Below are 55,424 nucleotides of genomic sequence, written 5' to 3' on the forward strand. Positions count from 1 at the left end.
ATCGAGGACTTAACCTAATTTCTAATGATGTCACACCTGTTATCTAGTTTTGAGAGAACACTCTCAATTGTTTGGTGGCGATAGCGAAGAGGTCACACCCGTTCCCATGCCGAACACGGAAGTTAAGTTCTTCAGCGCCGATGGTAGTCGGGGGTTTCCCCCTGTGAGAGTAGGACGCCGCCAAGCAAGGGTAAAACCCAGCTCTTTGAGCTGGGTTTTTTGTTTGTCCATGTACAAGTGAAATCGAAACTATACAAACACCGACAGCTTATATAGCCCATATACTGATCTCAAGATTCCAAAAGATCTAAATAATGTATACAATATCAGGTTTCAGGAAAGGCTAATTGTACGGAGGTGGGGACGATGGACGAAACGGTTAAACACCATCAAACATGTATAATATGCGAACAAGAGAAAAGCAGAGGGATTCATCTTTATACAAAATTCATATGCTTAGATTGTGAGAGAAAAGTAATTTCTACAGCAACTTCCGATCCTGACTATGCCTTTTATGTCAAGAAACTAAAGAGCATTCATACACCGCCATTATACTCTTAGACCTGAGAAGGTCTTTTTTTGTACCATTTTTCACTTTATATCAAGGCAATGGATACGATAAAAGAACATGAAACTTGTTTAGGGACTGAACGTAGTAGATAATAATGTTAAATATGAAATACTCACAGGAGTCGATGATGTTGATGCATAGAATTCTTCAATTTTTGATATGGAGTTTCACAAGCAGTGCGACTTTTGTTTTCATAGGGTTATTGAGTTTTTTTGGTTTTAACCAAACACTTTTTTTATCTTTTGTATATGGCGTCTCATCAGCAGCTCTCGTATACACAGCGGGTTTGTGGAATTCTAGGCGGTTATTTCTTAAAAGACATGAACTGACGGGAAGAGAATATGCGTACATTAAGAAAAATCTTGAGGAAGCAAGACAAAAAATAATCCGTCTTAGAAAAGCCTTATTTCAAGCGAAAAATATCCAGATGTTTAAGCAAAATGCAGAGATGCTAAAACTTGTGAGAAGGATCTATATGTTAACCAAAAAAGAGCCAAAACGGTTTTATCGGGCTGAGCGTTTCTTTTATCAGACTCTAGATTCTGTTGTGGAACTGACGGAGAAATATGCTTTTCTTTCTTCTCATCCGAAAAAAAACAAAGAACTTTCGATGTCGTTGAGTGAAGCACGTATCACACTTGCTGAATTGACGAAGCGTTTAGAAGAAGATTTAACTCAATTAATGGGCGACGAAATTGGTGAACTGCAATTTGAATTAGATGCAGCGAAGCATTCTTTGAAAAAATAGTGGAAGGGAGCAAGGACGGTGAATAAAGATCGAAGTGACCTTCAAATAGACGGAGTGTTGGCAGACCCTTTTGGAGATATCAAAATACCAAAGGGGGAGGCTGTTGAATCAGAGAAGCAGCCAGTGCGTCTTGTCGATGTTCTGCCCGAAGAAAACAAAGAAAAAGCATACCAGTTGGCTCAACAAATTGATCATAACAACATGAACAGTATTGTCTTGTACGGCTCACAAGCCCAGTCTAAGCTGCTGAATTTTTCTCATACGATGATTGATCATGTTCAAAAGAAGGACGTCGGCGAAATCGGTGAAATCCTTGGTGAACTGATGAAAAAGCTGGAACAAGTAAACCCAGATGAACTGCAGACTAAGAAAAAAGGTTTCTTGGCACGCATGTTTGGGAAAGTGTCTCATTCTCTTCAGGAGGTTCTGTCAAAGTATCAAAAGACCAGTGTGCAGATAGACAGAATCAGTTTAAAACTCGAGCATTCAAAACATGCATTAATCAGTGATAATAAGCTGTTAGAGCAGTTATATGATAAAAACAAAGAATATTTTTCTGCACTGAATGTTTATATTGCTGCTGGTGAATTGAAGCTGGATGAATTAAGAACGAAAACAATTCCTGAACTGAAACGACAGGCCGAATCAAGCGAACATAATCAAATGGCCGTTCAAGAAGTAAACGATTTGATCCAGTTTGCTGACCGATTGGATAAAAGGGTGCATGACTTGCTATTGAGCAGGCAAATTACTATACAAAGCGCTCCGCAAATCAGGTTAATTCAAAATACCAATCAGGCATTAGCTGAAAAAATCCAGTCATCCATTGTAACCGCAATCCCGCTCTGGAAGAACCAAGTAGCGATTGCATTGACACTTTTACGGCAGCGAAACGCTGTGGATGCACAGCAAAAAGTATCCGATACAACCAATGAACTTTTGCTAAAAAACGCGGAGCTTTTAAAAACCAATACGATTGAAACAGTGAAAGCAAATGAACGAGGGCTTGTTGATATTGATACCTTAAAGAAGGTACAGGAAAGCTTAATCAGTACGCTTGAAGAAACGCTGACGATTCAAGAAGAAGGGCGGATCAAACGCCGACAGGCTGAAGAAGAGCTCATGATGATGGAAGGCGATTTGAAGCAAAAGCTGCTCGCGATAAAGGAAAGGTAGTTTACCAGTAAGACTTAGCTTTAAGTTCTGTCATAGGAACGATATAATAAAGAGTAAGAATACACATTCAAAAGGATTGTTTTAATGAACACACCTTTATATCATGCACTGATTCAACATGCGAGAAGGAATTCTCATTCATTTCACGTTCCGGGACATCACAATGGAGATGTCTTTTTTGATGAGGCTAAGACCATATACAACCCGCTTCTTGCAATTGATCTGACTGAGCTATCGGGGCTTGATGATTTGCATCATCCTTCAGGAGTAATTAAGGAAGCCCAAGATCTTGTCAGCCAATTGTATGGAGCGGCAGAAAGTTTTTTTCTTGTAAACGGCACGACTGTCGGCAACTTAGCGATGATTTTATCAGTTTGTGATCCTGGAGATACGATCCTGATCCAAAGAAACTGCCATAAATCTGTCTTTCATGCTGTTGATTTGGCTGGAGCTGAGCCGGTTTATCTCGCACCTGACATTGATGAATTCATGCATGTGCCTACGCATGTTCCGCTTGATACGATAAAAGAAGCTCTAAAGGCATATCCAGATGCGAAGGGACTGTTGCTGACCAATCCGACTTATTATGGACATAGCGCGGATTTGACTGAAATCATTTCAGAGGCCCATCAATACGGGATTCCTGTGCTGGTGGATGAAGCGCATGGCGCGCACTTTGTTTTAGGGGAGCCTTTTCCGGCTTCAGCGTTGCAAATGGGAGCAGATATTGTTGTCCAGTCGGCGCACAAAACGCTGCCTGCCATGACGATGGGGTCTTATTTGCACCTCAATAGCAACAGGATTGAACGAAACAGGGTGGCGGATTACTTGAATCGTTTACAAAGCAGCAGCCCGTCTTATCCGATAATGGCTTCATTGGATCTTGCCCGCGCTTATGTGCAGCATATGATAGAGGAACATAAGCTTTCTGACGTTCTGCAGCATATTCAATCGATTAAACAAACGTTTGATTCACTTGCAAATGCTGAAACGGTTGAACCGGCCAATCAACGGCTTTCCACTGATCCGCTGAAGCTCACCATTCGTTCCAAATGCGGCCATTCAGGTTTTACACTGCAAAAAATATTAGAGCGTGTCAACATTTTCACAGAGCTTGCCGATGAAAATCAGGTTTTGCTTGTTCTCCCTTTGGGAGGAAAACGGAGAATCGATGCGGAAACAATTAAGAACATTGATCATGAGATCGAAAAGACTCCATCTGATCAGATAAATGTTTCAGCAGAATGGGTAGCACAACCTATTACTGTCTTGCCTTATCAAAGAAAGGTTTTAAACACGTTACAGAAAGAATATGTGAATTTCAATGAAGCGGCAGGCCGGCTGAATGCAGAGGATGTTATACCTTATCCGCCGGGAATTCCGATGATTATGGCAGGCGAAAGAATCACAAGAGAAAGCGTGCAAAAGCTCAGCCGCTTGATCAGCATGAAAACGCATGTTCAAGGGAATATGAAAATCAATGAGAAGCAATTACTTGTTTATATAGAAGAGGAGAAATCATGAGCGGTTTATTTATTACATTTGAAGGTCCTGAAGGCGCGGGAAAAACTACTGTATTACAGGAAATGAAAAAGATACTGACAGCAGAGGGCCTTCAGGTTACAGCAACACGGGAACCAGGCGGCATAGATATCGCAGAACAAATTCGAGAAGTTATTCTAAACGAGAACAACACGTTAATGGATCCAAAAACAGAAGCTCTCTTATATGCAGCTGCAAGACGTCAGCATTTAGTTGAAAAAGTAAAACCTGCTTTAGAGCAGGGGAATATTGTACTTTGTGACAGATTCATTGACAGTTCACTCGCATACCAAGGATATGCAAGAGGCCTTGGGATTGATGAAGTTCTATCGATTAACCAATTCGCCATTGGGGATATGATGCCTCATGTCACAATATATTTTTCAATTGATCCGGAAGAGGGCCTGAAGCGTATTGATGCGAACGGCTCTCGGGAGAAAAACCGGCTCGATCTGGAAAAGTTGAGCTTTCATACAAAAGTTCAGGAAGGTTATCGGGAGCTGATGAAGCGTTTTCCAGAAAGATTCCATTCAGTTGATGCCGCTCAATCGAAAGACCTCGTTGTTCAGGACGTTCAAAAGGTTATCAATGAAGCGTTGAAAAAAATTCAATTGTGACCTGTTTCTCATTAGTTGATATAATAATGTAAACGAGATCATTGTTGTTTCCAATCTAAAGGAGGCCTTTACAGATGAAATTAATAGTGGCAGTTGTACAAGATCAGGACAGCAACCGACTTTTGAAAACTTTAACAGATCACAACTTTAGAGTCACAAAGCTTGCGACGACAGGAGGATTTCTTAAATCAGGCAATACAACGTTTATGATTGGTGTCGAGGATATACGCGTCGATAAAGCATTAAGTCTCATTAAAGAAAACGGACAGAAACGTGATCAGATGATTGCTCCTGTATCTCCAATGGGTGGAAATGCTGATTCATATGTCCCTTATCCAGTCGAAGTTGAAGTTGGCGGAGCGACAGTATTTGTCCTTCCAGTCGATGAATTTCATCAATTTTAAGGATTTGAAACTGTGAAAATCAATAAAGATATACGCACATTTATAGATAATAAACAGCTTCCTTCTATGAAAACAGCTGAGATTTCAGCATCTTTTAAAACATCAATGGAGAACCAAAGCAGCAAATTAAAGTTTGATCAGCTGACAAGGCTGTTAACAGACATAGAAGCATTTGGGAAAAGACTGACGAAATCACGAAATTTTAAAGACTTGGCAAGATTTAAAGGGCTTGTGAAACGTTTTGTCAAAGAAGCTGTTGACAGCGGTCTTTCACATGAAACGTCGAAAAGCTTTGATCTTTACGGAAACAGCAGAACACTGGGACTTGTGAAAGAAATAGACGAGAAATTGATAAAGCTTACAGAAGAGATGATGGATCTGGAAAAACCGGCAATTGATTTGCTGGAGCGTATTGGCGAAATAAAAGGTTTATTGATTAACCTTTACACATAGAGAGTGATACAATGGCAATATCCTGGAAGGAAATGACCGAGCTTCAGCCCAGAGTAATGAAGCTTTTATATAATAGTATTGAGAAGGACAGACTATCACACGCTTATTTATTTGAGGGCAAAAAAGGAACAGGCAAGCTGGAGGCCGCAATGCTTCTTGCGAAAAGCTTTTTTTGTCTGGAAGCCGGAGCAGAGCCTTGTGAGAACTGCAGAAATTGTAAGCGGATTGAGTCGGGGAACCACCCTGATCTACATCTGGTACAGCCTGATGGATTATCGATTAAAAAGGCGCAAATTCAAGCGCTGCAAGAAGAGTTTTCTAAAACAGGGCTTGAATCGCATAAAAAGCTGTACATCATATCACATGCAGATCAAATGACGGCTAATGCGGCAAACAGCCTGCTGAAGTTTTTAGAGGAGCCGAACAGAGACACAATAGCCATCCTTATTACTGAGCAGCCTCAAAGGTTATTGGATACCATCATTTCAAGATGCCAAACCCTTCCTTTTCAGCCTTTGCAGCCCAAAGCAATTGAAGACCGACTGATAGAACAGGAGGTTTCGCTTTATATGGCGAGGCTCCTGGCGAACATGACCAACAATGTAGCAGAAGCAGTCGAATTAAGTCGAAATGATGAGTTTGCAGAGTCTAGAGCGAAAGTGATAAAATTGTATGAAGTCTTACACCAGCGGAAAGGACATGCCTTTTTCTTTATTCAAGATCAATGGATGCCCTTTTTCAAAGAAAAAACCCATCAAGAAATGGGTCTTGATATGCTCTTATTGATATATCGCGATGTGTTGTCCATCCAAATAGGAAATGAAGATAAATTGATTTATCAAGACTTATTCCAATCAATAAAACAGCATGCGCTACAATCAACACAACAAAGCGTTACGAACCAGATACTTGCTGTTTTAGAAGCAAAGAAACGGCTTCATTCAAATGTGAATGTGCAGGGACTAATGGAGCACTTGGTGTTAATGTTGCAGGAGGGATAAGCTTGTACAATGTAATTGGCGTCCGCTTTAAGAAAGCGGGTAAAATATATTATTTCGATCCGAATGGATTTCATATAGAACAAGACAGCTGCGTCATTGTAGAAACTGTCAGAGGCGTTGAGTACGGCCAGGTTGTTGTCGCGAATAAACAGGTGGATGAGCATGATGTTGTGCTTCCGCTTCGTAAAGTGATACGCGTGGCTGACGAGCGCGATCTTCTCATTGTAGAAGAAAATAAACAAGAAGCTTTATCAGCATTTGAAATATGCCAAAAGAAAGTAATAGATCACGGTTTGGATATGAAGCTGGTCGATGTGGAGTTTACGTTCGACCGCAATAAAGTGATTTTTTACTTCACTGCTGACGGCCGAGTAGACTTTAGAGAACTTGTAAAGGATTTAGCCTCCATCTTCAAAACAAGGATTGAGCTTCGCCAGATTGGAGTGAGAGATGAGGCAAAAATGCTCGGAGGAATCGGCCCTTGCGGCAGAATGCTTTGCTGTTCAACATTCCTCGGAGATTTTGAACCTGTGTCTATTAAGATGGCGAAGGATCAGAACTTATCTTTAAATCCAACAAAGATTTCTGGTCTTTGCGGACGTCTGATGTGCTGTCTGAAATACGAAAACGATGAGTATGAGACTGCAAAGGAACAGCTTCCGGATATAGGGGAAATGATTACGACAGCAAACGGGCCTGCGAAAGTCGTCGGGCTGAATATTCTGGAACGGGTGCTTCAGGTGGAACTGATGAACCGTGAAAAAGTGATAGAATATACTTGGGAAGAGCTCTTGGAAGAGGGCGTCGTATCCGCACAAACCACAGATTAACGAGGTGTGGAACCTTGGATAAAAAAGAGTTATTTGATACCGTCATTAACTTAGAAGAACAAATCGGCTCGCTTTACCGGCAGCTGGGGGATTTAAAGCAGCATATCGGTGAGATGATTGAAGAAAATCATCATCTACAGCTTGAAAATAAGCATTTGCGTAAACGGCTGGACGATACGACGCAACAGATTGAAAAGTTTAAAGCTGATAAAAAAGAATCAAAAACACAGAAGACAGAGCAAGCTGATATAGGGGAAGGATATGATAATCTGGCACGTCTGTATCAGGAAGGGTTCCATATCTGTAACGTCCACTATGGAAGCGTCAGAAAAGAAGATTGTCTCTTCTGTCTGTCATTCTTAAATAAAAAATAAGGAAAAAGGCTTCCGCATCAGACGGAAGCCTTTTTCAAAGGTTCTGGAAAGGATAAGAAAATGGTTTCATTACATGACGATGAAAGATTAGACTATTTGCTGGCAGAGGACATGAAGATCATACAAAGTCCAACGGTGTTTGCTTTTTCGTTGGACGCTGTGCTTCTCTCCAAATTTGCTTATGTTCCGATTCAAAAAGGAAAGATTGTTGATTTGTGCACTGGCAACGGCATTGTGCCGCTGCTGCTGAGTACAAGGTCAAAAGCCGAAATTCTTGGAGTTGAAATTCAGGAAAGACTGCATGATATGGCTGTCCGTAGTGTGGCGTATAATGAGCTGCAGGATCAAATTCAAATCATACATGATGATCTGAAAAACATGCCTGAAAAGCTGGGGCATAATAGATATGATGTTGTTACCTGCAACCCGCCTTATTTTAAAACACCGAAACAGGCCGAACAAAATTTGAATGAGCACCTCCGTATCGCAAGACATGAAATTCACTGTACATTGGAAGATGTCATTTCTGTCAGCAGTAAAATGCTAAAGCAAGGCGGAAAGGCAGCGCTCGTTCACCGGCCGGGCCGGCTTCTCGAAATTTTTGAATTGATGAAGGCTTATCAAATTGAGCCGAAACGTGTTCAGTTTGTCTATCCGAAACAAGGGAAGGAAGCCAATACCATTTTGGTTGAAGGCATAAAAGGCGGGCGGCCAGATTTGAAAATACTTCCTCCGCTGTTCGTGTATAACGAACAAAATGAATACACAAAAGAAATCAGGACCATTTTATATGGAGACAAATAACCATTTCTTTTATGTTGTACAGTGCAAAGACAACAGTTGGTATGCAGGGTATACCAACGATCTGCAGAAACGGCTGAAAACTCACAACGATGGAAAGGGCGCAAAGTATACAAAAGCGAGACGCCCGGTTGATTTAATTTTTGCTGAGGCATTTGCAACGAAGCGGGAAGCTATGCAGGCGGAATATTACTTTAAAAAACTGACCCGCAGAAAAAAAGAGCATTATATAGAAGAAAAACGGAACAGCAAGGAGGCTGTATATGTTAAGGCGCCAGATGAGCTTTAATGGTAAGTCGGATATGGGGATTCTTTATTTGGTTCCGACACCTATCGGAAATTTAGAGGATATGACGTTTCGAGCGATCGAAACACTGAAATCAGTGGATGCGATCGCTGCAGAGGATACGAGGCAAACAAAAAAGCTTTGCCATGTATATGAAATTGAAACACCGCTTGTCAGTTATCACGAACACAATAAAGAAAGCAGCGGCCACAAAATCATTGAATGGCTGAAGTCCGGGAAGGACATAGCGCTGGTCAGTGATGCTGGGCTGCCGACAATTTCTGATCCGGGAGCGGAAATCGTCAAGGACTTTACAGAAATGGGCGGTTATGTTGTTCCTCTGCCGGGGGCCAATGCCGCATTAACAGCGCTTATCGCTTCAGGAATTGTACCGCAGCCTTTCTTTTTCTACGGATTTCTCAACAGGCAGAAAAAAGAAAAGAAAAAAGAACTCGATGTCCTCAAAAAACGACAAGAAACGATTATTTTTTATGAAGCACCTCACCGATTGAAGGAAACCTTGTCTGTGATGTTAGAGATATTAGGAGACCGGGACATTGCGGTGACGCGTGAACTTACTAAGAAATATGAAGAGTTTATAAGAGGAACGATATCAGAAGTGATAGACTGGGCAAATGAGGATCAGATCCGTGGAGAGTTTTGTCTTGTGGTCGAGGGCAATAACTCTGAGGAACAAGATGAAGAAACACATTGGTGGGAGAACCTCTCTGCAAAAGAGCATGTCGAGCATTACATCTCAAAGGGAGCAACCTCAAAAGAAGCCATTAAAAAAGCGGCCGTAGATCGTAACGTCCCAAAACGTGAAATGTATGATGCATACCATATTCAGCAATAAAAAAAACGTTCTTGTGTCATAACAAGAACGTTTTTTGTGTAAAAAATGATTATTTAAGGTTTTGAAGCTGGTTTTGGATTTCGCTGATGATTTGCTCAGCGCCTTCTTTGCTTAGTACCAATTTGCCGCCGGCAAGTTTAAGGTTATCGTCAGAAACTTCACCAGTTACTTGGCAAGTCATGTTTGGTTTATATTTTTTAAGGATGATTTTTTCATCATCAACATAAATTTCAAGAGCATCTTTTTCTGCGATTCCAAGAGTACGACGCAATTCGATAGGAATCACTACACGTCCTAATTCATCAACTTTACGTACAATACCAGTAGATTTCATAAACATTCTCCTCCCAAGAGATAATTATTGTTTAAGTTATATTTTTCTTCGTCATTATTCGACAAAATCCTTACCTTCATAGCATAACAAGGTTTCCAATAATCGTCAATCCTTTTGTTTACTATTGATTGTAAGATTTAGTTCTTATAGTCAGTAATGGCTTTGAAACTACCGGATTAACAGCATTTTATAATTTTCTAATAAAGCTATTATCCTATGAAAAATCCTTTTAAATCAAGACTTTCGAACCAAGGTTTTTTATACCGTATGATTATATACGACAAAATTCGACATGAACAGACTTTTTTTATTTTTATTAAAGGTTTTTAATTTTAATTATTCTTTTTAGGGGCATACGTATATATCCTTGATCTTAAAGGCTAAGATGGTATCATAGATAAAGGATAAATATAAAAATAGGTAATCATATATGATTTGCACTTTTCGCCGCTCTCGTCCTTTGGGCGGGAGCTTTTTGACATTCTGATTGGGAGGTTTCAAGATGCCGCAAAAAAACAATACATTTTACATTACAACACCGATTTATTATCCGAGCGGAAAATTACATATCGGCCATGCGTATACAACAGTCGCTGGTGACGCAATGGCTCGCTACAAACGATTAAAAGGCTTTGATGTGCGCTATTTAACGGGAACGGATGAGCATGGGCAGAAGATCCAACAAAAAGCTGAACAGGAAAACATTACGCCTCAAGAGTATGTGGATCGCGCAGCGGCAGATATTCAGAAACTGTGGAAACAGCTTGAAATCTCAAACGATGACTTTATCCGCACAACTGAAAAACGGCATAAAGTTGTCATAGAAAAGGTGTTCCAGAAGCTTCTTGAGAACGGGGACATCTATCTTGATGAATACGAGGGCTGGTACAGTATTCCTGATGAAACATTCTACACGGAAACTCAGCTTGTAGATATTGAACGAAATGAAAAGGGTGAGGTTATTGGCGGGAAAAGCCCTGACAGCGGCCACCCTGTCGAATTGATCAAAGAGGAATCCTATTTCTTCCGTATGGGGAAATATGCTGACCGTCTTTTGAAATTCTATGAAGAAAATCCAACCTTCATTCAGCCGGAGTCACGTAAAAACGAGATGATTAACAACTTCATCAAACCCGGCCTTGAGGATTTAGCTGTTTCACGCACCACATTTGACTGGGGTGTGAAGGTGCCGGAAAATCCAAAACATGTTGTATATGTTTGGATTGACGCACTATTCAACTATTTAACAGCACTCGGTTATGATACAGAAAATGATGAGCTTTATCAAAAATATTGGCCAGCCGATGTTCATTTAGTTGGTAAGGAAATTGTGCGGTTCCATACCATTTATTGGCCGATCATGCTAATGGCTCTGGACCTTCCGCTGCCGAAGCAAGTATTTGCGCATGGCTGGCTTTTGATGAAAGATGGAAAAATGTCGAAATCCAAAGGGAATGTTGTTGATCCAGTCACGCTCATCGAACGCTACGGTTTAGACGAGCTTCGTTATTACCTGCTTCGCGAAGTGCCATTTGGATCTGACGGTGTTTTCACGCCGGAAGGTTTTGTTGAACGAATTAACTATGACTTAGCGAATGATTTAGGTAATCTTTTGAATCGTACTGTTGCCATGATCAATAAATACTTTGACGGGCAAATCGGTTCTTATAAAGGTGCCGTAACGGAATTTGACCAGACGCTTTCTTCCGTGGCTGAGGAAACAGTGAAATCTTATGAAAAAGCAATGGAAAAGATGGAATTCTCGGTCGCTCTTTCAACATTATGGCAGTTGATCAGCCGAACTAATAAATACATTGACGAAACGGCTCCATGGGTTCTTGCCAAAGATCCAGAAAAAGAAAATGAACTGCAGTCGGTTATGTATCACCTTGCTGAATCATTGCGTATTTCAGCCGTACTGCTTCAGCCGTTCCTGACAAAAACACCGGTAAAAATGTTTGAGCAGCTGGGCATCACGGATGATGCTTTAAAAGCCTGGGACAGCATTACAGCTTTCGGTCAGCTTAAAGACACAAAAGTACAAAAAGGCGAGCCTTTATTCCCACGTTTAGAAGCAGAAGAAGAAATTGCGTACATTAAAGGGAAAATGCAGGGCTCAGCTCCAGCTAAAGAAGAGAAAAAAGAAGAAGAGCCGCAAGAGGTCGACCGTTTACCTGAAATTACGATTGATCAGTTCATGAATGTAGAACTTCGTGTGGCAGAGGTTATAGAAGCAGAGCCGGTGAAAAAAGCAGATCGTTTACTGAAACTCCAGCTTGACCTTGGCTTTGAGAAACGCCAAGTCGTTTCCGGTATTGCAAAACATTATAAACCTGAACAGCTTATTGGAACAAAACTCGTATGTGTAACAAATCTAAAACCGGTTAAGCTGAGAGGAGAGCTCTCTCAAGGAATGATCCTTGCAGGAGAAGCAGACGGCGTATTAAAAGTCGTATCCATCGATCAGTCCTTACCGAAGGGCACAAGAATTAAATAATGATAAACAAAAGGTGTTTCACGTGTAACAATTCGTCGAACACCTTTTGTGTTTCGACAAGAAAGGAGTTTTTCATTTATGTTATTTGACACACATGCGCATTTAAATGCAGAACAATACAATACAGATCTAGAAGAGGTTATTGAGCGGGCGAAAGCTGAAAAAGTTGACCGGATTGTAGTCGTCGGTTTTGACCGGCCGACCATTACCCGGGCGATGGAAATGATTGAGGAATATGATTTTATATATGCTGCCATCGGCTGGCACCCAGTTGACGCCATTGACATGACTGAGGAAGATTTGGCTTGGATTAAAGAGCTTTCTGCTCATAAAAAAGTGGTAGCCATAGGTGAAATGGGTCTGGATTATCATTGGGATAAATCTCCTAAAGATGTTCAAAAAGAAGTATTTAGAAAACAAATTGCCCTCGCAAAAGAGGTCAATCTCCCTATTATTATCCACAACCGTGATGCAACAGAGGATGTCGTTACCATTTTGAAAGAGGAAGGCGCAGACGAAGTCGGCGGCATCATGCATTGTTTTACGGGCAGTATTGAAGTGGCAAGAGAATGTATGAAGATGAATTTTTATTTGTCATTTGGCGGTCCTGTCACCTTCAAAAATGCGAAGAAACCAAAGGAAGTTGTAAAGGAAATTCCGAATGATAGGCTGCTGATTGAAACTGACTGTCCGTTTCTTACCCCAACTCCTTTTCGAGGTAAAAGAAATGAGCCAAGCTATGTGAAATATGTGGCAGAACAGATTGCTGAATTAAGAGGAACAACCTTTGAAGAAATTGCATCAATTACGACTGAAAATGCAAAAAGACTTTTCCGTATAAACTGACAAAAAACGCTAGCGGGTTTTGTAAGAGCTTGTCCGTTCCGGGGTTTTTCCATAAATGTTCTACATGCTTTCTTCTCCTCATAGGATAGGTTTGTCGACAAGTCTTTCTTCCGTTTCTCGGTGTGTTTCAGGATAATGAAGAAGACACTGAGCTTTTAGGGGAAGGAGAAGGGAGGGTTGACAGCCTTTTAGATACTCTATATAATCTCTCCGAGGAGAAGGAGGCGTTTTTCATCACACAAAAAATGAAAAAGCTGTTTTCCGTAAAGCTTAGCAAAAGCAAAGTCATTCTGGTTGCTGCTTGTTTGCTGCTGGCGGGAGGCGGGACTGCGTACGCAGCTCATGAGCTGACGAAACAATCAGTCTCAGTTTCTATCAACGGCAAAAAGAAAAATATACGCACACATGCAAAAACAGTCGGTGATCTTTTAGAAGCACTTGATATAAAGACAAGAGATGAAGACAAGATCACACCTGCTAAACAGACACAGATAACAGCAGATATGAATGTTGTGTATGAGGCTGCAAAACCTGTGAAGCTTACTTTAAACGGGAAAGAAAAGACATTATGGTCAACAGCAAAAACGGTCGGTGCATTACTGGACGAACAAGATGTTGATGTAAAAGAACACGATCAGATTGATCCCGCAATAGATACAGAAGTTTCGAAAGACATGAAAATTAACATAGAACCTGCGTTCCAAGTCACTGTGAATGATGCAGGGAAAGAAAAGAAGATCTGGACGACTTCGACTACGGTCGCTGACTTTTTAAAACAGCAAAAGATGAACATAAAAGACGAAGATAAAATCAAGCCTGCGTTAGACGAAAAGCTAACGAAAGGAAAGGCTGATATTACAATAACTCGTATCGAAAAGGTCACCGATGTAGTTGAAGAGAAAATAGCGTTTGATGTGAAAAAACAAGAAGACGCTTCTCTTGAAAAAGGGCAAGAAAAGGTCGTCCAAAAAGGAAAAGAAGGCAAGCTCAAAAAACATTATGAAGTCGTAAAGGAAAACGGCGAAGAAGTTTCCAGAGAGCTTGTAAAAGAAGAAACAGCCGAGCAAAGCAAAGATAAAGTGGTTGCGATCGGCACAAAGCAAAGCAGTCCGAAGATTGAAAAGGTCAGTGCTTCCGGCGATTCAAAACCAGTTGTGTCTCGGAGCAATGAATCAACAGGTAAAGTCATGACAGTATCATCTACAGCTTATACGGCAAGCTGCAGCGGATGTTCAGGACATACGGCTACAGGCGTTAATCTGAAAAATAATCCTAATGCAAAAGTCATCGCAGTAGATCCAAATGTCATTCCGCTAGGCTCAAAAGTCCACGTTGAAGGATATGGATACGCCGTTGCTGCTGATACGGGTTCAGCGATTAAAGGGAATAAAATAGACGTCTTTTTCCCTGAGAAATCATCGGCTTACCGATGGGGAAATAAAACAGTCAAAATTAAAATCTTGAATTAATATATACTTATCTATACAGAGGGTTTTGCGCCCTCTGTTTTTTTCGTTATAATAGACGAAGTGTATTTTCTGCTTATTAGACGCTCGACATATGAAAAAGTTTCATCAATATACAAAAGTTTTTATTTTGTCTTGGAGGAAATAATGAAAATTAAAGAGATCATTGTGGTCGAGGGGCGTGACGATACGGCCCGCATCAAATTGGCTGTTGATGCAGACACAATTGAAACAAATGGTTCAGCCATCGGTGATCATGTGATTGAACAAATCCGTTTGGCTCAGGAAACCAGAGGCGTTATCATCTTAACGGACCCGGATTTCCCGGGAGAAAAAATACGCAAAACCATTTCCGAGGCTGTACCCGGCTGTAAGCATGCATTCCTGCCAAAGCACCTTGCGAAACCTAAAAACAAACGGGGAATTGGCGTAGAACACGCATCAATTGAAAGCATCCGGGCATGTTTAGAAAACGTGCATGAAGAAATGGAAGCTCAGCCGAGTGAAATTTCTGCTGAAGACCTGATTCACGCCGGGCTGATTGGCGGATCTGAAGCAAAACGCCGCCGTGAACGTCTTGGTGATCTGCTGAAAATTGGATATACAAATGGCAAACAGCTTCAAAAACGGCTGCAAATGTTTCAAATTAAAAAAAGTGATTTTATGAGTGCGCTCGATACCGTCATGCGGGAGGAACAGGATGAATAAAGATATTGCGACACCGATAAGAACGAAAGAGATACTAAAAAAATACGGTTTTTCTTTTAAAAAGAGTTTGGGGCAGAATTTCTTAATTGATACGAACATTTTAGACAGAATTGTCGACCACGCCGAAGTGACGGAGAAAACCGGTGTCATTGAAATCGGCCCGGGGATCGGGGCTTTGACTGAACAGCTTGCCAAGCGGGCGAAAAAGGTCGTGGCATTTGAAATTGACCAGCGTTTATTGCCGATCCTTAAAGACACGCTCTCCCCATATGACAATGTCACTGTCATTCATCAAGACGTACTTAAGGCTGACGTGAAATCGGTCATTGAAGAGCAGTTTAAAGACTGTGATGAGGTAATGGTTGTAGCCAACCTTCCTTATTATGTGACAACGCCGATTATCATGAAGCTGCTTGAAGAAAACCTCCCGCTGAAAGGGATTGTCGTTATGCTGCAAAAGGAAGTAGCTGAACGTATGGCAGCTGATCCTTCATCTAAGGAGTACGGTTCACTTTCTATTGCTGTGCAATTTTATACAGAAGCCAAAACGGTGATGATCGTTCCGAAAACGGTATTTGTTCCTCAGCCTAATGTAGATTCAGCAGTCATTCGGCTGATTCGCCGCGACGGCCCGGCAGTGGATGTAGAAAACGAAGCCTTTTTCTTTCAGTTAATTAAGGCGAGCTTTGCTCAGCGCCGCAAAACGTTGCTTAATAACTTAGTGAACAATCTGCCTGATGGTAAAGCAAAAAAACCAATGATTGAGCAAGTGCTGGAAGAAACGAATATTGACGGCAAGCGCCGAGGTGAATCCTTGTCTATTGAGGAATTCGCTGCGCTGTCTAACGGATTGTACAAAGCCCTTTTCTAAAAGGGCTTTTTGTTTTCGCACCACATGGACTGCCGCTACATAGGCTAGAGAAGGACCTTAAATTCAATGATAAGAAAAACTTGCACTCAGCGAAAAAAGGCGCTTTTCTCAAGGCTCTTTCTTTCATGATGAGGCTTAGTCTATGTGTGGAGTGAGGAACGTGCAATTTAAAATAGGGGATATGGTAGCCAGAAAATCCTATCAAATGGATGTTTTGTTTCGCATTTTAGCGATAGAACAAACAAGTACAGGGAATTCAATCGCCATTTTGCATGGTGACGAAGTCAGGCTGATTGCTGATGCGGATTTTTCTGATTTGGTGGCTGTGCAAAAAGATGAGCAGCTGATGCGAAAAAAGAAAGATGAGAGCAGAATGAATGAATCACTTGAGCTGCTCCGTCAGGATTATAAGCTGCTGAGAGAGAAACAGGAGTACTATGCAACAAGCCAGTACCAGCATCAGGAGCATTATTTTCATATGCCGGGCAAGGTGCTTCATATGGACGGTGATGAGGCGTATTTGAAAAAATGCCTGAGTGTCTATAAAAAGATCGGTGTGCCGGTTTACGGCATTCATTGTCACGAAAAGAAAATGTCTGCTTCTATAGAAGAATTGCTCGACAAATATCGACCTGACATCCTAGTGATTACCGGTCATGATGCATACTCCAAGCAAAAGGGTGGCATTGATGATTTGAGCGCATACAGACATTCGAAACACTTTGTCGAAACCGTTCAGAAAGCCCGAAAAAAAATCCCTCACTTAGATCAGCTAGTTATTTTTGCGGGGGCTTGCCAATCCCATTTTGAATCACTTATAAGAGCGGGAGCCAATTTCGCGAGTTCTCCTTCAAGAGTAAACATTCATGCTCTTGATCCTGTATATATCGTGGCGAAAATCAGCTTTACGCCTTTTATGGAAAGAGTCAACGTATGGGAAGTGCTCCGGAATACACTGACAAGAGAGAAAGGACTTGGAGGCATTGAAACAAGAGGAGTATTGAGGGTCGGAATGCCTTATAAGTCCAATTAGCCCCGGATAGATGATTTATTCGGGGTTTTTATTTTACATAATGATACATAATTTACCGAAACTTGCGGAAAATATTTGAGGAATCATAGAATTTTGTCAAAATAATTTTGTTGACAACGTCTTATTAACGTTGATATAATTTAAATTTTATTTGACAAAAATAGGCTCGTGTTGTACAATAAATGTAGTGAGGTGGATGCAATGGCGAAGACGTTGTCCGATATTAAAAGGTCGCTTGATGGGAATTTAGGTAGAAGGCTGACGTTAAAAGCAAACGGTGGCCGCCGAAAAACGATTGAGCGTTCGGGCATTTTAGCTGAGACGTACCCTGCTGTTTTTGTGATACAACTAGATCAAGACGAGAACTCGTTTGAAAGAGTTTCATACAGTTATGCTGATATTTTGACTGAGACTGTTGAACTGACATTTAATGATGACGCAGCAAGCTCAGTAGCATTTTAACGGGCAGTGAACTTTTTGTTTACTGCTTTTTGTTTTGACTTTTTTTGATTTCCATTAATTCTCTCGATACTTTCACTGTCATTAAACAAAAGATAAAAACGGTCACATTTTATCGTGACGTGCACGAATCGTTATCATCTCTAAAAAAGGGGTTGTTTCGTTTGGGCAGACGTCGTGGAGTTATGTCAGATGAGTTTAAATATGAGCTGGCTAAGGACCTTGGTTTTTACGACACTGTAAAAAATGAAGGTTGGGGAGGCATTCGTGCCCGCGATGCCGGTAACATGGTAAAACGGGCAATTGAAATCGCCGAACAGCAGATGGCTCAGAATCAGAATAACCGATAAGGAATGTGACCCGGGGGACGTATGGTTCCCCGGTTTTTGATTTTGGTTTGTAAATACATAATAGCTCCAATATGGATAAGTTCATCTCGCACTTCAAATGTGATACAATGTTCATACTTATGTTTAGATGGAGAAGTAGGTGAAAGCTATGCGTATTTTAGAAAAAGCGCCAGCCAAGATTAATCTGTCACTTGACGTTACCCGAAAACGCCCGGATGGTTATCATGAAGTCGAAATGATTATGACGACAATTGATTTAGCGGATCGGATTGAATTGACGGAGCTGGCAGAAGATGTAGTAAGGGTTTCATCCCACAACCGCTTTGTGCCCGATGATCAGAGAAACTTAGCTTATCAGGCTGCCAAGCTCGTCAAAGACAGATACAACGTGAAAAAAGGAGTTTCCATCATGATCACGAAGGTGATTCCCGTGGCTGCGGGCCTTGCCGGCGGAAGCAGTGATGCGGCCGCAACGCTCAGAGGACTGAACAGACTGTGGAATTTAAATCTTTCTGCAGAAACGCTGGCGGAGCTGGGAGCGGAAATTGGCTCAGACGTCTCGTTTTGCGTCTATGGCGGAACTGCGCTTGCCACTGGACGCGGTGAAAAGATTAAACACATCAGCCCGCCTCCGCATTGCTGGGTCATTTTGGCGAAACCAACAATTGGAGTTTCTACGGCCGAGGTCTACAGACAGCTAAAGCTTGATGAGGTGGAACACCCGGATGTAAACGGTATGATTGACGCGATTGAGGAAAAGAGCTTTCAAAACATGTGCAGACGTTTGGGGAATGTGCTTGAGTCTGTAACGCTTGATATGCATCCAGAAGTCGCGATGATCAAAAACCAGATGAAACGCTTTGGCGCAGATGCCGTGTTAATGAGCGGAAGCGGTCCGACTGTGTTTGGACTGGTTCAATATGAGTCTAAGGTACAGAGGATTTATAACGGGTTAAGAGGCTTCTGCGATCAGGTATATGCAGTGAGAATGATCGGCGAACAGAACGCTCTTGATTAAATCCGTATGTTAAGTTATATTGATCTTAAAATATTCGGATTTTGGGGGTAAGTTCATGAAGTTTCGTCGCAGCGGCAGATTGGTGGACTTAACAAATTATTTGTTAACCCATCCGCACGAGTTAATACCGTTAACCTTTTTTTCTGAGCGGTATGAATCTGCAAAATCATCGATCAGTGAAGATTTAACAATTATAAAGCAAACCTTTGAGCAGCAAGGGATCGGTACTTTGCTTACTGTTCCCGGTGCTGCCGGAGGTGTCAAATATATTCCGAAAATGAAGCAGGCTGAAGCTGAAGAATTCGTTCAGACACTTGGACAGTCATTGGCAAATCCTGAGCGTATCCTTCCGGGCGGTTATGTGTATTTAACGGATATCTTAGGAAAGCCATCTGTACTCTCCAAGGTTGGAAAGCTGTTTGCTTCTGTATTTGCGGACCGCGAAATTGACGTTGTCATGACCGTTGCCACGAAAGGCATCCCTCTCGCGTATGCAGCTGCGAGTTATCTGAATGTGCCTGTCGTCATTGTGCGCAAGGATAACAAGGTAACTGAGGGCTCCACGGTCAGCATTAATTACGTGTCAGGCTCCTCAAACCGCATTCAAACGATGTCACTTGCAAAAAGAAGCATGAAGACGGGTTCAAACGTACTCATTATTGATGACTTTATGAAAGCAGGCGGCACAATTAATGGTATGATTAGCCTGTTGGATGAGTTTAATGCGAATGTAGCGGGGATCGGCGTCTTGGTCGAAGCCGAAGGAGTAAATGAACGTCTTGTTGATGAGTATATGTCACTTCTAACTCTTTCAACGATCAACATGAAAGATAAGTCCATTGAAATCCAGAATGGCAATTTTCTGCGTTTTTTTAAAGACAATCTTTTGAAGAATGGAGAGACAGAATTATGACAAAAGCAGTCCACACAAAACATGCCCCAGCGGCAATCGGACCTTACTCACAAGGGATCATCGTCAATAATATGTTTTACAGCTCAGGCCAAATTCCTTTGACGCCTTCAGGTGAAATGGTGAACGGTGATATTAAGGAGCAGACGCATCAAGTGTTCAGCAACTTAAAAGCGGTGTTGGAAGAAGCAGGTGCTTCTTTTGAAACAGTTGTAAAGGCAACTGTATTTATCGCGGACATGGAACAGTTTGCGGAAGTGAACGAAGTGTACGGGCAATATTTTGACACGCACAAACCGGCGAGATCTTGCGTTGAAGTTGCGAGACTTCCAAAGGATGCATTAGTCGAAATCGAAGTGATTGCGTTAGTAAAATAATAAGAAAAGTGATTCTGGGTTTGCTCGGAATCACTTTTTTATTTACCTTATGCCTGAAATAAAAGCGTTATGACCTAATTGTGTATTTATATCCTAATTTTTCAAAAAATATTTTAAAAAACAGCAGGAATTCAGAAAAAATCGTGGAATTGATACACTAATGCTTTTATATAGGGAAAAGGTGGTGAACTACTGTGGAAGTTACTGACGTAAGATTACGCCGCGTGAATACCGATGGTCGCATGAGAGCGATTGCATCCATCACGCTGGATCACGAATTTGTTGTACATGATATTCGTGTGATTGATGGAAACAATGGTCTTTTCGTTGCGATGCCGAGTAAACGCACCCCTGATGGAGAGTTCCGCGATATTGCTCATCCTATTAATTCAAGCACGCGTGGAAAGATTCAAGATGCCGTGTTAAATGAGTATCATCGTCTGGGTGACACTGAAGCATTAGAATTCGAAGAAGCTGGAGCTTCTTAAAAAATAACCAAAAAGCAAGGACTGCTGATGGGGCTGAGACAAGCCTTTTTCCGGCAGTCCTTTTTTAATTCTGATTTTTCAAACTAAAATGCACCAATAGAAAATTCTTGCACTTCATGAAGTCTCCTTGAAATCAACTGATATTTAGGATATATTTTTCTATGGATAAAAGGGATATTGGAGGCCATTAAATGGATAAGCGGTTTGCAGTTGTTTTAGCGGCTGGACAAGGAACGAGAATGAAATCAAAGCTTTACAAAGTCCTTCATCCAGTTTGTGGTAAGCCTATGGTAGAGCACGTCGTAGACGAAGCTTTAAAGCTCTCTTTAACGAAGCTTGTCACGATTGTCGGACATGGTGCGGAAGAAGTGAAAAAGCAGCTTGGGGATAAAAGCGAGTATGCGCTTCAAGCAGAACAGCTTGGCACTGCTCATGCTGTAAAACAGGCACAGCCATTTCTTGCTGACGAAAAAGGTGTAACGATTGTCATTTGCGGAGATACGCCGCTTTTAACAGCGGAGACAATGGAAGCTATGCTGAAAGAACATACACAAAAAGAAGCAAAAGCTACAATCTTGACTGCTGTTGCAGAAGATCCGACTGGATACGGCCGAATCATTCGCGGCGAGAGCGGAGCGGTTCAAAAAATCGTGGAGCACAAGGACGCTTCAGAAGAAGAACGTCTTGTGACTGAAATTAATACTGGAACGTATTGTTTTGATAATGAAGCTCTATTCCGGGCCATAGACCTTGTATCGAACGATAATGTTCAAGGCGAGTATTATTTACCGGATGTGATAGAGATCCTCAAAAATGAAGGCGAAACTGTTGCCGCTTACCAGACTGGTAACTTCCAAGAAACGCTCGGAGTTAATGATAGAGTTGCTCTTTCTCAGGCTGAATTGTTTATGAAAGAGCGGATTAATAAACGGCATATGCAAAATGGTGTTACGCTGATTGACCCGATGAATACGTATATTTCTCCTGAAGCTGTCATCGGAAGCGATACTGTGATTTATCCTGGAACTGTGATTAAAGGTGAGGTGCAAATCGGAGAAGATACGATTATCGGCCCTCATACTGAGATTATGAATAGTTCCATTGGAAGCCGTACTGTGATTAAACAATCGGTAGTCAACAACAGTAAAGTGGGGAATGATGTAAACATAGGACCTTTTGCTCACATCAGACCTGATTCTGTCATCGGGAATGAAGTGAAGATCGGGAATTTTGTTGAAATCAAAAAGACGCAATTCGGAGACCGAAGCAAGGCTTCTCATTTAAGCTATGTCGGGGATGCCGAGGTAGGTACAGACGTCAACTTGGGCTGCGGTTCAATTACTGTTAATTATGATGGAAAGAACAAATATTTAACGAAAATTGAAGACGGCGCATTTATCGGCTGCAACTCCAATTTGGTTGCCCCTGTCACAGTCGGAGAAGGCGCTTATGTAGCGGCAGGCTCAACTGTTACTGAAGATGTACCTGGAAAAGCACTTGCTATCGCCAGAGCGAGACAAGTAAATAAAGACGATTATGTGAAAAAAATTCATAAAAAATAATCCTAAATTCGGAGGTTTATCCATGTCTAATCAATACGGAGATAAGAATTTAAAGATTTTTTCTTTGAATTCTAATCCAGAGCTTGCAAAAGAAATCGCAGATATAGTTGGAGTTCAATTAGGGAAGTGTTCTGTCACAAGATTTAGTGATGGGGAAGTCCAAATTAATATCGAAGAAAGTATTCGCGGATGTGACTGTTACATCATCCAGTCTACAAGTGACCCCGTTAACGAGCATATTATGGAACTGTTGATTATGGTAGATGCGTTGAAACGCGCTTCAGCAAAAACCATTAACATTGTGATTCCTTACTACGGTTATGCGCGTCAAGACAGAAAAGCTAGATCCCGTGAGCCAATCACAGCAAAACTTTTCGCAAACCTGCTTGAGACTGCCGGTGCGACTCGTGTCATCGCGCTTGATCTGCATGCACCGCAAATTCAAGGATTCTTTGATATACCGATTGACCACTTAATGGGTGTTCCGATTTTAGGAGAATATTTTGAAGGCAAAAACCTTGAAGATATCGTCATTGTTTCACCAGACCACGGCGGTGTGACACGCGCCCGCAAGCTGGCTGACAGACTAAAAGCGCCGATTGCGATCATTGATAAGCGCCGTCCGAGACCGAATGTGGCAGAAGTCATGAATATTGTCGGTAATATCGAAGGGAAGATCGCTATTCTTATCGATGATATCATCGATACAGCCGGCACCATTACACTTGCAGCTAATGCGCTTGTTGAAAACGGAGCAAAAGAAGTATACGCATGCTGTACACATCCGGTACTATCAGGACCTGCTGTAGAACGAATTAATAACTCAACAATTAAAGAGCTTGTTGTGACAAACAGCATCAAGCTTCCTGAAGAAAAGAAAATTGAACGGTTTAAGCAGCTTTCAGTCGGACCGCTTCTGGCTGAAGCGATTATTCGCGTTCATGAGCAGCAATCTGTCAGCTACCTGTTCAGCTAAACCGATGTTTTAAAAGGTTTAAACCTTTATCGTTTTGGGTATTGTTTCTAATAAGACAATAAAACGATAATAGGATGGTGCTGAATATGGCAACGTTAACGGCAAAAGAAAGAACAGGTTTCACCCGTTCGTCTCTTCGGGATATCCGTACTTCAGGTCATGTTCCAGGTATCATATATGGAAAAGACACGGAAAACAAACCGGTATCCTTAGACAGTGTGGAACTTATTAAAACACTGAGGGATGAAGGCAAGAATACAGTCCTTACTCTTGACGTCAACGGAGAGAAGCACGCTGTCATGGTAACAGAGCTGCAAACGGACCCGCTGAAAAATGAGGTCACTCATGCTGACTTCCAAGTCGTTAATATGAGTGAGGAAATTGAAGTGGAAGTGCCGATTCATCTGACTGGAGAAGCAATTGGAGTGAAAAATGGAGGCGTATTGCAGCAGCCGCTTTACGCTCTTACTGTGAAGGCTAAGCCAAAAGCAATTCCGCAATCAATCGAGGCAGACATTTCCGGTCTTGATGTAAATGATGTACTCACGATTGAGGACTTGCCTGCTGGCGGTGACTACTCCTTTAATCACGAATCAGATGAGGTTGTGGCTTCCATTCTTCCTCCGCAGCAGCAGGATGCTGCAGAAACAGACGCTGAGGAAACTGCCGATGCTCAGCCTGAAGGTGAAAACAAAGATCAATAATAGCTTAAGGCGTAACCCTCCCGCGGTTACGTCTTTTGTGCTAGAATGAGAAGAATTATAGCCCGTATTAGAGCGGGAGCTTATGTGACTAAGGGAGGATTTTCCATGCTTGTAATTGCCGGTCTCGGAAACCCGGGAAAGAACTATGAAAATACACGGCATAATGTCGGATTTATGGCAATAGACCAGCTTTCGAAGGAATGGAATATTGAGCTGAACCAGAGCAAATTTAACGGATTATATGGAACCGGATTTGTTTCCGGCAAAAAGGTTCTACTTGTTAAACCGCTTACATATATGAATTTATCAGGAGAATGTTTGCGGCCTTTAATGGATTATTATGATGTAGACAACGAAGATTTAAAAGTTATTTACGATGACCTTGATCTGCCGACTGGCAAGATCCGTCTAAGAACGAAAGGCAGTGCGGGCGGGCATAATGGAATCAAATCACTGATCCAGCATCTCGGAACGCCTGAGTTTGATCGCATCCGCATCGGAATCGGGCGGCCTGTGAACGGGATGAAGGTGGTTGATTATGTTTTAGGCGCTTTTTCAAAGGATGAAACACCAGCAATTGAAGAAGCAATTGAAAGGTCCGTTAAGGCTTGTGAGGCTTCTCTCAGCAAACCGTTTTTAGAGGTTATGAACGAATTCAACGCGAAGGTATAAAATACATAATCAGAGTCCATACTACACCAAAATGACTTTTTCATCAGGAGGGTCCCTTGTATGGCTTTGCATTATTATTGTCGTCATTGCGGAGTAAAAGTTGGAAGTCTGGAATCTTCCATGGTATCGACAAATTCACTTGGGTTTCACCACTTAACAAACGAGGAAAGAAACGATATGATTTCATATAAAGACAATGGAGATGTCCATGTTCATACCATATGTGAAGATTGCCAAGAGGCACTTGAACGAAATCCGCATTACCACGAACATCACACATTTATTCAATAAAAAGCTTTGGTGTAGACACTAGACCAAAGCGTTTTTCTGTTCTTACAGAAAACAGAGAGGAGGGGCCATATGGACAACATTCAAACCTTTATTAAAGAAAGCGATGACTTCAAATCCATCGTCAACGGTTTAAACGAGGGGCTGAAGGAGCAGCTGCTCGCGGGTCTTTCAGGTTCCGCGCGTTCTGTTTTTACTTCTGCTTTGGCTAATGAAACGAATAAGCCTATCTTTCTAATCACCCATAATTTATACCAAGCTCAAAAAGTAACGGATGACCTGACTTCACTTCTTGAGGATCGGTCTGTCCTTCTGTACCCCGTCAATGAACTCATATCATCAGAAATCGCGGTGGCTAGCCCTGAACTGCGGGCGCAGCGCTTAGATGTCATTAATAGATTAACAAACGGAGAAACGCCTATAGTTGTTGCTCCGGTGGCGGCTGTCAGAAGAATGCTGCCGCCGGTAGAGGTGTGGAAAAACAGCCAAATGCTCATTCAGGTGGGTCATGATATCGAACCGGATCAGCTGGCATCCCGACTGGTAGAGGTGGGATACGAGCGGTCTGATATGGTTTCTGCACCCGGTGAATTCAGTATTCGCGGCGGAATTATCGACATTTATCCGCTGACCTCTGAGCATCCGGTCAGAATCGAATTATTCGACACCGAGGTTGATTCCATCCGCAGCTTTAACTCCGATGATCAGCGGTCAATTGAGACCTTGACCTCTATCCGTATCGGTCCGGCAAAGGAACTGATTATCAGAACTGAAGAAAAAGCACGTGCAATAGAGAAGATGGATAAAGGTCTTGCCGATAGCTTGAAAAAATTAAAGCTCGACAAGCAAAAAGAAATCCTGCATATGAATATTTCTCATGATAAAGAGCGTTTATCTGAAGGCCAGACAGATCAAGAACTGGTGAAGTATCTCTCATATTTCTATGAAAAGCCCGCTAGTTTACTAGATTATACACCTGATAACACACTTCTGATTTTGGATGAGGTCAGCCGGATTCATGAGATGGAAGATCAGCTGCAGAAAGAAGAAGCGGAGTTCATAACAAACCTTCTCGAGGAAGGGAAGATTTTGCATGACCTCAGTTTGTCATTCAGCTTCCAAAAAATAGTGGCTGAGCAAAAACGGCCTCTGCTGTACTATTCTTTGTTTTTGCGGCACGTACAGCATACGAGTCCGCAAAATATCGTCAATGTGTCAAGCAGACAAATGCAGAGTTTTCATGGCCAAATGAACGTACTTTCGGGTGAAATGGAGCGCTTTAAAAAATCAAATTTCACCGTTGTATTCTTAGGAGCAAACAAGGAACGTACACAAAAATTATCATCTGTTCTGGCTGATTATGAAATCGAAGCTGCCGTGACGGACAGCAAAAAAGCGCTTGTTCAGGGACAGGTTTATATCATGGAGGGCGAGCTTCAATCAGGATTTGAGCTGCCGTTAATGAAGCTTGCTGTCATTACTGAAGAGGAATTATTTAAAAACCGCGTGAAAAAGAAGCCTCGAAAACAGAAACTTACGAATGCAGAGCGCATCAAAAGCTATTCTGAGCTTCAAATCGGTGATTATGTCGTTCATATTAATCACGGGATCGGAAAGTATTTAGGGATCGAAACCCTTGAAATCAATGGAATTCACAAAGACTATTTGAACATTCACTATCAGGGAAGCGACAAGCTTTATGTGCCGGTTGAACAAATTGACCAGGTACAGAAGTATGTCGGCTCTGAAGGAAAAGAACCGAAGCTGTATAAATTAGGCGGCAGCGAATGGAAGCGGGTTAAGAAAAAAGTAGAAACATCGGTTCAAGACATCGCTGATGATTTAATTAAATTGTATGCCGAAAGGGAAGCGAGCAAGGGCTACGCGTTTTCTCCTGATCATGAAATGCAGCGTGAATTTGAATCGGCGTTTCCTTATCAAGAGACGGAAGATCAGCTCCGCTCTATTCACGAAATCAAAAAAGACATGGAAAGAGAGCGGCCGATGGATCGCCTGCTTTGCGGAGACGTAGGTTACGGTAAAACAGAGGTTGCCATCCGTGCGGCGTTTAAGGCAATTGCTGATGGAAAACAGGTCGCACTGCTTGTCCCGACAACCATTTTGGCTCAGCAGCACTATGAGACCATTACAGAGCGCTTTCAGGACTACCCGATGAATATCGGCCTGCTTAGCCGATTCAGAACAAGAAAAGAAGCAAACGAAACGATTAAAGGATTGAAAAACGGAACAGTTGATATCGTCATCGGGACGCACCGATTGTTATCAAAAGATGTTGTTTATAAAGACTTAGGGCTGCTCATCATTGATGAGGAGCAGCGTTTTGGGGTCACCCATAAAGAAAAGATCAAACAGATTAAAGCCAATGTGGATGTATTAACATTAACAGCGACGCCAATTCCCCGTACGCTGCATATGTCTATGCTTGGCGTAAGGGATCTCTCGGTGATCGAGACGCCGCCGGAAAACCGCTTCCCTGTACAGACGTATGTTGTGGAATACAATGGTGCCCTTGTCAGAGAGGCAATTGAGCGCGAGCTTGCGCGCGGAGGCCAAGTCTATTTCTTATACAACAGGGTAGAGGATATCGAACGGAAAGCCGATGAGATTTCAATGCTTGTCCCTGACGCAAAGGTTGCGTATGCACACGGAAAAATGACAGAAAATGAATTAGAAGCTGTCATGCTGAGCTTCCTGGAAGGGGAATCAGACGTTCTCGTCAGCACAACAATTATTGAAACGGGTGTAGATATTCCAAACGTGAATACGCTGATCGTGTTTGACGCCGACAAGATGGGTCTTTCTCAGCTTTATCAGCTGCGGGGACGTGTCGGCCGTTCTAACCGTGTAGCGTATGCGTATTTCACGTATCGCAGGGATAAAGTGCTTACTGAAGTAGCTGAAAAAAGGCTGCAGGCGATTAAAGAATTTACGGAACTGGGATCTGGTTTTAAAATCGCGATGCGCGACTTAACGATTCGCGGAGCCGGAAACCTTCTTGGCGCTCAGCAGCACGGCTTTATCGATTCGGTCGGATTTGACCTCTACTCGCAAATGCTGAAGGAGGCCATTGAAGAGCGGAAAGGCGATACAGCGAAAACGGAGCAATTTGAAACAGAAATTGATCTTGAGCTTGATGCGTACATTCCGGAAACCTACATTCAAGACGGCAAACAGAAAATTGATATGTATAAACGCTTCAGATCTGTGGCTGCAATCGACGAAAAAAATGAACTCCAAGATGAGATGATTGACAGATTTGGGAATTATCCAAAAGAAGTTGAATACTTGTTTACCGTAGCAGAAATGAAGGTCTATGCGAGAAATGAACGGGTCGAATTGATTAAGCAAGATAAAGATGCAGTCAGGATGACCATTTCTGAAGAGGCTAGTGCTGATATTGACGGCCAGAAACTGTTTGAGCTTGGCAACAAATACGGCAGACAAATCGGACTGGGAATGGAAGGGAAAAAGCTCAAAATTTCCGTTCAAACGAAAGGCAAGAGTACGGATGAGTGGCTCGAAACCGTGCTGGGCATGCTGAAGGGCCTTAAAGATGTGAAAAAACAAACCATTTCATCAACGTAAATTTTGTTACTCTCTGGTGTATATTACATTTGATGTGACGGATACTAATTTCAAGCGAGGCGGAAGGTACATAAAGTAACTGCTTTAGGTCTTTCCCACATTGTATATACCATCAAATGAAAGAGAGGCACCAGAGATGAAAGCAACCGGTATCGTACGTCGTATTGATGACTTAGGACGGGTAGTGATTCCTAAAGAAATTCGCAGAACGCTGAGGATCAGGGAAGGAGATCCGCTTGAGATTTTTGTAGATCGTGACGGAGAAGTCATTTTGAAAAAATACTCTCCGATAAGTGAGCTTGGAGACTTTGCAAAGGAGTATGCAGACGCGCTTTATGACAGTCTTGGCCATTCAGTGCTTATCTGTGACAGAGATGTCTACATTGCCGTCTCCGGAAGTTCCAAAAAAGACTACTTAAACAAGCCGATCAGCGAAATGCTGGAAAGAACAATGGATCAGAGAAGTTCTGTGCTTGAGAGTGATACAAAATCCGTGCAGCTTGTAAATGGCATAGATGAAGATATGAGTTCGTATACTGTCGGCCCGATTGTCGCGAATGGCGACCCGATAGGTGCTGTCGTGATTTTTTCAAAGGATCAGACGATGGGCGAAGTTGAGCATAAAGCCGTTGAAACAGCAGCTGGGTTTTTGGCTCGTCAAATGGAACAGTAGGTCTTATTACAATTATCAAAATAGGTATAGAAAGAACAGCTCTCCTTGGGATGCTGTTCTTTTTTGTGCAGGCCGAAAAAGGATTCCAAGGGTTGGGATATGGTATAATAACCACGTTTTTATGTGTACCAAGGCCATTGCAAACTTTGCATTGCCCCTGACGTTGGGAAGGAGCTTTTGGATGGATGATTCAATACGCGTCAAACGGCATTGGATGTGGCAGGGGGCTTTTGTTTTAATTCTGGCAGGCGTTATTTCAAAAATATTGAGCGCCGTTTACAGAGTCCCTTTTCAAAACATTGTCGGCGATGTTGGATTTTATATATATCAGCAGGTATACCCTTTTCTTGGTATTGCCGTCATGCTTTCAACATCAGGATTTCCCGTGATTATTTCTAAACTGATGAATGATTATAGTGAAAAAAGCCATAACACCATAATGAAAATGTCATCGCTGGTTTTATCGGTAATAGGCGGTCTTTTATTTCTGTGTTTATATATGGGGGCTGTTCCGATTGCCCTGTTTATGGGTGATTCTCATCTCGCCCAGTTAATTCAAGTAACTGCATATGCGTTTCTTCTGTTTCCATTTGTCGCGTTGCTCAGAGGCGTTTTTCAAGGGAGACACGACATGCTCCCATCCGCTTTATCGCAAATTATGGAACAGTTTCTGCGGGTGGCGGTGCTCTTAGGGTTATCTTTTTGGCTCATCAAAAAAGGTGCCTCGCTTTATACTGCGGGAGCGGCAGCTGCTTCTGGTTCTCTTGCCGGGAGTTTGATTGCACTTATCATCCTCGTCTTTTTTTGGTTCAAAACGAAAAAGCCTGAAAAAGCGGAAATAGAAAAAGAAAATCACATTACAACAAATCAATTAATTAAGAAACTGCTTTTATATTCAGTAACGATCTGTGTAAGCAGCCTGTTGCTTTTGTTTATCCAGCTTGTCGATGCACTGAATTTATATTCTTTGCTGTCTGGCGGTGAGGTGAGTGAAGAAGCAAAGCGGCTGAAAGGAATTTATGACCGGGGGCAGCCTCTGTTGCAACTCGGTTCTGTTTTCGCAATGAGCATCGGGACCTCACTCGTACCGTTGATTTCAAAGGCGGTAAAGGAGAATCAGTTGCAGGTGATGAAACAAAAAGTGACGTCTTCCTTAAAGCTGTGTCTTGCGATAGGCGTTGCGGCGTCTACTGGCCTCATCTGCATCCTCAAGCCGGTCAACATTATGCTGTTTCAAGATGGCGAAGGAACAGCTGCGTTGCAGATATTTAGCTCCTCCATTTTGTTTGCGTCTTTGGCGGTAACGGCTGCCGCTGTCTTACAGGGAGCGGGAAACACGGTGTTCCCTGCAATAGCAGTAGGCGTAGGTGTGGCTGTGAAATGGGTGTTAAATACCTTTTTGGTTCCGCACTATGGAATTGAAGGGGCGGCATTTGCAACAGCGGCTTCTTTTGCAACTGTCGCAGGCCTCAATCTCTATCGCTTGCGGCAAAAAGAATGGATGGACAAGCTAAAGAGCACTATGCTTCCGATTATTGGATCCGCTATATTAATGTCGGCTGTCTTGCTTGCTTATTTACGCCTTTGGTCTTTTCTGTTTGATGCGGAAGGAAGAGGATATGCGGCAGTTGAAAGTGTTTCGGCTGTCGCCATTGGAGGCGCGGTGTTTATTTATTGTATGATGAAGTTGGGAATATTTACGAATGAAGAGCTTAACAGTGTGCCTTTTGGCAGCAAGTTAAGCAAACTCACCAGAAGGAGAGAACAAAATGGCAGGTAATATTACAGTCGTCGGCCTTGGCGCCGGAGACATGGACCAGTTGACAATTGGCATACATAAGCTGCTGACAAAGGCGGACACTCTGTTTGTCAGAACCAAAGACCATCCTTTAATTCAAGAGCTAGAAAGCGAAACGCAGAACATTCGTTATTTTGATGATATATATGAGAAACACGACCAGTTTGATGCGGTATACGAGGAAATTACTGATATTCTCTTTGAAGAAGCGAAGCATCAGGACGTTGTTTATGCTGTTCCGGGGCATCCATTTGTAGCAGAAAAAACAGTACAGCTGCTGACGGAGCGGCAGGAAGAAAAAAACATTCAGGTGAAAGTCGCGGGAGGACAAAGCTTTCTTGATGCCACTTTTAATGCCTTGCAAATTGATCCCATTGAAGGCTTTCAATTTGTGGATGCCGGGACATTGAGCGCGGATGAGCTTGAGCTCAGACATCACCTGATCATTTGTCAGGTATACGACCAAATGACTGCATCCGAAGTGAAGCTGACATTAATGGAGAAGCTGCCCGATGATTATGAAGTTGTGATTGTAACAGCTGCCGGAAGCCGTGATGAGGATATTCGGAGAGTGCCCTTATTTGAACTGGACCGCAATGTCGCCATGAATAACTTAACAAGTGTGTATATTCCGCCGATTAAAGAAGAGAAGCTGCTGTACCAGGAGTTCTCCGAGTTTCGGCGCATCATTAGAGAGCTTCGCGGGCCCAACGGCTGTCCGTGGGATAAAAAGCAGACTCATCAGTCATTAAAACAATACATGATTGAAGAGTGTTATGAACTTCTCGAAGCAATTGACGAAGAAGACACAGACCATATGATCGAAGAGCTTGGCGACGTTTTGCTTCAGGTCCTGCTTCACGCGCAAATTGGTGAAGATGATGGTTATTTCACAATAGATGATGTAATTAAAGGGATCAGTGAAAAAATGGTCCGAAGACATCCCCATGTGTTTAAAGATGTTAAGGTTCAGGATGAAAACGATGTTTTAGCAAATTGGGAAGATATTAAAAAAGCCGAAAAACGTACATCTGATGCATCCTTGTTAGACACCGTCCCGAAAACCCTTCCTGCGCTTTCTAAAGCCGCTAAATTGCAGAAAAAAGCGGCAAAAGTCGGTTTTGACTGGGAAGATGTGAGTGATATGTGGGAAAAGGTGAATGAGGAGATAAAGGAATTTTCTTCAGAGGCTACTGAAGACCCTCATGAACACAATCTCAAGGCTGAATTTGGCGATGTTCTCTTCGCCTTGGTGAATGTAGCCCGCTTCTACAAGATAGAACCGGAGGAAGCATTGGCGATGACGAACGATAAATTCAGGAGACGTTTCTCTTATATTGAGCAAACAGCGAAGGAAAAGGGAATCGAGCTGGCTAATATGTCTCTTGAGGACATGGACAACCTGTGGAATGAAGCAAAAGAAACTGAGAGGGGATCATAAAATGAGATTAGATAAATTTTTAAAAGTATCACGGCTGATTAAACGACGTACACTAGCGAAGGAAGTAGCTGATCAAGGCAGAATCTCCATTAACGGAAATCAGGCTAAAGCAAGTTCAGACGTAAAACCTGGAGATGAATTAACGGTCCGCTTCGGCCAAAAGCTTGTAACGGTTCAAATAAATGAGCTCAAAGACACGACGAAAAAAGAAGAAGCCGCGAACATGTATACAGTGCTAAAGGAAGAAAAACTCGGCGAATAGGCTTGTTCTAAAAGAAGCCCCCGCCTCATACAATGCAGTAATAATGCTAAAAGTATCGAGGATATGGGGGCTGAATAGATGAATTCATATTATGAGCAAAAAGGTTCTTCGTCTGTTCCGGAACAGCATGATGTGACAATGAAAGGCCGGAAACATTTAGATATTTCTGGGGTTAAGCATGTTGAAAGCTTTGATAACGAAGAATTCCTGCTGGAAACAGTGATGGGAATGCTCTCAGTCAGAGGCGAAAACCTTCAAATGAAAAATCTAGATGTGGAAAAAGGGATTGTTTCGATCAAAGGCAGGGTATTTGATTTAGTGTATTTAGACGAGCAACAAGGGGATAAAGCTAAAGGGTTTTTTAGCAAGTTGTTTAAATGACGCTGACAACACAATTCTATACAATGCTGGCGATGTCCGGTATGGGCCTCTGGCTTGGCGCGTCGCTTGATACGTACAGGCTCTTTGTCATTCGTGCCAGAACAGCCAGATGGCTTTTATTTATTCATGATATTCTTTTCTGGATTGTGCAAGGGCTGCTCTTCTTTTATGTCTTGCTTCATGTAAATGAGGGAGAATTCAGGCTGTACATTTTTTTGGCGGTTCTGCTAGGCGTTGCGACGTATCAAAGCCTTTGCAAACGAATCTATATAAAAATACTGAAATTCGTCATTTATCTTTTTGTTTCTGTTTATCAATTCTTAAAGAAGCTCATTCAGCACGTGTTATTTCGTCCTATTGTGTGGACATGCGGAGTCATCATCTGGCTGGTCACGTTTCTCTTTCAGAGAACATACCGCCTGATCGTGTTTCTCTTGTTATGTCTTTATAAAATAGTCATGGTTCTGTGTTTTCCGATCCGCTTTATCGTTAAACAATGTATGAAACTTCTTCCTGAAAAACTGCGTCTAACTTTCAGACGATATTTTCAAAAAGGTGCAGGATTTCTAAAAAAGAAGAAGAAACTATTGGTAACCATAAGAACGACCATTACACGTTTTTTGAAGAGATGAAAGGAGGACCGTCTGATTTGAATTTTTCCAGGGAACGAACGATAACTGAAATACAAAACGACTATAAAGAAAAAGTAGAGCGGCAAAATCAGCTGAAGAAAAGAAGAAGAAAAGGGCTGTACAGACGGTTGACTGTATTCGGCGCCCTCGTATTTCTGACGGCAATTGTACTGGCAAGCTCAGTATGGAGCCAAACATCTTCCCTTAGCGCAAAAGAAGAAAAGAAAGAACAGCTTGAAAAAGAACTGAAGAATTTAAAGACAAAGCAAACAGATTTAAAAGAAGAAATATCCAAATTAAAAGATGAAGATTACGTCACAGAGCTTGCCAGAAGGGACTTATTCATGTCTGGAGACGGTGAAATAATTTTTAATGTGGAGAAGAAGAACAAGTAGCCTTGTTGACACTTAAATTTTTATTTAGGTATAATTAAGCAAACGATCTTTTTATAAGCCTAAGGAGGAGCACTTTTTTTATGTCGATTGAAGTGGGCAGCAAGTTGCAAGGGAAAATTACAGGTATTACAAATTTTGGAGCATTTGTTGAATTGCCTGGAGGCTCAACCGGTCTCGTTCATATCAGTGAGGTAGCCGATAATTATGTTAAAGACATTAATGATCACTTAAAAGTCGGCGACCAAGTTGAAGTGAAAGTCATCAACGTTGAAAAAGACGGGAAAATTGGTTTATCTATTAAAAAAGCTAAAGACCGTCCGCAAGCCAGACCTAGAAATGATTTCCGTCCGAAAGAATCTTTTGAACAGAAAATGAACAAGTTTTTAAAAGATAGCGAAGATCGCTTGTCATCTTTAAAACGCAATACGGAATCAAAACGTGGAGGGCGCGGAGCAAGAAGAGGATAACTTGCTGCTTTCTATAAATAAATGAAGCATCCGTTCTTCCCAACGGGTGCTTTTTTTATATGCTCTTTTCAAGGTAAGAGTCAGAAAATTATAACATTAAAGTTTCTGTTGACGAAAAGGACAAACCTTTGTATTATATAACTTGTGCTTAGAAGCACCAAACATTATGGCGGTGTAGCTCAGCTGGCTAGAGCGTACGGTTCATACCCGTGAGGTCGGGGGTTCGATCCCCTCCGCCGCTACCATATTTGTTAGGCCCGTTGGTCAAGCGGTTAAGACACCGCCCTTTCACGGCGGTAACACGGGTTCGAATCCCGTACGGGTCATACTGAAAATCGGTTTCTGTTACAGAAGCCGATTTTTTTCATTTTTAGACATCTTTCTGGAAATTCTCCGCATAAACGAATTTCAGGGCAGAAACCGTCGAAGACTTCTTTGGTATACTTACCTTCTTTTGACAAAATCCTATCTGTGCTTTCGCTATAATGACAGGCAACGAATATAACAGGTGGGAGATGAGAGAAATGGAAAAAGCAGAAAGAAGAGTGAACGGGCCAATGGCGGGACAAGCTTTTGAAAAACTCCAATCGTTTTTTAACAGGGGAGCGAAGCTGGTGACTCATCATTTGCATTCACTGTTTTTCTATAAAGGATTCATTTATGTCGTCATCGGATTTTTGCTTGGACGAGCTTTCATATTATCCGAGGTCCTTCCTTTCGCCCTTCCTTTCTTTGGGGCAATGCTTCTGATCAGAAGAGACAAGGCGCTGTATGCAGTGCTGGCTGTGCTTGCAGGTGCAATGACAATTTCTCCGAAGCACTCATTACTGATATTAGCGGCGTTGCTTGCATTCTTCGTGTTTTCTAAAGTAGCATCCTTTATCACAGATGATCGTGTGAAAGCACTTCCGATTGTCGTGTTCTTCTCCATGGCGGCGGCAAGATTCGGGTTTGTTTACGCCCAGAATGGCGCGTTTACAACCTATGATTATGTGATGGCTGTTGTAGAAGCGGGGCTTTCCTTTATTTTAACGCTGATTTTTCTCCAGAGCCTTCCGATTTTTACAGTGAAGAAAGTAAAACAATCCTTAAAAATAGAAGAAATCATTTGCTTTATGATTTTGATTGCTTCGGTGCTGACCGGACTAGCAGGCTTGTCCTATCAAGGGATGCAGGCAGAACATATACTGGCCCGTTATGTTGTATTAAGCTTTTCCTTCATCGGCGGTGCAAGCATCGGCTGTACAGTGGGTGTCGTGACGGGCCTGATTCTCGGCTTGGCCAATATCGGAAATCTCTATCAAATGAGTCTGCTCGCTTTTTCGGGCTTATTAGGCGGTTTGCTGAAAGAAGGAAAAAAAGCAGGTGCGGCAATCGGGCTGATTATCGGATCGCTTCTTATTTCTCTATATGGAGAAGGCTCTGCCGGTCTGATGACAACGCTCTATGAGTCATTAATAGCAGTCGGCCTGTTCCTGCTTACGCCTCAGTCCATTACAAGAAAAGTGGCGAGATATATTCCGGGCACTGTGGAACATCTTCAGGAGCAGCAGCAATACGCGAGAAAAATCAGAGATGTCACTGCTCAAAAGGTGGACCAGTTCTCCAATGTATTTCATGCATTGTCAGAAAGCTTTGCAACCTTTTATCAAGCGTCTGACGAACAAACAGATGACAGCGAGGTCGATCTGTTTTTAAGCAAAATTACAGAGCATTCCTGTCAAACGTGCTACAAGAAAAACAGGTGCTGGGTTCAGAACTTTGATAAAACATATGATTTAATGAAACAAGTTATGCTTGAAACAGAGGAAAAACAGTATGCTTCAAACCGAAGGCTGAAAAAAGAGTTTCACCAGTATTGCTCTAAATCGCGTCAGGTTGAAGAGCTGATAGAGGATGAACTTGCCTATCATCATGCGCATTTAACCCTTAAGAAGAAAGTGCAGGACAGCAGGCGGCTTGTGGCTGAACAGCTTTTAGGTGTTTCAGAGGTCATGGCAGACTTTTCTCGGGAAATAAAAAGGGAGAGGGAGCAGCACTTTATCCAAGAAGAACAAATTATTGATGCGCTTCAGCATTTTGGAATAGAGATTCAGCAGGTGGAGATTTACAGCCTTGAACAGGGGAACATTGATATAGAAATGACAATCCCATTCAGCGGACATGGAGAAAGTGAAAAAATCATAGCGCCTATGCTTTCTGACATTTTGGAAGAGCAGGTTCTCGTGAAAGCCGAGCAGCATTCTCCTCATCCAAATGGATACAGCCATGTCGCGTTTGGCTCAACCAAATCGTACAGAGTGTCTACGGGTGCGGCTCATGCAGCGAAGGGCGGCGGCCTTGTCTCCGGCGACAGCTACAGCATGATGGAGCTGGGCGCAAGAAAATATGCAGCTGCTATCAGTGACGGGATGGGCAATGGCGCAAGGGCTCACTTTGAAAGCAATGAAACGATTAAACTTCTTGAAAAGATCCTTGAATCAGGAATAGATGAAAAAATAGCAATCAAAACAATCAACAGCATACTGTCTCTGCGGACAACGGATGAGATATATTCCACGCTCGATCTTTCTATTATCGATCTGCAGGATGCGAGCTGTAAGTTTTTAAAGGTTGGATCAACACCGAGCTTTATCAAACGGGGTGAGCAGGTGATGAAAGTCCAAGCGAGCAATCTGCCAATCGGCATTATTAACGAGTTCGATGTTGAGGTTGTGAGTGAACAGCTGAAGGCGGGAGACCTCCTGATCATGATGAGTGACGGTATTTTCGAAGGCCCTAAACATGTGGAAAATCATGATTTATGGATGAAGCGCAAAATGAAAGGGTTAAAAACGGATGATCCGCAGGAAATTGCTGACTTACTTATGGAGGAAGTGATTCGCACAAGGTCAGGCCAAATTGATGATGATATGACAGTTGTTGTCGTCCGTATTGATCACAATACACCAAAGTGGGCGTCTATTCCAGTTCCGGCCATCTTTCAAAGCAAACAAGAAATTTCATAACGCTTCCGTATAAATCAATTTTCTTCTGGCGATGATGGAACTATATGAATCTGAGAATCATCGTATTCTCCAGGAGGAATGAATGTGAACAACGGACGTTTGAATCAAATTCTGCTGATAACGGATGGCTGCTCAAATCACGGTGAAGACCCGCTTGCTATGGCTGCTTTTGCTAAAGAGCAAGGGATTACAGTAAATGTCATAGGTATAATGGAAGAAAACAAAATTGACCAAGAGGCTATGAAAGAAGTCGAAGGGATTGCGCTTGCTGGAGGCGGCGTGCATCAGGTCGTCTACGCATCACAGCTTTCGCAAACGGTTCAGATGGTAACAAAAAAAGCAATGACGCAAACCCTGCAAGGGGTGGTGAATCAAGAACTGAAGCAAATCCTAGGAAAGAATGTGGAAATGGAGGAGCTTTCTCCGGAAAAACGCGGCGAAGTCATGGAAGTGGTAGATGAACTGGGAGAAACGGTGCACCTTCAGGTTTTGGTTCTCGTTGATACAAGCGCTAGTATGGCGCCAAAGCTCCCTACAGTGAAAGAAGCACTGATTGACTTGTCCGTGAGTCTTAACTCCCGAATAGGGAATAACGAATTTGCGATGTGTATATTTCCCGGGAAAAAACAAGAGGTCGAGCTTGTGCTAAATTGGACACCGAAGCTGCAATCTCTTTCCACACTCTTTGCGAAGCTATCGACAGGCGGCATCACGCCGACAGGTCCGGCGATTCGTGAAGCAACACAGCAATTCGAAAAAATCCGCTCAAGAAGGAGCATGCTGGCAGATGATGAACGACACTTTGACGAGTTTGGCATGTAGCCTCAAGCCGGGAACGAGAGTGAAAGGCAAGTGGAATGGAAATACTTACACATTGCGTAAACAGCTTGGAAAAGGGGCCAATGGAATTGTGTATTTGGCAGAAGCATCAGATGGACATGTTGCCTTAAAGGTAAGTGATGACAGCCTGTCTATTACTTCTGAAGTGAATGTCTTAAAATCTTTTTCAAAGGCCCAGTCCGTAACGATGGGGCCTTCTTTTTTTGACACTGATGATGCCTTTATTCCCAGCGCTAATACAAAGGTTTCGTTTTATGCAATGGAATACATAAAAGGCCCATTGCTTTTACAATTTGTCAGTGACAAAGGAGCAGAATGGATTCCGGTTTTGATGATTCAACTGTTAACCAGCTTATCCGTGCTTCATCAGCAAGGATGGATATTCGGCGACCTTAAGCCGGATAATCTGATTGTCACTGGCCCGCCGGCAAGAATCCGCTGCATAGATGTAGGGGGAACAACCAAGGAGGGCCGGGCAATAAAAGAGTATACCGAGTTTTACGACAGAGGATATTGGGGGTATGGGACGAGAAAAGCAGAGCCCTCTTACGACTTGTTTGCGGTTGCTATGATTATGATCAACTGCGTACATAAAAAGGAATTCAAAAAAACAAGCCAGCCAAAGGAACAGCTGCGGTCTTTAATCGAAGGCAGTCCGGTGCTGCAAAAGTATAAAAAAGTGCTTGTTGCTGCTTTAAATGGCCATTATGATTCCGCTGACGAGATGAAAAGAGAGATGCTCGCAGCAGGGCAAAAGGCAGCGCAGAGAAAACAAGCTGGAAAAACGCCAAATTCGACGCAATCTATCTCAAGACAAAGACAGCAAAACATGCGCCAGGGAAAAGTTACACAGACGAGATATGCACCTAAAAAGAAAGGCTCAAAGTCCGGAGGGTTATTCGAAACGGCTCTTATCGTAATCAGTGTTTTGGCGCTTTATTTCGCTTACATTATCTTTTTCCTTATTTGATAGCCGCAATCTGCAATACCCATGCTTCTTCTTTGCTTGGAAGGATTGAAAGTGATAGGATATGAATATCTTTAAAATACCTGCTCATTGTGAGGAGGACATTGTGAACAGTGTCAAAGATTTTTTTATCAAACACAATCTTACGTTAAAAGGGGCGACAATTATTGTAGGCGTTTCCGGCGGTCCGGATTCGATGGCTCTCCTTCACGTGCTTCATGCGTTATACGGCCGTTCAGCCAATGTGATTGCGGCTCACGTTGACCACCGGTTCAGAGGGGCGCAATCTGAGGAAGACATGCGTTTTGTCCAAGCGTATTGTGAGGCTGAACAGATCAAATGTGAAACGGCTCAAATCAATGTAACTGCATATGCTGAGAAAAACGGTCTCAATAAGCAGGCAGCTGCCCGTGATTGCCGATATCAGTTTTTAAAGGAAGTGATGTCCAAGCATCAAGCGGATTATCTTGCACTTGCTCATCATGGAGATGATCAGGTCGAAACAATGCTTATGAGACTGGCCAAAGGCACACTCGGAGCTGGACTAGCCGGCATGCAGCCGGTAAGGCGGTTTGAAACGGGACGGATTATCAGACCATTTCTAGCCATTACAAAAGAAGAGATCCTTCATTATTGCCATGAAAACGCTTTGAGCTACCGGACGGACGAAAGCAACGCCAAAGATGATTACACTAGAAACAGATTCAGAAAAGCAGTGCTCCCTTTTTTGAAACAAGAATCACCGGATGTGCATAAAAGGTTTCAGAAAGTAAGCGAAGCACTGACTGAAGATGAGCAATTCTTACAGTCATTAACGAAAGAAGAAATGAATAAAGTAATCACAAGCCAGTCTAAAATATCAGTTGAAATCAATTCCTCTCAATTGCTTGCCCTCCCGATGCCTTTACAAAGAAGAGGAGTTCAACTAATATTAAACTATCTTTATGAAAACGTTCCATCATCCTTTTCAGCTCATCATATTCAGCAGTTTTTGGATTGGGCGGATAAGGGCGGTCCTTCAGGAGTGCTGGACTTTCCGAAAGGACTGAAGGTGGTCAAATCATATCAGACATGTTTGTTTACATTTGAACAATGGCAGTGGAAAAATGTTCCCTTTGAATATCAAATAAGCGGAGCTGCCGATGAGACGGCAGTGCTTCCAAACGGATTTCTGATAGAGGCAAAGCGTAACGCGGAATCTCTTGAAGGACATGGGAATTCTGTTTTTATTACAAGTCAAGATAAGGTGAGATTTCCCTTGACGATCCGGACAAGAAAAGCCGGCGATCGGATAAAACTAAAAGGGATGAACGGCTCGAAAAAGGTAAAGGATATATTTATTGATAAGAAATTGCCTCTCAAAGAAAGAGACAACTGGCCGGTTGTGACGGATGCAAGCGGTGAAATTATCTGGATACCGGGCTTGAAAAAATCCATTTTTGAAGATCTTGTGATTCCAAACAGTGACCGCATTGTATTACAATATAGACAGCATGAAAAGTGTAGGGGGCAAGCATAATCATGATGAAACATGATATTGAAACAGTTCTGATCTCAGAGGAAGAGATACAAGAGAAAGTAAAAGAGTTAGGTGCAGACTTAACAAGCGAGTATCAAGATAAATTTCCGTTGGCAATCGGTGTGTTAAAAGGAGCTCTTCCTTTTATGGCGGATCTTATCAAGCATATTGATACATATTTGGAAATGGATTTCATGGATGTATCAAGCTACGGAAAATCTACGGTTTCATCTGGAGAAGTAAAAATCATAAAAGATTTGGATACATCTGTAGAGGGCCGGGACATCTTAATTATTGAAGATATCATCGACAGTGGGTTAACCTTAAGTTATCTAGTAGAGCTCTTCCGATACCGTAAAGCAAAATCAATTAAGATTGTTACCCTTTTGGATAAACCAAGCGGAAGAAAAGCGGACATTAAAGCAGACTTCGTCGGCTTTAAAGTTCCTGACGCGTTTGTAGTGGGTTACGGACTTGATTATGCTGAGCGCTATCGCAATCTGCCTTATATCGGAGTGTTAAAACCGGCAGTTTATGAAAGCTGATCGGCAGCCTGCTTCCGAGATGGTTATTGGTTGTATTGGAATGATTTTCTATGGTACTATTGAACATAGTTGTGCTTACTGTGGGAGGAGGTAAGGAATGAATCGGGTCTTCCGTAATACCATTTTTTATTTACTTATTTTATTAGTAGTAATCGGGGTTGTGAGCTACTTCCAGACCTCAAATCCGAAAACAGAAAATATGTCGTACAGCACGTTCATCAAAAACCTGGATGACGGGAAAGTTGATAGCGTGTCGGTTCAGCCTGTCAGAGGTGTTTATGAGGTAAAAGGACAGCTGAAAAATTACGACAAGGATCAATACTTTTTGACTCATGTTCCTGAAGGAAAGGGAGCAGACCAGATCTTTAATGCTTTAAAAAAGACAGATGTAAAGGTTGATCCCGCTCAAGAAACAAGCGGATGGGTGACGTTCCTGACGACCATCATCCCATTTGTCATTATCTTTATTCTGTTCTTCTTCCTGCTCAATCAAGCTCAAGGCGGCGGCAGCCGTGTCATGAACTTTGGTAAGAGTAAGGCGAAGCTATATACAGAGGAAAAGAAACGCGTCAAATTTAAAGACGTTGCAGGGGCAGACGAGGAGAAACAAGAACTCGTGGAAGTTGTTGAATTTCTGAAAGATCCCCGCAAGTTTGCCGAGCTTGGCGCAAGAATTCCTAAAGGTGTGCTTTTAGTCGGACCTCCGGGTACCGGTAAAACACTTCTAGCAAGAGCATCAGCCGGTGAAGCCGGTGTGCCATTCTTCAGCATCAGCGGATCTGATTTCGTTGAAATGTTTGTAGGTGTCGGTGCTTCCCGTGTGCGTGACTTGTTCGAAAACGCGAAAAAGAATGCGCCTTGTTTGATCTTCATTGATGAGATTGACGCAGTCGGACGCCAGCGTGGAGCGGGTCTCGGCGGCGGACACGATGAACGTGAACAGACGCTCAACCAATTGCTTGTTGAAATGGACGGATTCAGTGCCAATGAAGGAATTATCATCATTGCCGCAACGAACCGTGCGGACATCTTGGACCCAGCCTTACTCCGTCCGGGACGTTTTGACCGTCAAATCACAGTGGACCGCCCAGATGTAATCGGACGTGAAGCTGTATTGAAAGTCCATGCGAGAAACAAACCGCTGGATGAAACGGTAAACCTGAAATCGATTGCCATGAGAACACCTGGTTTCTCAGGCGCTGACTTAGAAAACCTATTGAATGAAGCTGCTCTTGTGGCGGCTCGTCAAAATAAGAAAAAAATCGATGCTCGCGACATTGATGAAGCTACGGACCGGGTTATTGCCGGACCAGCTAAGAAAAGCCGCGTCATTTCGAAGAAAGAACGCAATATCGTGGCATATCATGAAGGCGGACACACCGTTATCGGACTCGTTTTAGATGAGGCTGATATGGTTCATAAAGTAACGATTGTTCCTCGGGGTCAGGCTGGCGGTTATGCCGTTATGCTTCCAAGAGAAGACCGTTACTTCCAGACAAAGCCGGAGCTGCTTGATAAAATTGTCGGTCTCTTGGGCGGACGTGTTGCTGAAGAAATTATCTTTGGCGAAGTCAGCACAGGAGCGCACAATGACTTCCAGCGTGCGACGAATATTGCAAGACGAATGGTTACAGAATTCGGTATGTCAGAGAAACTGGGACCGCTCCAATTTGGACAGTCTCAGGGTGGCCAGGTATTCCTAGGCCGTGATTTCAACAACGAACAAAACTACAGTGATCAAATTGCCTACGAAATTGATCAGGAAATTCAGCGCATTATCAAAGAGTGTTACGAGCGTGCGAAAACAATCCTGACAGAAAATCGTGACAAGCTTGAATTGATTGCTCAGACGCTTCTGGAAGTTGAAACACTGGATGCTGAACAAATCAAACACCTTGTCGATCATGGAACATTGCCTGAGCGTAAGTTCTCTGATGATGAGAAGAACGATGATGTGAAAGTAAACATTCTGTCAAAAACAGAAGAAAAGAAAGACGATACAAAAGAGTAACGCTTTCTGATAAAAACTGCCGGCTGACGCTGGCAGTTTTTTTATGTGAATCAGCCTCTGCTGCCGTCTTTTCAATCAGCCAATCATGGTGTCGATTTGTTTACAAATGAGCCGCCGATCGTGTATGGTATTGTAGAATGTTTGTAAAAGTACTGATAGAGAAACTATTCAAAAGTGGTGATAGAGGTTGTTACTTGTTATTGATGTGGGGAACACCAATACTGTACTTGGTGTATATCATGATGGTGAATTAGAATATCACTGGCGTATAGAAACAAGCAGGCATAAAACAGAAGATGAGTTTGGGATGGTTCTGCGCTCTTTATTTGATCACTCCGGTCTCATGTTTGAACAAATAGAAGGCATTATCATTTCTTCAGTTGTGCCGCCAATCATGTTTTCGTTAGAGAGAATGTGCACAAAATACTTTCATATCGAACCGCAAATTGTCGGTCCTGGTATGAAAACCGGTTTAAATATAAAGTACGACAATCCGAAAGAAGTCGGAGCTGACAGAATCGTTAATGCTGTTGCGGCAATCCACTTATACGGCAATCCTTTGATTGTTGTTGATTTTGGTACAGCCACAACGTACTGTTATATCGATGAAAACAAACAATATATGGGCGGAGCGATTGCGCCAGGAATTACAATTTCGACAGAGGCGCTGTACTCGCGTGCGGCAAAGCTTCCGCGTATTGAAATCGCCCGTCCTGACAATATTATCGGAAAAAGCACTGTAAGCGCGATGCAATCAGGAATTTTATTTGGCTATGTCGGCCAAGTGGAAGGAATCGTAAAACGAATGAAATGGCAGGCAAAACAAGAACCGAAAGTCATTGCGACAGGCGGCCTTGCGCCATTAATCGCAAACGAATCAGATTGTATAGACATCGTTGACCCATTCTTAACCCTAAAAGGGCTGGAATTGATTTATGAACGAAACCGCGTGGGAAGTGTATAGGAGGTTTTGTAATGGATTATTTAGTAAAAGCACTGGCATATGACGGAAAAGTTCGCGCATATGCTGCAAGGACAACTGATATGGTGAATGAAGGGCAGAGACGGCATGACACATGGCCGACAGCATCCGCTGCACTGGGCCGTACAATGACAGCTTCACTCATGCTTGGTTCTATGCTGAAAGGTGATGATAAGCTGACAGTGAAAGTTGAAGGCGGCGGGCCAATCGGCGCGATTGTTGCTGATGCGAATGCTAAAGGGGAAGTCAGGGCATATGTCTCAAACCCGCATGTTCATTTTGATTTGAATGAACACGGCAAGCTGGATGTCAGACGCGCTGTCGGAACAGATGGAACATTAAGTGTTGTAAAAGATTTAGGCCTACGCGAATTCTTCACAGGACAAGTAGAAATTGTTTCCGGAGAACTGGGAGAAGATTTCACGTACTATCTTGTATCATCGGAGCAGGTTCCTTCATCTGTAGGTGTCGGCGTGCTTGTTAACCCAGACAATACCATTTTGGCGGCAGGAGGTTTTATTCTTCAGCTTCTTCCGGGAACAGATGATGAAATCATCACAAAAATTGAACAGCGTCTATCTGTAGTAGAACCTATTTCTAAACTGATTCAAAAAGGGCTTACACCGGAAGAAATTTTGGAAGAAGTCTTAGGAGAAAAGCCTGAGATTCTGGAGAACATGCCTGTTAAATTCCATTGCCCTTGTTCAAAAGAGCGTTTTGAAACAGCCGTTTTAGGACTAGGCAAAAAAGAAATTCAAGATATGATAGAAGAAGATGGACAAGCCGAAGCAGTATGCCATTTTTGTAATGAAAAGTACTTATTTACAAAAGAAGAGCTGGAAGAGCTTCGAGACCAAACGACCCGCTAAGCTCTTTAGCGGGTTTTTTGAATTTAAGAAAAGGGGCTGACAGTAAATTTGAAATCAAGAACAATCTGGACAATCATTTGGGGCGCGCTGCTGGTATGCTGTATCGCGGTAGCATATACACTGACGAAATCTCAAGCCAGCGCTTCCCCGTCCAACGAGTCCATTGCTACTATTGGAGGCAAAAGCGTCACAAGAGAAGAATGGCTGAAGGAAATGGAAGATGAATACGGAAAATCAACACTCGAAGATATGATCAATGTCCGCGTGGTTGAGCAGCTTGCCAAAAAGAACGATCTCAAAGTATCTAAGAACGAAATTGAACGGGAATTTCTGCTGATTAAGGCGGTAAACAATTCATTTTACGAAGACGAGCATACAACTGAAAAAGAGTGGAAAGACCAAATTCGCTATAATATTCTTCTTGAAGAATTATTAACAAGGGATATTGATATTTCAAAGACAGAAATGAAATCATTTTATAATCAAAATAAAGAACTGTATCAGTTTGATGATTCGTATCGTATTCGGCATATTGTTGTAAAGGATGAAGAAGAAGCCAGACAAGTTTTAAAAGAGCTTGAAGGCGGCTCAAGCTTTGAAGCTGTTGCGGCGGAACGATCCACGGACAGATATACGTCACCATACGGCGGAGATTTAGGGTTTGTCACTGAAGCATCAGACAACATTCCGTCATCATACATTGAAGAAGCAAAGACACTAAAACAAGATGAATGGTCAGACGAACCGATCAAGGTAAACAACGGCTATGCGATTATTCAACTGAAAGAAAAGTTAAATGCGAGAACGTTCTCATACGAAGAAGTGAAGAATCAGATTAAACGGCAGATCGCCATGGATCAGTTAGGTGATAAAGCCACTGTAAAATCGCTTTGGAAAGAAGCTGACGTGTCTTGGTTCTATGGGGAAAAAAGAACTAAATGATTGACAAAAAATTTTGAAATTGATAGATTATATACATAATACCAATACAAATAGTCGGAAATTGAGGTGTCAAGAATGGTACGTGTAGCAAACTCCATTACTGAATTAATTGGGAATACGCCAATCGTTAAATTAAATCGCCTTGTTGATGAAAACAGTGCGGATGTATATTTGAAGCTTGAATACATGAACCCTGGAAGCAGTGTAAAAGACCGTATCGGTTTAGCGATGATTGAAGCCGCTGAAAAAGAAGGGAAATTAAAAGCTGGCGATACAATCATTGAACCGACAAGCGGAAATACAGGAATTGGGCTGGCAATGGTTGCTGCAGCTAAAGGTTTAAAAGCGATTTTGGTTATGCCTGACACAATGAGCATGGAGCGCCGCAACCTTCTTCGCGCATATGGTGCTGAGCTTGTGCTGACGCCGGGTGCGGAAGGCATGAAAGGTGCCATTAAGAAAGCGGAAGAGCTTGCAGAAAAACACGGATACTTCGTGCCGCAGCAGTTTAACAATCCATCGAACCCTGAAATCCATCGCCAAACAACAGGTAAAGAAATTGTTGAGCAATTCGGTGATGACCAGCTTGATGCTTTTGTAGCCGGAATCGGAACAGGCGGAACGATTACGGGAGCGGGTGAAGTCCTGAAGGAAGCATATCCTTCCGTCAAAATCTACGCTGTTGAACCGTCAGATTCCCCAGTGCTTTCAGGAGGAAAACCAGGCCCCCACAAAATTCAGGGAATCGGAGCTGGCTTTGTGCCTGACATCTTAAACACTGAAGTATACGATGAAATCTTCCCTGTGAAGAATGAAGAAGCATTTGAATATGCGCGCAGAGCTGCACGTGAAGAAGGAATTCTCGGAGGCATCTCATCAGGTGCGGCCATCTATGCAGCTATTCAAGTAGCGAAAAAACTCGGAAAGGGCAAAAAAGTATTAGCTATCATTCCGAGTAACGGCGAACGTTATTTGAGTACGCCGCTGTATCAATTCGATTAAAAAATCCGAAAAACTCCCGGAGCCCGGGAGTTTTTTTATTTGTGCATCAAATATGCCGTGTCCGCGACGAATCTTATTCTTGGAAGAGAAATTCACTTTTTTCACTCATGATATTGCTTTACAATAAAAAAAGCAGAAAAAGAAAACAGAGGAATGATATAAATGGCACAACGCAGACCGGCAGGCAGAAAAGTACCTTTTCAAAAAGATTCATTCTTGCAACAATATGAGAAACTTTCACAATCCAGAAAACAGCACGTGCTTCTTGAAAGTGCAAGAGGCGGCAGATACAGTATAGCCGGTCTCGATCCAATTGCGACTGTAAAAGGAAAAGACGGAATTACAACCATTAAGCATGGGGATGAGATGCTGTTTGAAGAAGGTGATCCACTACGTGCCTTCCACAGCTGGTTTAAAACGCTGGAAACAGAAACAGATCACGAGCTCCCAGATTTTCAAGGCGGTGCAATCGGGTTTCTCAGCTATGATTACGCCCGCTACATTGAAAACTTTAAAATGCTCTCATTAGATGACCTAGAGACACCTGATATCTATTTTCTTGTCTTTGATGATATAGCCGTCTATGACCATGAAGAACAATCTCTTTGGCTGGTCACCCATGTGAATGACGAGAACGAATCAGCGGACGAAAAGCTGTCCCAGCTCGAACATATGTGGCTGACTGAGCTTCCCGGTGAGCCGTTACATGAGATGACATATACAACTGACGGTTCCTTTGCAGCGCCATTTACTGAAGAAGGATTTTCTCAGGCTGTAGAGAAAATCAAGCAATACATTGCCAGCGGAGATGTTTTTCAAGTTAACCTATCGATCAGGCAGTCGCAGTCACTGTCTGCTCACCCGTATGAAATCTACAAAAAGCTGAGAGAAGTGAATCCTTCTCCGTATATGGCATATTTAGAAACACCGGATTTCCAAATTATTTGCGGATCTCCTGAACTTCTTGTCAGTAAAAAGGGCAAACTGTTAGAGACAAGACCGATCGCAGGCACTCGTTCCAGAGGGAAAACGGATGAGGAAGATGAAGCGCTCGCAAAAGAATTAATCCATAATGAAAAGGAACGCGCTGAGCACGTCATGCTGGTTGATCTGGAACGAAATGATCTGGGCAGAGTTTCACGTTACGGATCAGTGCGGGTTAATGAATTCATGGCAATTGAAAAATACTCCCACGTCATGCACATTGTGTCTAATGTCCAAGGTGAACTGCAGGATGGATACGAAGCTGTCGATATTATTCATGCTGTATTTCCTGGAGGGACGATTACAGGTGCGCCTAAAGTAAGGACAATGGAAATTATAGAAGAACTTGAGCCGACACGCCGTGGGCTTTATACTGGTTCTATAGGGTGGTTTGGATATAATCAGGATCTTCAATTTAATATCGTGATCCGAACCATTTATGCAACCGGAGGGCAGGCGTTTATGCAATCCGGAGCAGGAGTTGTGATTGATTCTGTCCCTAAGCATGAATACAGAGAATCATTCAAAAAAGCTTTTGCGATGCAAAAGGCGTTAGAGCTGAGCGAAGTAGAGACAAAAATTAGATGAGGTGAGCAGAGAAATGATTTTAATGATTGATAACTATGATTCTTTCACGTACAACTTAGTGCAGTATTTGGGCGAGCTTGGAGAAGAGCTGATTGTAAAACGCAATGACGATATCACAATAGAGCAAATTGAAGAGCTGTCACCGGATTTCTTAATGATTTCACCCGGACCGTGCAGTCCTGATGAAGCTGGGATCAGCCTTGAAGCAATTAAACACTTCGCAGGCAAAATCCCTGTTTTTGGGGTATGTCTCGGACATCAGTCTATCGCACAGGTGTTTGGCGGAGACGTGGTCAGAGCAGAGCGGCTGATGCACGGAAAAACTTCAGAAATCGAGCATGACGGCAAGACGATCTTTAAAGGTTTGCAAAACCCGCTTGTGGCGACACGATACCACTCACTGATCGTAAAGTCTGAAACGCTGCCAAGCTGTTTCACAGTAACGGCACAAACGAAAGAGGGAGAAATCATGGCTATACGGCACAATGATCTTCCGATAGAAGGCGTTCAATTTCATCCAGAGTCTATTATGACTTCCTTTGGAAAAGAAATGCTCAGAAATTTTATTGAAACGTACCGCAAGGAAGTCATTGCGTGATGATATATGTAAACGGCCGATTTATAGAGGAGAAAGATGCAGTTCTTTCTCCTTTTGACCATGGTTTTTTATATGGGATCGGTGTTTTTGAGACTTTCAGGCTTTATGAAGGGCGACCGTTCCTGCTTGATTGGCATTTAGAACGGCTTGAACGCGCACTTAAGGATCTGCAGATCGAGTATACTGTGACAAAACAAGAGGTTATTGAGATGCTGGACAAGCTGCTCGGGCTGAATGATATCAAAGACGGCAATGCCCGCGTCAGGCTGAACATATCAGCCGGAATCAGTGATAAAGGCTTCGCTGCTCAAACTTACGATAAGCCGACTGTCTTATGTTTTGTTAACCAGCTAAAACCAGAAAGTCTTCCTTTGCAAAAAGAAGGGAAGGTTTTGTCGATACGGAGAAACACACCGGAGGGGCCGTTCCGGTTAAAATCTCATCACTATCTAAATAATATGTATGCGAAACGGGAGATCGGAAATGATCCGCGGTTTGAAGGGATCTTTTTAACGGAGGATTGCGCTGTAGCAGAGGGCATCATTTCGAATGTCTTCTGGAGAAAAGGCAGCTGTATCTATACACCATCACTTGATACCGGAATTCTTGACGGCGTCACGAGACGTTTTGTCATGGAGAACGCTAAGAGAATAGGAATGGATGTCAAAACCGGCCGCTACCAGCTTGAAGCCCTTTTGACGGCAGATGAAGCATGGATGACCAACTCGGTTCTTGAGATCATTCCGTTTTCTCAAATAGAAGAAGTGACCTATCCGGGCAGAAACGGAGAAATAACTTCCGCTTTACAAACGCTATACCATCAAGAAATAAAGAACATGAATTCATGACAGGGAGGAAGAGAATGGCGCAGCAAACGATAAACCAAACACAAGTAATCCATACCAAACCCAGCGCATTATCATATCAAGAAAAGACGCTGGTGATGGGTATTTTAAACGTAACGCCTGACTCTTTCTCGGATGGCGGAAAATATGACAGCCTGGACAAGGCCCTGTTGCACGCGAAAGAGATGATTGATAACGGTGCGCATATTATTGATATCGGAGGCGAATCGACAAGACCCGGTGCCGAATATGTGTCCGAGGACGAAGAAATGGCCAGAGTAATTCCTGTGATTGAGCGGATTACAAAAGAGCTGGCAGTGCCGATCTCTGTAGATACGTACAAGGCCTCTGTCGCCGATGAAGCTGTTAAAGCCGGCGCTTCGATTATCAATGATATTTGGGGAGCAAAGTATGATCCGAAAATGGCGTCTGTCGCAGCTGAACACAATGTTCCAATCGTTCTCATGCATAACCGCAAAGAAAGAAACTACAACGACTTAATACCGGATATGCTGTCAGATTTAATGGAAAGTGTAAAGATTGCTGTTGAAGCAGGGGTAGAGGAGAAGAACATTATCCTCGATCCCGGTATAGGTTTTGCGAAGGACTATCACGATAATCTGGCAGTCATGAACAAGCTAGAGGTTTTCAGCGGACTTGGCTATCCGGTTCTCCTTGCAACCTCCCGAAAAAGATTTATCGGCCGTGTGCTGGATCTTCCTCCTGAGGAGCGGGCTGAGGGCACAGGTGCAACTGTGTGTCTAGGCATTCAAAAGGGCTGTGACATTGTGAGAGTCCATGATGTAAAACAAATAGCAAGAATGGCAAAAATGATGGATGCAATGCTGAACAAGGGAGGGATGCATCATGGATAAAGTCTACGTAGAAGGCATGGAGTTTTACGGCTATCACGGTGTGTTAAAAGAGGAGAACAAGCTCGGACAGCGTTTTAAAGTCGATTTAACTGCAGAATTGGATTTAAGCAAGGCGGGACAAACAGACGACCTTGAGCAAACCATTAACTATGCCGAGCTTTACCATGTATGTAAAGATATCGTCGAAGGTGAGCCTGTGAAACTGGTGGAAACACTGGCAGAACGTATTGCGGACACTGTCCTGAAGAAATTTCATCGGGTACAGCAATGTACTGTAAAAGTGATTAAGCCAGACCCGCCCATTCCCGGCCACTATAAATCAGTAGCAATAGAAATCACGAGAAAAAAATCATGAACAATATCGCTTATATTGCACTTGGATCTAATATTGGAGATAGAGAAACGTATTTACGGCGAGCGGTGGAGATGCTCCATCACCATGAGGCAGTAACAGTCACAAAAGTGTCTTCTATTTACGAAACAGACCCAGTCGGATACGAAGCCCAAGATGAATTTTTAAATATGGCAGTTGAAATCGAGACGTCGCTGAATCCGTTTCAGCTCCTTGAGCTAACTCAGCATATAGAAAATGAATTGGGCAGGACGAGAGAAGTCAGATGGGGTCCGCGGACGGCAGACCTTGACATTTTACTGTTTAATCGTGAAAATATTGAAACAGAGCAACTAATTGTTCCGCATCCGAGAATGTATGAGCGTTTATTTGTCCTTGCGCCGCTTGCGGAAATATGCAAGTGGGTTGAAAAAGAAGCAAAAAGCGCGGAAACCGACCAAGAAGGTGTAAGAGTATGGAAGCAGAAATCTGGGGTAGACGAATTCGTGCATTCAGAAAGCTGAAAGGTTATACTCAAGAAGGATTTGCAAAAGCATTAGGTATATCAGTTTCCATTCTCGGCGAAATTGAACGCGGAAACCGATTGCCGTCAGCTGCCATCATTCACAGCGCAGCAGATGTTTTAAATATAAGCGCGGACGAATTAGCGCCGCCAGAAAATAATAACAAATGAAAGGAGGGGAAAAATGTTTAAAATCGGTGATATTCAATTGAAAAATCCGGTTGTGCTGGCCCCTATGGCTGGTGTCTGCAACTCAGCATTCAGATTGACTGTAAAGGAATTCGGAGCCGGATTGGTATGCGCTGAAATGGTCAGCGACAAAGCGATTCTTTACAACAATGCCAAAACAATGGGTATGCTTTATATTGATGAACGTGAAAAACCGCTCAGCCTTCAAATCTTCGGAGGAAAAAAGGAAACCCTTGTGGAAGCGGCGAAGTTTGTAGACCAGAACACAACTGCTGATATCATTGATATTAACATGGGATGTCCGGTACCCAAGATTACAAAATGCGATGCGGGAGCGAAATGGCTTCTGGATCCTGATAAGATTTACGAAATGGTTGCTGCAGTAGTAGATGCCGTTGATAAACCAGTTACAGTGAAAATGAGAATGGGCTGGGATGAAGACCACATTTTCGCCGTGAAAAACGCACAGGCTGTTGAGCGTGCGGGCGGAAAAGCAGTTGCGCTTCATGGCCGTACAAGAGTGCAGATGTACGAAGGAACTGCAAACTGGGATATTATCAAAGAAGTAAAAAAGTCTGTATCGATTCCGGTCATTGGAAACGGTGATGTCAAGACGCCGCAGGATGCTAAGCGTATGCTTGATGAAACAGGAGTGGACGGTGTCATGATCGGTCGCGCCGCACTGGGCAATCCGTGGATGATTTACCGTACAGTTCAATACCTTGAAACAGGTGAATTAAAAGAAGAGCCGCAAGTACGTGAAAAAATGGCGGTATGCAAACTGCATCTTGACCGCTTGATTAACTTAAAAGGTGAAAATGTAGCGGTAAGAGAAATGAGAAAACATGCTGCGTGGTATCTGAAAGGCGTAAGAGGAAATGCGGAGGTTCGGAATGGAATCAATCATTGCGAGACAAGAGAAGAGCTTGTACAGCTTTTAGATGCATTTACTGCTGAAGTTGAGGCAAAAGGGCTTCAAGACGCAAAAGTAGGATAATACTCACCTCTATTTGCTGCTCACTGCCAGTTTTATGCTGGCAGTTTTTCTGCTTTTTTCATGAGACAATATCTGTAATGGAGTGATAACAATGAGTCAAGAAGAGCATAATCATGAAGAATTAAACGACCAGCTGCAAGTCAGACGCGACAAAATGAACCAGATGAGAGAAAACGGTATAGATCCATTCGGCGCACGTTTTGAAAGAACTCATCAATCTGAGCAAATTATTGCGGCATATCAAAATCTAACGAAAGAAGAGTTAGAAGAAAAAGCGATTGAAGTCACAATCGCAGGCCGTATGATGACAAAGCGCGGTAAAGGAAAAGCCGGCTTCGCGCACCTTCAGGATTTAGAAGGTCAAATTCAAATCTACGTAAGAAAAGACAGTGTCGGTGACGACCAATATGAAATCTTTAAATCTTCCGACCTTGGTGACCTTATCGGCGTAACCGGAAAAGTGTTCAAAACAAATGTAGGCGAACTGTCTGTAAAAGCAACATCATTTGATTTGCTGACAAAAGCGCTTCGTCCGCTGCCGGATAAATATCATGGTTTAAAAGACGTTGAGCAGCGCTACCGTCAACGCTACCTGGATCTTATCGTAAATCCGGACAGCAAACATACGTTCATCACACGAAGCAAGATCATTCAAGCGATGAGAAGATACCTTGATGATCACGGATACTTAGAAGTAGAAACACCAACTATGCACAGCATTCCAGGGGGAGCCTCCGCGCGTCCGTTCATTACCCATCATAATGCTTTAGATATTCCGCTCTACATGCGTATTGCGATTGAACTGCATCTGAAACGCTTGATTGTCGGCGGTTTAGAAAAAGTATATGAAATCGGCCGTGTTTTCCGTAATGAAGGCGTCTCTACACGCCATAACCCAGAATTCACAATGATTGAATTATATGAAGCGTATGCTGACTATAAAGATATCATGAGCTTAACTGAAAACCTTGTCGCACATATCGCACAAGAAGTGCTTGGCACGACGACAATCCAATACGGCGAAGAACAAATTGAACTGAAACCTGAGTGGAAAAGAATCCATATGGTTGACGCAGTCAAAGAAGCGACAGGCGTTGACTTCTGGGAAGAGGTAACTGTTGAGCAGGCCCGTGAATATGCAAAAAAGCATGGTGTAGAGATTAAAGACTCTATGACAGTGGGCCATATTATAAACGAATTCTTCGAACAAAAAATCGAGGAAACGCTTATCCAGCCGACGTTTATATATGGGCATCCAGTAGAAATTTCTCCTCTTGCTAAGAAAAATCCAGAGGACCCGCGCTTCACAGACCGTTTTGAACTGTTTATCGTAGGCCGTGAGCATGCAAATGCATTCACAGAGCTAAATGACCCTATTGATCAAAGAGAGCGTTTTGAAGCCCAATTAAAAGAACGAGAAGAGGGTAATGATGAAGCTCATTTAATGGATGAAGACTTCGTTGAAGCCCTGGAGTATGGCATGCCGCCAACAGGAGGCTTAGGCATCGGGATCGATCGCCTCGTCATGCTGCTTACGAATGCTCCTTCGATCCGAGATGTACTGTTATTCCCGCAAATGAGACAGCGCTAATGTTAAAGAGCGTCAACCTTTCTAATAGAAGGATGACGCTCTTTTATAATTCCTTTGGTTTTTCTTCAAAAAAACTATTGCACTATTATTTACAAGGTGGTATATTATTATTCGTTGCCGCTAAACAAGGCGATGACAAAAAAATAACTTCAAAAAAGTTATTGACTCCAATAAGACAAAGAGTTATAATAATAAAGTCGCTTAGACGAAGTGACAAAATGATCTTTGAAAACTAAACAAGACAAAACGTACCTGTTAATTCAAGTTTTAAATAAATCGCACAGCGATGTGCGTAGTCAGTCAAACTACTTTATCGGAGAGTTTGATCCTGGCTCAGGACGAACG

General features: G+C 42.7%; 59 protein-coding genes, 2 tRNA genes and 1 rRNA gene. 61 read left to right on the plus strand and 1 reads right to left on the minus strand.

Annotated elements, in window-relative coordinates; translation table 11 throughout:
• Nucleotides 1–70: 70 nt before the first annotated feature.
• From rrf to rsmI, 14 genes are all read left to right on the plus strand, one after another.
• Nucleotides 71–186: ribosomal RNA gene (rrf, locus tag LJF29_RS20045) — 5S ribosomal RNA — on the plus strand.
• 180 nt (nt 187–366) lie between these two features.
• Entirely contained in the window at nt 367–561 is a 195-nt protein-coding gene (locus LJF29_RS20050) for a sigma factor G inhibitor Gin (protein ID WP_024123601.1), read from the plus strand.
• 143 nt (nt 562–704) lie between these two features.
• Entirely contained in the window at nt 705–1,319 is a 615-nt protein-coding gene (locus tag LJF29_RS20055) for a 5-bromo-4-chloroindolyl phosphate hydrolysis family protein (RefSeq protein ID WP_229150234.1), read from the plus strand.
• Between the two features lie 18 nt (nt 1,320–1,337).
• Nucleotides 1,338–2,495 (plus strand): toxic anion resistance protein, encoded by a 1,158-nt coding sequence (locus LJF29_RS20060; protein WP_229150209.1) that lies wholly within the window; start codon nt 1,338–1,340, stop codon nt 2,493–2,495.
• 84 nt (nt 2,496–2,579) lie between these two features.
• Nucleotides 2,580–4,019, plus strand: a complete 1,440-nt coding sequence (locus LJF29_RS20065) for an aminotransferase class I/II-fold pyridoxal phosphate-dependent enzyme (RefSeq protein WP_229150210.1) — start codon at nt 2,580–2,582, stop codon at nt 4,017–4,019.
• Nucleotides 4,016–4,654, plus strand: coding sequence for a dTMP kinase (gene tmk / locus LJF29_RS20070; RefSeq protein WP_010332683.1), 639 nt, complete (start codon nt 4,016–4,018; stop codon nt 4,652–4,654). Before LJF29_RS20065 ends, tmk begins: the two co-directional genes overlap by 4 nt.
• Nucleotides 4,655–4,728: 74 nt before the next feature.
• Nucleotides 4,729–5,058, plus strand: coding sequence for a cyclic di-AMP receptor DarA (darA, locus tag LJF29_RS20075; RefSeq protein WP_003218295.1), 330 nt, complete (start codon nt 4,729–4,731; stop codon nt 5,056–5,058).
• 12 nt (nt 5,059–5,070) lie between these two features.
• Nucleotides 5,071–5,511 (plus strand): YaaR family protein, encoded by a 441-nt coding sequence (locus tag LJF29_RS20080; RefSeq protein WP_010332684.1) that lies wholly within the window; start codon nt 5,071–5,073, stop codon nt 5,509–5,511.
• 11 nt (nt 5,512–5,522) lie between these two features.
• Nucleotides 5,523–6,512 (plus strand): DNA polymerase III subunit delta', encoded by a 990-nt coding sequence (gene holB, locus LJF29_RS20085; RefSeq protein WP_229150211.1) that lies wholly within the window; start codon nt 5,523–5,525, stop codon nt 6,510–6,512.
• A gap of 2 nt (nt 6,513–6,514) precedes the next feature.
• Nucleotides 6,515–7,342, plus strand: coding sequence for a competence/sporulation regulator complex protein RicT (gene ricT, locus LJF29_RS20090; protein ID WP_010332686.1), 828 nt, complete (start codon nt 6,515–6,517; stop codon nt 7,340–7,342).
• A gap of 14 nt (nt 7,343–7,356) precedes the next feature.
• On the plus strand, nt 7,357–7,716 hold the full coding sequence (gene yabA, locus LJF29_RS20095; protein WP_010332687.1) for a replication initiation-control protein YabA: 360 nt from the start codon (nt 7,357–7,359) through the stop codon (nt 7,714–7,716).
• A gap of 60 nt (nt 7,717–7,776) precedes the next feature.
• Nucleotides 7,777–8,520 carry a tRNA1(Val) (adenine(37)-N6)-methyltransferase gene (locus LJF29_RS20100; protein ID WP_229150212.1) on the plus strand — a complete coding sequence of 248 codons (744 nt, stop codon included), beginning with the start codon at nt 7,777–7,779 and terminating at the stop codon, nt 8,518–8,520.
• Complete coding sequence (locus LJF29_RS20105; protein WP_229150213.1) at nt 8,507–8,806, plus strand: GIY-YIG nuclease family protein; 300 nt, start codon at nt 8,507–8,509, stop codon at nt 8,804–8,806. Before LJF29_RS20100 ends, LJF29_RS20105 begins: the two co-directional genes overlap by 14 nt.
• Nucleotides 8,781–9,659 carry a 16S rRNA (cytidine(1402)-2'-O)-methyltransferase gene (rsmI, locus tag LJF29_RS20110; RefSeq protein WP_229150214.1) on the plus strand — a complete coding sequence of 293 codons (879 nt, stop codon included), beginning with the start codon at nt 8,781–8,783 and terminating at the stop codon, nt 9,657–9,659. Before LJF29_RS20105 ends, rsmI begins: the two co-directional genes overlap by 26 nt.
• Nucleotides 9,660–9,708: 49 nt before the next feature.
• On the opposite strand, the gene abrB is transcribed toward rsmI, so the two are convergent.
• Nucleotides 9,709–9,999, minus strand: coding sequence for a transition state genes transcriptional regulator AbrB (gene abrB / locus LJF29_RS20115; RefSeq protein ID WP_003226760.1), 291 nt, complete (start codon nt 9,997–9,999; stop codon nt 9,709–9,711).
• A gap of 496 nt (nt 10,000–10,495) precedes the next feature.
• Here abrB and metG point away from each other — a divergent pair, with 496 nt between their 5' ends.
• The 47 genes from metG to lysS all read left to right on the plus strand — a co-directional run bounded on the left by metG (nt 10,496) and on the right by lysS (nt 55,079).
• On the plus strand, nt 10,496–12,490 hold the full coding sequence (gene metG, locus LJF29_RS20120; RefSeq protein ID WP_229150215.1) for a methionine--tRNA ligase: 1,995 nt from the start codon (nt 10,496–10,498) through the stop codon (nt 12,488–12,490).
• Nucleotides 12,491–12,568: 78 nt separating this feature from the next.
• On the plus strand, nt 12,569–13,336 hold the full coding sequence (locus LJF29_RS20125) for a TatD family hydrolase (RefSeq protein ID WP_229150216.1): 768 nt from the start codon (nt 12,569–12,571) through the stop codon (nt 13,334–13,336).
• Between the two features lie 245 nt (nt 13,337–13,581).
• Nucleotides 13,582–14,805, plus strand: a complete 1,224-nt coding sequence (locus LJF29_RS20130) for a G5 and 3D domain-containing protein (protein WP_229150235.1) — start codon at nt 13,582–13,584, stop codon at nt 14,803–14,805.
• A 144-nt stretch (nt 14,806–14,949) separates the two neighbouring features.
• Nucleotides 14,950–15,510, plus strand: a complete 561-nt coding sequence (rnmV, locus tag LJF29_RS20135) for a ribonuclease M5 (protein WP_229150217.1) — start codon at nt 14,950–14,952, stop codon at nt 15,508–15,510.
• The gene (gene rsmA / locus LJF29_RS20140; protein ID WP_229150218.1) at nt 15,503–16,381 is read left to right on the plus strand and encodes a 16S rRNA (adenine(1518)-N(6)/adenine(1519)-N(6))-dimethyltransferase RsmA; all 879 of its coding nucleotides are present in this window, start codon (nt 15,503–15,505) and stop codon (nt 16,379–16,381) included. Before rnmV ends, rsmA begins: the two co-directional genes overlap by 8 nt.
• Nucleotides 16,382–16,541: 160 nt before the next feature.
• On the plus strand, nt 16,542–17,414 hold the full coding sequence (gene prtG / locus LJF29_RS20145) for a sporulation-specific protease PrtG (RefSeq protein WP_010332695.1): 873 nt from the start codon (nt 16,542–16,544) through the stop codon (nt 17,412–17,414).
• A gap of 201 nt (nt 17,415–17,615) precedes the next feature.
• The gene (gene veg / locus LJF29_RS20150; protein ID WP_010332696.1) at nt 17,616–17,876 is read left to right on the plus strand and encodes a biofilm formation stimulator Veg; all 261 of its coding nucleotides are present in this window, start codon (nt 17,616–17,618) and stop codon (nt 17,874–17,876) included.
• A 161-nt stretch (nt 17,877–18,037) separates the two neighbouring features.
• Nucleotides 18,038–18,223, plus strand: a complete 186-nt coding sequence (locus LJF29_RS20155) for a small, acid-soluble spore protein, alpha/beta type (RefSeq protein WP_010332697.1) — start codon at nt 18,038–18,040, stop codon at nt 18,221–18,223.
• 148 nt (nt 18,224–18,371) lie between these two features.
• Nucleotides 18,372–19,241: a 4-(cytidine 5'-diphospho)-2-C-methyl-D-erythritol kinase gene (ispE, locus tag LJF29_RS20160; RefSeq protein WP_229150236.1), complete on the plus strand. Its 870-nt coding sequence runs from the start codon at nt 18,372–18,374 to the stop codon at nt 19,239–19,241.
• Nucleotides 19,242–19,296: 55 nt separating this feature from the next.
• Nucleotides 19,297–20,154, plus strand: a complete 858-nt coding sequence (purR, locus tag LJF29_RS20165; protein ID WP_229150219.1) for a pur operon repressor — start codon at nt 19,297–19,299, stop codon at nt 20,152–20,154.
• Entirely contained in the window at nt 20,151–20,528 is a 378-nt protein-coding gene (ridA, locus tag LJF29_RS20170; RefSeq protein ID WP_003226738.1) for a 2-iminobutanoate/2-iminopropanoate deaminase, read from the plus strand. Before purR ends, ridA begins: the two co-directional genes overlap by 4 nt.
• A gap of 194 nt (nt 20,529–20,722) precedes the next feature.
• Nucleotides 20,723–21,016 carry a septation regulator SpoVG gene (gene spoVG / locus LJF29_RS20175; RefSeq protein ID WP_003218346.1) on the plus strand — a complete coding sequence of 98 codons (294 nt, stop codon included), beginning with the start codon at nt 20,723–20,725 and terminating at the stop codon, nt 21,014–21,016.
• Nucleotides 21,017–21,207: 191 nt separating this feature from the next.
• The gene (gene glmU / locus LJF29_RS20180) at nt 21,208–22,578 is read left to right on the plus strand and encodes a bifunctional UDP-N-acetylglucosamine diphosphorylase/glucosamine-1-phosphate N-acetyltransferase GlmU (RefSeq protein WP_229150220.1); all 1,371 of its coding nucleotides are present in this window, start codon (nt 21,208–21,210) and stop codon (nt 22,576–22,578) included.
• Nucleotides 22,579–22,600: 22 nt separating this feature from the next.
• On the plus strand, nt 22,601–23,554 hold the full coding sequence (locus LJF29_RS20185; protein ID WP_010332701.1) for a ribose-phosphate diphosphokinase: 954 nt from the start codon (nt 22,601–22,603) through the stop codon (nt 23,552–23,554).
• A gap of 86 nt (nt 23,555–23,640) precedes the next feature.
• Complete coding sequence (locus LJF29_RS20190; RefSeq protein ID WP_168746755.1) at nt 23,641–24,258, plus strand: 50S ribosomal protein L25/general stress protein Ctc; 618 nt, start codon at nt 23,641–23,643, stop codon at nt 24,256–24,258.
• Nucleotides 24,259–24,363: 105 nt separating this feature from the next.
• Nucleotides 24,364–24,930 carry an aminoacyl-tRNA hydrolase gene (gene pth / locus LJF29_RS20195; RefSeq protein ID WP_229150221.1) on the plus strand — a complete coding sequence of 189 codons (567 nt, stop codon included), beginning with the start codon at nt 24,364–24,366 and terminating at the stop codon, nt 24,928–24,930.
• Between the two features lie 60 nt (nt 24,931–24,990).
• Entirely contained in the window at nt 24,991–25,221 is a 231-nt protein-coding gene (locus tag LJF29_RS20200; RefSeq protein ID WP_010332704.1) for an anti-sigma-F factor Fin family protein, read from the plus strand.
• A 69-nt stretch (nt 25,222–25,290) separates the two neighbouring features.
• Nucleotides 25,291–28,824, plus strand: a complete 3,534-nt coding sequence (gene mfd / locus LJF29_RS20205) for a transcription-repair coupling factor (protein ID WP_229150222.1) — start codon at nt 25,291–25,293, stop codon at nt 28,822–28,824.
• Nucleotides 28,825–28,960: 136 nt separating this feature from the next.
• Nucleotides 28,961–29,497, plus strand: a complete 537-nt coding sequence (gene spoVT, locus LJF29_RS20210; RefSeq protein WP_010332706.1) for a stage V sporulation protein T — start codon at nt 28,961–28,963, stop codon at nt 29,495–29,497.
• A gap of 181 nt (nt 29,498–29,678) precedes the next feature.
• Entirely contained in the window at nt 29,679–31,277 is a 1,599-nt protein-coding gene (locus tag LJF29_RS20215; protein ID WP_229150223.1) for a putative polysaccharide biosynthesis protein, read from the plus strand.
• Complete coding sequence (mazG, locus tag LJF29_RS20220) at nt 31,267–32,736, plus strand: nucleoside triphosphate pyrophosphohydrolase (RefSeq protein ID WP_229150224.1); 1,470 nt, start codon at nt 31,267–31,269, stop codon at nt 32,734–32,736. Before LJF29_RS20215 ends, mazG begins: the two co-directional genes overlap by 11 nt.
• Nucleotide 32,737: 1 nt before the next feature.
• Nucleotides 32,738–32,998, plus strand: coding sequence for an RNA-binding S4 domain-containing protein (locus LJF29_RS20225; protein ID WP_010332709.1), 261 nt, complete (start codon nt 32,738–32,740; stop codon nt 32,996–32,998).
• A gap of 78 nt (nt 32,999–33,076) precedes the next feature.
• Complete coding sequence (yabP, locus tag LJF29_RS20230; RefSeq protein ID WP_004264638.1) at nt 33,077–33,379, plus strand: sporulation protein YabP; 303 nt, start codon at nt 33,077–33,079, stop codon at nt 33,377–33,379.
• The gene (gene yabQ, locus LJF29_RS20235) at nt 33,376–34,011 is read left to right on the plus strand and encodes a spore cortex biosynthesis protein YabQ (RefSeq protein WP_229150225.1); all 636 of its coding nucleotides are present in this window, start codon (nt 33,376–33,378) and stop codon (nt 34,009–34,011) included. The genes yabP and yabQ overlap by 4 nt, the downstream gene beginning before the upstream one ends.
• A gap of 17 nt (nt 34,012–34,028) precedes the next feature.
• Entirely contained in the window at nt 34,029–34,406 is a 378-nt protein-coding gene (gene divIC, locus LJF29_RS20240) for a cell division protein DivIC (RefSeq protein ID WP_010332711.1), read from the plus strand.
• Nucleotides 34,407–34,486: 80 nt separating this feature from the next.
• Nucleotides 34,487–34,873, plus strand: a complete 387-nt coding sequence (locus LJF29_RS20245; RefSeq protein WP_003218379.1) for a S1 domain-containing RNA-binding protein — start codon at nt 34,487–34,489, stop codon at nt 34,871–34,873.
• Between the two features lie 168 nt (nt 34,874–35,041).
• Nucleotides 35,042–35,118, plus strand: a tRNA-Met gene (locus tag LJF29_RS20250).
• A gap of 9 nt (nt 35,119–35,127) precedes the next feature.
• Nucleotides 35,128–35,199 (plus strand) — tRNA-Glu (locus LJF29_RS20255).
• A gap of 198 nt (nt 35,200–35,397) precedes the next feature.
• Entirely contained in the window at nt 35,398–37,881 is a 2,484-nt protein-coding gene (gene spoIIE / locus LJF29_RS20260; RefSeq protein WP_010332712.1) for a stage II sporulation protein E, read from the plus strand.
• Nucleotides 37,882–37,965: 84 nt separating this feature from the next.
• Entirely contained in the window at nt 37,966–38,703 is a 738-nt protein-coding gene (locus tag LJF29_RS20265) for a VWA domain-containing protein (RefSeq protein WP_010332713.1), read from the plus strand.
• Nucleotides 38,669–39,691 (plus strand): serine/threonine-protein kinase, encoded by a 1,023-nt coding sequence (locus tag LJF29_RS20270; protein ID WP_229150226.1) that lies wholly within the window; start codon nt 38,669–38,671, stop codon nt 39,689–39,691. The genes LJF29_RS20265 and LJF29_RS20270 overlap by 35 nt, the downstream gene beginning before the upstream one ends.
• Before the next feature lie 103 nt (nt 39,692–39,794).
• Nucleotides 39,795–41,207, plus strand: a complete 1,413-nt coding sequence (gene tilS / locus LJF29_RS20275; protein WP_229150227.1) for a tRNA lysidine(34) synthetase TilS — start codon at nt 39,795–39,797, stop codon at nt 41,205–41,207.
• Between the two features lie 2 nt (nt 41,208–41,209).
• Nucleotides 41,210–41,752, plus strand: coding sequence for a hypoxanthine phosphoribosyltransferase (hpt, locus tag LJF29_RS20280; RefSeq protein WP_038954341.1), 543 nt, complete (start codon nt 41,210–41,212; stop codon nt 41,750–41,752).
• Between the two features lie 97 nt (nt 41,753–41,849).
• On the plus strand, nt 41,850–43,763 hold the full coding sequence (gene ftsH / locus LJF29_RS20285) for an ATP-dependent zinc metalloprotease FtsH (RefSeq protein WP_010332717.1): 1,914 nt from the start codon (nt 41,850–41,852) through the stop codon (nt 43,761–43,763).
• Nucleotides 43,764–43,950: 187 nt separating this feature from the next.
• On the plus strand, nt 43,951–44,727 hold the full coding sequence (locus LJF29_RS20290; protein WP_010332718.1) for a type III pantothenate kinase: 777 nt from the start codon (nt 43,951–43,953) through the stop codon (nt 44,725–44,727).
• An 11-nt stretch (nt 44,728–44,738) separates the two neighbouring features.
• Nucleotides 44,739–45,614, plus strand: a complete 876-nt coding sequence (hslO, locus tag LJF29_RS20295) for a redox-regulated molecular chaperone HslO (protein WP_229150228.1) — start codon at nt 44,739–44,741, stop codon at nt 45,612–45,614.
• Between the two features lie 48 nt (nt 45,615–45,662).
• Nucleotides 45,663–46,556, plus strand: a complete 894-nt coding sequence (locus LJF29_RS20300; RefSeq protein WP_229150229.1) for a peptidyl-prolyl cis-trans isomerase — start codon at nt 45,663–45,665, stop codon at nt 46,554–46,556.
• A 75-nt stretch (nt 46,557–46,631) separates the two neighbouring features.
• A complete protein-coding gene (gene cysK / locus LJF29_RS20305; protein ID WP_010332721.1) occupies nt 46,632–47,558 on the plus strand; it encodes a cysteine synthase A in 927 nt (308 codons plus the stop codon).
• Nucleotides 47,559–47,720: 162 nt separating this feature from the next.
• Nucleotides 47,721–49,130, plus strand: coding sequence for an anthranilate synthase component I family protein (locus LJF29_RS20310; RefSeq protein ID WP_229150230.1), 1,410 nt, complete (start codon nt 47,721–47,723; stop codon nt 49,128–49,130).
• A gap of 13 nt (nt 49,131–49,143) precedes the next feature.
• Nucleotides 49,144–49,728: an aminodeoxychorismate/anthranilate synthase component II gene (gene pabA / locus LJF29_RS20315; RefSeq protein ID WP_168746768.1), complete on the plus strand. Its 585-nt coding sequence runs from the start codon at nt 49,144–49,146 to the stop codon at nt 49,726–49,728.
• Complete coding sequence (gene pabC, locus LJF29_RS20320; protein WP_010332724.1) at nt 49,728–50,576, plus strand: aminodeoxychorismate lyase; 849 nt, start codon at nt 49,728–49,730, stop codon at nt 50,574–50,576. The genes pabA and pabC overlap by 1 nt, the downstream gene beginning before the upstream one ends.
• Nucleotides 50,577–50,590: 14 nt before the next feature.
• Nucleotides 50,591–51,448, plus strand: coding sequence for a dihydropteroate synthase (gene folP, locus LJF29_RS20325; RefSeq protein WP_010332725.1), 858 nt, complete (start codon nt 50,591–50,593; stop codon nt 51,446–51,448).
• The gene (gene folB / locus LJF29_RS20330; protein ID WP_229150231.1) at nt 51,441–51,803 is read left to right on the plus strand and encodes a dihydroneopterin aldolase; all 363 of its coding nucleotides are present in this window, start codon (nt 51,441–51,443) and stop codon (nt 51,801–51,803) included. Before folP ends, folB begins: the two co-directional genes overlap by 8 nt.
• Entirely contained in the window at nt 51,800–52,303 is a 504-nt protein-coding gene (gene folK, locus LJF29_RS20335; protein WP_168746770.1) for a 2-amino-4-hydroxy-6-hydroxymethyldihydropteridine diphosphokinase, read from the plus strand. Before folB ends, folK begins: the two co-directional genes overlap by 4 nt.
• Nucleotides 52,255–52,473 carry a helix-turn-helix domain-containing protein gene (locus tag LJF29_RS20340; protein WP_010332728.1) on the plus strand — a complete coding sequence of 73 codons (219 nt, stop codon included), beginning with the start codon at nt 52,255–52,257 and terminating at the stop codon, nt 52,471–52,473. Before folK ends, LJF29_RS20340 begins: the two co-directional genes overlap by 49 nt.
• A gap of 13 nt (nt 52,474–52,486) precedes the next feature.
• A complete protein-coding gene (gene dusB / locus LJF29_RS20345; RefSeq protein WP_229150232.1) occupies nt 52,487–53,488 on the plus strand; it encodes a tRNA dihydrouridine synthase DusB in 1,002 nt (333 codons plus the stop codon).
• A gap of 91 nt (nt 53,489–53,579) precedes the next feature.
• Nucleotides 53,580–55,079 carry a lysine--tRNA ligase gene (gene lysS, locus LJF29_RS20350; protein ID WP_229150233.1) on the plus strand — a complete coding sequence of 500 codons (1,500 nt, stop codon included), beginning with the start codon at nt 53,580–53,582 and terminating at the stop codon, nt 55,077–55,079.
• Nucleotides 55,080–55,424: the final 345 nt, after the last annotated feature.

The organism is Bacillus sp. LBG-1-113, from assembly GCF_020708615.1.
In the GTDB taxonomy this organism is placed as follows: domain Bacteria; phylum Bacillota; class Bacilli; order Bacillales; family Bacillaceae; genus Bacillus; species Bacillus mojavensis.

Bases quoted from the DNA above. Each gene is read 5' to 3' on its own strand.
- LJF29_RS20050 (WP_024123601.1), top strand. From the start codon at position 367: ATGGACGAAACGGTTAAACACCATCAAACATGTATAATATGCGAACAA.
- LJF29_RS20055 (WP_229150234.1), top strand. From the start codon at position 705: ATGCATAGAATTCTTCAATTTTTGATATGGAGTTTCACAAGCAGTGCG.
- LJF29_RS20065 (WP_229150210.1), top strand. From the start codon at position 2,580: ATGAACACACCTTTATATCATGCACTGATTCAACATGCGAGAAGGAAT.
- tmk (WP_010332683.1), top strand. From the start codon at position 4,016: ATGAGCGGTTTATTTATTACATTTGAAGGTCCTGAAGGCGCGGGAAAA.
- darA (WP_003218295.1), top strand. From the start codon at position 4,729: ATGAAATTAATAGTGGCAGTTGTACAAGATCAGGACAGCAACCGACTT.
- holB (WP_229150211.1), top strand. From the start codon at position 5,523: ATGGCAATATCCTGGAAGGAAATGACCGAGCTTCAGCCCAGAGTAATG.
- LJF29_RS20100 (WP_229150212.1), top strand. From the start codon at position 7,777: ATGGTTTCATTACATGACGATGAAAGATTAGACTATTTGCTGGCAGAG.
- LJF29_RS20105 (WP_229150213.1), top strand. From the start codon at position 8,507: ATGGAGACAAATAACCATTTCTTTTATGTTGTACAGTGCAAAGACAAC.
- rsmI (WP_229150214.1), top strand. From the start codon at position 8,781: ATGTTAAGGCGCCAGATGAGCTTTAATGGTAAGTCGGATATGGGGATT.
- abrB (WP_003226760.1), bottom strand. From the start codon at position 9,999: ATGTTTATGAAATCTACTGGTATTGTACGTAAAGTTGATGAATTAGGA.
- metG (WP_229150215.1), top strand. From the start codon at position 10,496: ATGCCGCAAAAAAACAATACATTTTACATTACAACACCGATTTATTAT.
- LJF29_RS20125 (WP_229150216.1), top strand. From the start codon at position 12,569: ATGTTATTTGACACACATGCGCATTTAAATGCAGAACAATACAATACA.
- LJF29_RS20130 (WP_229150235.1), top strand. From the start codon at position 13,582: ATGAAAAAGCTGTTTTCCGTAAAGCTTAGCAAAAGCAAAGTCATTCTG.
- rnmV (WP_229150217.1), top strand. From the start codon at position 14,950: ATGAAAATTAAAGAGATCATTGTGGTCGAGGGGCGTGACGATACGGCC.
- rsmA (WP_229150218.1), top strand. From the start codon at position 15,503: ATGAATAAAGATATTGCGACACCGATAAGAACGAAAGAGATACTAAAA.
- veg (WP_010332696.1), top strand. From the start codon at position 17,616: ATGGCGAAGACGTTGTCCGATATTAAAAGGTCGCTTGATGGGAATTTA.
- ispE (WP_229150236.1), top strand. From the start codon at position 18,372: ATGCGTATTTTAGAAAAAGCGCCAGCCAAGATTAATCTGTCACTTGAC.
- purR (WP_229150219.1), top strand. From the start codon at position 19,297: ATGAAGTTTCGTCGCAGCGGCAGATTGGTGGACTTAACAAATTATTTG.
- ridA (WP_003226738.1), top strand. From the start codon at position 20,151: ATGACAAAAGCAGTCCACACAAAACATGCCCCAGCGGCAATCGGACCT.
- glmU (WP_229150220.1), top strand. From the start codon at position 21,208: ATGGATAAGCGGTTTGCAGTTGTTTTAGCGGCTGGACAAGGAACGAGA.
- LJF29_RS20185 (WP_010332701.1), top strand. From the start codon at position 22,601: ATGTCTAATCAATACGGAGATAAGAATTTAAAGATTTTTTCTTTGAAT.
- LJF29_RS20190 (WP_168746755.1), top strand. From the start codon at position 23,641: ATGGCAACGTTAACGGCAAAAGAAAGAACAGGTTTCACCCGTTCGTCT.
- pth (WP_229150221.1), top strand. From the start codon at position 24,364: ATGCTTGTAATTGCCGGTCTCGGAAACCCGGGAAAGAACTATGAAAAT.
- LJF29_RS20200 (WP_010332704.1), top strand. From the start codon at position 24,991: ATGGCTTTGCATTATTATTGTCGTCATTGCGGAGTAAAAGTTGGAAGT.
- mfd (WP_229150222.1), top strand. From the start codon at position 25,291: ATGGACAACATTCAAACCTTTATTAAAGAAAGCGATGACTTCAAATCC.
- spoVT (WP_010332706.1), top strand. From the start codon at position 28,961: ATGAAAGCAACCGGTATCGTACGTCGTATTGATGACTTAGGACGGGTA.
- LJF29_RS20215 (WP_229150223.1), top strand. From the start codon at position 29,679: ATGGATGATTCAATACGCGTCAAACGGCATTGGATGTGGCAGGGGGCT.
- mazG (WP_229150224.1), top strand. From the start codon at position 31,267: ATGGCAGGTAATATTACAGTCGTCGGCCTTGGCGCCGGAGACATGGAC.
- LJF29_RS20225 (WP_010332709.1), top strand. From the start codon at position 32,738: ATGAGATTAGATAAATTTTTAAAAGTATCACGGCTGATTAAACGACGT.
- yabP (WP_004264638.1), top strand. From the start codon at position 33,077: ATGAATTCATATTATGAGCAAAAAGGTTCTTCGTCTGTTCCGGAACAG.
- yabQ (WP_229150225.1), top strand. From the start codon at position 33,376: ATGACGCTGACAACACAATTCTATACAATGCTGGCGATGTCCGGTATG.
- LJF29_RS20245 (WP_003218379.1), top strand. From the start codon at position 34,487: ATGTCGATTGAAGTGGGCAGCAAGTTGCAAGGGAAAATTACAGGTATT.
- spoIIE (WP_010332712.1), top strand. From the start codon at position 35,398: ATGGAAAAAGCAGAAAGAAGAGTGAACGGGCCAATGGCGGGACAAGCT.
- LJF29_RS20270 (WP_229150226.1), top strand. From the start codon at position 38,669: ATGATGAACGACACTTTGACGAGTTTGGCATGTAGCCTCAAGCCGGGA.
- hpt (WP_038954341.1), top strand. From the start codon at position 41,210: ATGATGAAACATGATATTGAAACAGTTCTGATCTCAGAGGAAGAGATA.
- ftsH (WP_010332717.1), top strand. From the start codon at position 41,850: ATGAATCGGGTCTTCCGTAATACCATTTTTTATTTACTTATTTTATTA.
- hslO (WP_229150228.1), top strand. From the start codon at position 44,739: ATGGATTATTTAGTAAAAGCACTGGCATATGACGGAAAAGTTCGCGCA.
- cysK (WP_010332721.1), top strand. From the start codon at position 46,632: ATGGTACGTGTAGCAAACTCCATTACTGAATTAATTGGGAATACGCCA.
- LJF29_RS20310 (WP_229150230.1), top strand. From the start codon at position 47,721: ATGGCACAACGCAGACCGGCAGGCAGAAAAGTACCTTTTCAAAAAGAT.
- pabA (WP_168746768.1), top strand. From the start codon at position 49,144: ATGATTTTAATGATTGATAACTATGATTCTTTCACGTACAACTTAGTG.
- pabC (WP_010332724.1), top strand. From the start codon at position 49,728: ATGATATATGTAAACGGCCGATTTATAGAGGAGAAAGATGCAGTTCTT.
- folP (WP_010332725.1), top strand. From the start codon at position 50,591: ATGGCGCAGCAAACGATAAACCAAACACAAGTAATCCATACCAAACCC.
- folB (WP_229150231.1), top strand. From the start codon at position 51,441: ATGGATAAAGTCTACGTAGAAGGCATGGAGTTTTACGGCTATCACGGT.
- folK (WP_168746770.1), top strand. From the start codon at position 51,800: ATGAACAATATCGCTTATATTGCACTTGGATCTAATATTGGAGATAGA.
- LJF29_RS20340 (WP_010332728.1), top strand. From the start codon at position 52,255: ATGGAAGCAGAAATCTGGGGTAGACGAATTCGTGCATTCAGAAAGCTG.
- dusB (WP_229150232.1), top strand. From the start codon at position 52,487: ATGTTTAAAATCGGTGATATTCAATTGAAAAATCCGGTTGTGCTGGCC.
- lysS (WP_229150233.1), top strand. From the start codon at position 53,580: ATGAGTCAAGAAGAGCATAATCATGAAGAATTAAACGACCAGCTGCAA.